Below are 54,046 nucleotides of genomic sequence, written 5' to 3'. Positions count from 1 at the left end.
GGCGGGGAGCCCCGCCGGACCACCGGCCCCTCCGCCCTTCCTACGCCTGTCCGGTCTCGAACCGGGCGATCCGCCCGTCCTCGACGGTGAAGCGCCAGCGGGTCCGCATCTCGCCCCAGGTGTCGTTGCGGTAGCGGGCGACGAGGTCGCGCCCGTCGGCCTTCTGGGACTCGACCTCCATGTGACCGCGCGAGGAGAAGACCTCCTTCTCGGTCCACTCGTCGAGGTTCCGCTCGGAACCGTCGTCGGACATGGTGGCACCGGGCGTGAGGGCCGCCCGGAAGGCCTCCTGGTCGTTGGCGTTGAGGGCCGCGACGAAGGCGCGCACGGCCGGGTCGGAGAGCTGCTCCACGGGAATGGTCATGCCCTACCCGTACACCGCCCGCCCCGCCGACCCCCCGGAACCGGGCCGCACCCCCGGCGTGTCAGCGAGCGGGCTGGGCCACCTGGGCGAGCGGAGAAACGGTCCGGCCCGGCGGCTCGTGCCGCCGGGCCGGGGCCGACCTGTCGGTGGGGCGGCACGTCGCCGTGCCCCTCCCTCACTGGGGCGGCGTGTCCTGATCACGGCCCATCTGCCGCTTGAGCCTGTCCTGGGCCGTGTCGACCTGGCCGCTGTACTTGCCCCGACTCTTCTCGTCGACGACGTCCCCCGCCTTGTCGACGCCCTTTCCGGCCTGGTCCTCGTGGCCCTTGAGCGCCTGCTTGAGCTTGTCCAGCATCGACATCGCGGTACTCCTCGAAGTCTGTCCGGCAACGGGCACCTCCAAGGGTCCCCCTTCACGGCCCCGGCCGCATCCGCGCAGCCAGAGACTTCAAGAAGAAGGGCCCTGACCTGCGGTTTCGCGGTCAAGGGCCCTGAGGGGCAGACGAGTCGGGCTGTACGCCGGGTTCTGTCCCCCGGGACCTCGCGGTCGTCGGGGCGACGGCCATCCATCTAGGACCGGCGTTGCCGCCGGCCTCCTGCGGTCTACCCGCGGACTCGGGCGAGCAGCCCTCGAACATCCGCGCAGGGACACCGGGGTGTCCCCTCTTGACCTTGCTCCGAGTGGGGTTTACCTAGCCGCCTGAGTCGCCTCAGGCGCTGGTGGTCTCTTACACCACCGTTTCACCCTTACCGAGGACCGAGGTCCCCGGCGGTCTGTTTTCTGTGGCACTGTCCCGCGGGTCACCCCGGGTGGCCGTTAGCCACCACCCTGCTCTGTGGAGCCCGGACGTTCCTCGGGAGGATCCGAAGATCCCCACGCGGCCGCCCGCCCGGCTCGTCTGCCGTGCCGACCATGCTACCCGCCGCGCCGGCCCCTGCTTGACCCTGCCGCAGCGTCAGGGTTTCTACTGGGCCCCATGCGTATCGGCGAGATCGCCGCCCTGGTCGGGGTCACCCCCCGGGCCGTGCGGCACTACCACCAGTCCGGGCTGCTGCCCGAGCCCGCGCGGCGGGCCAACGGGTACCGGGAGTACGGCGTCCGGGACGCCGTCCTGCTCGCCCGGATCCGACGCCTCACCGAGCTGGGGCTCGGCCTCGACGAGGTGCGGGACGTGCTCGCGGGCGACGAGGGGCGCGGGCTCGTGGAGGTCCTGGAGGAGCTGGCCGACGACCTCGCCCGGCAGGAGGCCGTGCTGCGGGAGCGGCGGAAACGGCTCGCCGCCCTCCTGGAGGACGCCCGCGCCGGGCGGCTGCCCGCCGACGGGCCCGTCTCGCCGGAGTTCGCCTCGCTCCTGGCCGGTCTGGGCGAGCTGCCCGCGTCCCCCATGGCCGTGAAGGACCGGCAGGTCCTCGCCCTGCTCGACGCGGTCGTGCCGGAGGAGGACCGGGCGCGCCTGATGGAGTCCCTGCGCGGGGCGGCCTCGTCCGCGCACGAGGTGTACGCGCTCTTCGACGCCCTGGAGGACGCCGCGCCGGACGATCCCCGCGTGGACGGGGCCGCCCGGGTGCTCGCGGACTCCCTGGCGGACGTGCCCGGGGTCGAGCTGCCGGAGGGCACGGCGGACGGACGCGACTCCGGCCTCCTCCTCGCCGACGCCGTCTTCGCGGACCTCTCCCCCGCCCAGGAGGCGGCGGTACGCCTCGCGGTACGGCTCGTCCGGGAACGACAGGAGGGGACCTCGTGACGTCCGCGCGTCCGCGCCGGGGACGGCAGGGGGACCCTGTGCCGGCCGTGCGTCCGCTCCGGGACCGGCGGAAGGAAACCCGTGCCGTCCGTACGTCCGCGCCGGGACCGGCGGAAGGAAACCCCGTGACGTCCCTGCGCCCCCTCCGGGACCGGCGGAAGGAAACCCCGTGACGTCCCTGCGCCCCCTCCGGGACCGGCGGAAGGAAACCCCGTGACGTCCGTGCGCCCCCTCCGGGACCAACGGAAGGAAACCCCGTGACGTCCGTGCGCCCCCTCCGGCTCCTCGCCTGCGCCGTCCTCCCCCTCGAACTCGTCCTCGTCGTCTGCCTCGCCGGCGGCGTACGGATACCCGCCCCCGTCCTCGGCCTCGTCGAGGTCCTCGTGGCGGGACTCCTCCTCGTCGAGTGCCTCGCCTATCTGCGGCTGCGGCGGAGCGGGCTCTCGCGGCGGGACGCCGTGGCGGAGCTGGTGCCCGAGCCCGTGCTGCGGCTCCTCGGGCACGAGCTGCGGCTGCTGGCGAGCCTGGGGCGGTGGGTCGCGCGCCGACCGCACGGGACCGCCGGCGCGGACGGCGTCTTCCCGCACGCCCGCGACCAGGCGGCACTGATGTACGGCTTCGCGTTCGTCTGCGTGGTCGAGACCGTCGGCATGTCGTACCTGCTCGCCCGCTGGCCCGTCGTCCACGGGATCGTCCTCTTCCTGGACGTCTACACCGTGCTCTTCGTCCTCGGTCTGCACGCCGCCTCCGCGACCCGCCCGCACGTCCTCGCCGGGGACGTCCTGCGGCTGCGGCAGGCCGCCCACGTCGACCTGCGGATCCCGCTCGACCGCATCGCGTCCGTACGGCGCGAGACGCTGTTCTCCCACGGGAAGGCCGACGGCGAGCTGAACCTCGCCGTCGGCGCGCAGACCTCCGTCACCGTCGAGCTGACCGAACCGGTCGACGCGCCCCGGCTGTTCGGCGCGCCCCGGCCCGTACGGGTCGTCAGGGTCCACGCCGACGACCCGCAAGCCCTGTACAAGGCGGTGAACGAGGCGGTGAACGAGGCGCTCACGCGGGCGCGAACAGCACCTTCGCCCGGCCCGGGTCCGCTTCCGCGAGTCTGACCCGCAGCCACTCCCCCAGCGGCAGTTCGGACCCGCCGCCCGCGATCCGGGCGACCACCGCCGGGTCGTCCAGGTGGACGGTCCCGGTGGACGGTTCGCGCTCCTTGACGTCGATCACGTACGCGTCGAAGACCTCTCCGATCCGGTCCTTCAGGAGCGCCGCCTCGACGGTGTCGACGCTCTCGCGCTCGACGGCGTTGGCGCGGCGCGAGCCCGCGGCCATCTCGTCGGGGAGCGCGGGCAGCGCGGCCCGCACCCACTCGGGCGGCTCGTCCCCGGCCACCGCCGCCACGCACAGCTCGCTCGCGTACCGGTCGACGAGCCGGCGCAGCGGGGCGGTGCAGTGGGTGTACTCGTCGGCGACGGCGGCGTGCACGGCCGGGTCGGGGACGTGGCCGTCGGTGAAGACGGTGTACCCGGCGCCGCGCAGGAGGGTGGTGCACTCCTGGAGGAAGGCGGCGTGGCGCGGGTTCGACGGGTCGGCGGAGCGGACGACGTCGGCGTACGGGACGTGGTGCGGCCAGTCGACGCCGAGGGCCTGCGCGGAGCGGCGCAGCCGGGCCACGGCGCCGTCGGGCGCGGTGGGGAGGGTGCGCAGGACGCCGGTGCCGGCGGCGGTCATCAGGTCGGCGGCGGCCATGCCGGTGAGCAGGGAGATCTGCGCGTTCCAGCTCTCGGAGGGGAACGGGGCCCGGTAGACGAGGTCGTAGCCGTGGTCCCGTTCGACGATCTCCTGCTCGGGGACGTCGAGGGAGATCCCGCCGCGCTCGATCTCGATGGCCTCGCGCAGGCGTCCGATCTCGCGCAGCAGGGCGACGGGCTCCTCGGCGGTGCCGGAGTCGAGCTGCCGCTGCACGCCCGCGTAGTCGAGCTTGGCGCGGCTGCGGACGAGGGCGCGGCGGACGTCGGTGGCGACCCTGCGCCCCTCGGCGTCGAGGTCGATCCGCCACAGCACGGCGGGACGGACCTCGCCGGGGAGGAGGCTGGCGGCGCCCTCGGAGAGGACGGCGGGGTGGAGGGGGACCTTGCCGTCGGGGAAGTAGAGGGTGAGGACCCGGCGGTGGGCCTCGGCGTCGAGCGCGGAGCCGGGCGCGACGAAGGCGGCGACGTCGGCGATGGCGTAGTGGACGCGGTAGCCGCCGTCGGCCCTGCGGGCCAGGTGCACGGCCTGGTCGAGGTCGGTGGAGGAGGGCGGGTCGACGGTGAAGAAGGGCAGGTCGGTGGCGTCGTGCGCGGGGAGCCGGGGCTCCTTCGCGGCGGCCTCGGCCTCGGCGAGGACGGCGGGCGGGAAGTCGTCGGGGATCGCGAGCTCGGTACGGAGTGCGCGCAGGGCGGCCCGCAGCGGAGCCTCGGCTGCGCCGGTCACGTGTATGGGGCGGCGGGGCATGGACCGAGCGTAGGGGGCGGGGGCGGGTCCGTCATTTCGGCGCGGCTCCGCGATCCGGCGGCGCGCTGCGGGCCGGCGGCGCTCCATGGGCCGGCGCGGGTCCGTAGGCCGACGCGGGTCCATGGTCCGGCGCGGGTCCATGGGCTGACGCGGGCCCGTGGTCCGACGCGGCTCCATGGTCCGGCGGCCCCCCGTGGGCCGGCCGCGCCTGCGGGCCCGCCGCGCTTTGTAGGCTGGGCGGCCGGGGCCGCACCCCCACCCCCGTCCGTACGAAGGAGAACCACCGTGCTCGTGCTGCTGCCGCCCTCCGAAGGCAAGGCTCCGTCGGGGAGCGGGGCGCCCCTCAAGCCGGAGTCGCTGTCCCTGCCGGGGCTCGCGGAGGCGCGGGCGGCGGTCCTGGACGAGTTGGTCGAGCTGTGCGCCGCCGACGAGGAGAAGGCCCGCGAGGTGCTCGGCCTGAGCGAGGGGCTGCGCGGCGAGGTCGCGAAGAACGCCGAGCTGCGGACGGCCGGCGCGCGCCCGGCCGGGGAGGTCTACACCGGCGTCCTGTACGACGCGCTCGGCCTGGCGACCCTGGACGCGGCGGCCCGGGAGCGGGCCGGGGACGCGCTCCTGGTGTTCTCCGGCCTGTGGGGCGCGGTGCGGGTGACCGACCGCATCCCGTCGTACCGCTGCTCGATGGGGATCAAGCTGCCGGGCCTCGGCGCGCTCGGCGCGCACTGGCGGGGCCCGATGGCCTCCGTGCTGCCCGAGGCGGCCGGGGACGGCCTCGTCCTGGACCTGCGCTCGTCGGCGTACGCGACGGCGTGGCGGCCGAAGGGCGGGGTGGCGGCGCGGACGGCGACGGTGCGGGTGCTGCACGCGCCGACCCGGAAGGTGGTCAGCCACTTCAACAAGGCGACGAAGGGCCGGATCGTGCGGAGCCTCTTGGAGGCGGGCGCGGAGCCGGGCTCCCCGGCGGAGCTGGTGGAGGCGCTGCGGGACCTGCGGTACGTGGTGGAGGAGGGCGGCAAGGCGGGGGCGCTCGACGTCCTGGTGGACGAGATCCACTGAGAGGCCACTGAGAGGCCGCCGAGAGGCTGTTGAGAGGCTGCCGCGAGGTGGCCGAGAGGCCGTGGTGAGCGGCGCCCACCGGGATACTGTTGCACTCCGCGCAACGCTCGTTGCGGGTGACGCTCACGCTCGTCAGGATGAGCCCATGACGAGCGTGTTCGACCTTGCCCCGCAAGCCCCCGTCGTCCCCGTGGTGGTGATCGAGGACGCCGCCGACGCGGTTCCCCTGGCCCGCGCCCTGGTGGCCGGCGGGCTGCCGCTGATCGAGGTCACCCTGCGCACCCCGGCCGCGCTCGACGCCCTGCGGGCGATCGCGGACGGGGTGCCGGGGGCGGTCGTCGGCGCCGGGACCGTCGTCTCGGCGGCCGGGGTCGCGGACGCGGTCGGCGCCGGGGCCAGGTTCCTGGTCAGCCCCGGCTGGACCGGACGGCTGCTCGGCGCGATGCGGGAGTCGGGCGTGCCCTTCCTGCCGGGGGTCTCGACGGTCTCGGAGGTCGTGGCACTGCTCGAACGGGGCGTGGACGCCATGAAGTTCTTCCCGGCGGAGGCGGCGGGCGGCGTCCCGTACCTGAAGTCCCTCGCGGGCCCGCTCCCGCAGGCCCGCTTCTGCCCGACCGGCGGCGTCTCGCCCGCCTCCGCCCCCGCCTACCTCGCCCTGCCGAACGTCGGCTGCGTCGGCGGTACGTGGATGCTGCCGCCCGACGCCCTCGCGGCCCGCGACTGGGCCCGGATCGAGGCCCTCGCGCGCGAGGCGGCGGCGCTGCGGACGCCGGTCAGCGGCCGGTGACCTCCGCCGTGAGGTGGTCGGTCACCGGCCGGTAGCCGAGCCGCCGGTACAGGGCGTTGCTGGTGGGGTTGGCCAGGTCCGTGAAGAGCAGGACCTGCGCGGCCCCGGCGTCCCCGGCGGCGCGACCGGCGGCGGCGGTGACCCCGGCGGCGTACCCGCGTCCGCGGGCGGCGGGCGGGGTGTAGACGAAGTGGACGCGGGACTGGCCCTCGATCACGGGCGAGAAGCACGCCATGGAGACGGGCCGTCCGTCAGCCCCTTCCCAGAGGAGCATCCGGCCGTCGGAGATCCGCTCCGTGACGGGTCCGGTCCAGTCCTTCCCCGGCTCCTCGCCGATGTCGCGGACGAACTCCCGCGCCCAGGCGGCGGCGAGCGGTACGTCGGCCGTGGTGGCGACGCGGGCGCGCCCGGCGGGGGCCGGGTCCGGCGGGGTGAGCGTCCCGAGCCGGAAGAGCCGCATCCGGACGGTGGGGGTCCAGGGGCGGCCGGTGGCCTCCGCGAACGCCTCGACGGCCGCCGTCTCGCCCCGTACGACCGCCGGTCCTCCGTTCCCGGGGAGGTCCGGCGAGGAGGCGAGCGCGCGGGCCGCCTCCGGCGTCACCGTCCCGAAGGTCGGCTCCCCCGGCGCGGCCACCACGAGCACCCCGGTGACCCGCCCGTCCGGCCCGGTCCACCAGCCGAGCCGTCCGGCCGTGTCCACGAGCGTGAGGAGGCCGGTGTTGCGGGCGGGCTCGGCGGACAGCAGGGAGCCGGCCGCCGCGCGGAAGACGGCGGGGTCCTCGGTGAAGTGCCAGGTCATGGACGGTGATGGTGGTACGGGGGCGGCCCTCCCCGCCACCCGTTTTCCATCGTCCCCGCCGCCCTACCGGAGGTGCGAGGTGTCGTTGAGGAGGCGTACCGAGGCGTTGCCGTCCGCGTAGTAGGCGACGGCCGAGATCGAGGCGGCCGACAGCTCCATGCGGAACAGGGACTCCGGCGGGGCGCCGAGGGCGAGCCGGACCAGGGTCTTGATCGGCGTGACGTGGGTGACGAGGAGGACGGTGCGGCCCGCGTGGGCGGCGGTCAGCCGGTCCCGGGCCGCGGCGACGCGCCGGGAGACGGTCGCGAAGCTCTCCCCGCCGCCGGTCGGCGCGGCCTTCGGGGAGGCGAGCCAGGCGTCGAGGTCCTCGGGGTACCGCTCGCGGACCTCGCCGAAGGTCAGCCCCTCCCAGGCGCCGAAGTCGGTCTCCCGCAGGCCCTGTTCGATCCGCACGTCGAGCCCGAGGCGGGCGGCGACGGCGGCGGCGGTCTGGCGGCAGCGGGTCAGGGGCGAGCTGACGATCTCCTGGATCGTGCCCCGGGCGGCGAGCGCCGCGGCCACGGCCTCGGCCTGCCGCAGCCCGGCCGCCGACAGCTCGGGGTCGGTCCCGCCGCTCCCGGAGAACCGCTTCTCGGGCGTGAGCGCGGTCTCCCCGTGCCGCAGCAGCACGAAGGTCGCGGGCGCTCCCATGTCGGGCGCTCCCCAGCCCTGCTGGGAGGTGCCCTGCGGCTGTACGGAGGCGGGGGCGTCGGCCCGGGTGGCTCCGGTGGCACGGGCCGCGGCAGCCGTGCCGGCCGCGTGGCCCGTCGGCGCCAGGGCGCCGGCCTCGGCCTCGAAGTCGCCCGAGGCGACCGGGGTGGACGAGGTCGCGGTGGCGTCCTCGGCGGCGAACAGGCCGTCGTCCGCGGTCGGCCAGGCACCCGCGCCCGCGCTCGTACCCGTGCTCGCGCCCGTACCGGCGCCGGCCGTCGCCGGACCGGAGGTCCCGGACGTCCCGGCGGCCGGGGAGCCGGACAGCGCCGCCCTCGCCCGGGCCGCTCCCGCCCGCGCGTCGCCGGGCGGGCCCGACGGCGGCGGGGTGGCGGCGGCGTTGCGGGCGGCCGAGGCGTCCAGGGCCGCCGTGGAGCCGGACGGCTCCCACCGGCGCCCGAGCCGCCCCGCGTCCATCGCCTCGTTCGCCAGCCGGTCCGCGTGCTTGTTCCGCTCGCGCGGGATCCACTCGTAGCGGACGCGGCCCGCCGGGAAGACCCGGCCGGCCTCGGCCGCGAGCGGCTTCATGTCCGGGTGCTTGATCTTCCAGCGGCCGGACATCTGCTCGACGACCAGCTTGGAGTCCATGCGGACGTGGACGGTGGCGTCCGGGAAGAGCTCCCGGGCCGCCTTGAGGCCCGCGACCAGGCCCTTGTACTCGGCGACGTTGTTCGTCGCCACACCGATGTACTCGGCGGCCTCGGCGAGCGTCTCGCCCGTCGCCGCGTCCAGGACCACGGCCCCGTACCCGGCGGGCCCCGGGTTGCCCCGGGAACCCCCGTCCGCCTCGACGACGAGCTCGCGCGCGGAGGTCATTACAGGCCGGACTCCGAGGTGCGGACGAGGATCCGGCGGCAGTTCTCGCACCGGACGACCGTGTCCCTGGCGGCGGCGCGGACCTCGTTCAGCTCGGTGATGTTGAGCTCGATGTGGCAGCCCTCGCACTTGCGCTGGTAGAGCCGGGCCGCGCCCACGCCGCCCTGCTGCTCGCGCAGCTTCTCGTACAGCTTGAGCAGGTCGGCCGGGACCGAGCCCGCGACGAGCTCGCGCTCCTTGGTGACGGAGGCGGTCTCGGCGTCCAGCTCGGCCTGGGCGGCGTCGCGGCGGGCGGTGGCGTCGTCGGTCTTGGCCTGGACGGCGGAGACCCGCTCGGTCAGCTCGGCGAGGCGCTCCTGGACCGACTCGCGGCGCTCCATGACCTCCAGGACGATCTCCTCCAGGTCGCCCTGGCGCTTGGCGAGGGAGACGATCTCGCGCTGGAGGTTCTCCAGGTCCTTCGGGGAGGAGACGGCGCCGGAGTCGAGGCGCTGCTGGTCGCGCGCGGCGCGCTGGCGGACCTGGTCGACGTCCTGCTCGGCCTTGGTCTGCTCGCGGCCGCAGTCGCTCTCCTCGGTCTGCGCGGCGACGAGCAGGTCGCGCAGCTGGTTGAGGTCCTTGCTGAGCGCCTCGATCTCGGCGTGCTCGGGCAGCGAGCGGCGCTTGTGGGCGAGCTGCTGGAGGCGGGTGTCCAGGGCCTGGACGTCGAGGAGGCGGATCTGGTCGGCGGGCGCGGCGTTCAGTTGGGGGCTCCAGGAGAAGAGGTGTGGTGGGAGGACCAGGGGTCGGTGACCGTCTTCGAGACGTGGACGCGGAGGTCCCAGCCGTGACGGTCGGAGATCGCGTCGAGCTGCGCGGCGGCCTGCTCGCACCAGGGCCACTCGGTGGCCCAGTGGGCGGCGTCGACCAGGCCCAGCGGAGTGCGCTGGGTGGCCTCGGAGACGGGGTGGTGGCGCAGGTCGGAGGTGAGGAAGGCGTCCACGCCCGCGGCGCGCACGGCGTCGAAGAGGCTGTCGCCGGAGCCGCCGCTGACGGCGACCCGGCGCACGAGCATGCCGGGGTCGCCGGCGACCCGGACGCCCTGCGCGGTGGCGGGCAGCCGCGCGGCGGCGCGGGCGGCGAACTCGGCGAGGGTCTCCGGGCGGTCGAGCTCGCAGATCCGGCCGAGGCCGTTCTCGGGGACGAGCGGGCCGGTGACGCGCAGGTCGAGGGCGCCGGCAAGGGCGTCGGAGACGCCGGGGTCGGCGGTGTCGGCGTTGGTGTGCGCGACGTGGAGGGCGATGTCGTTCTTGATGAGGTCGTGCACGACGCGGCCCTTGAAGTGGCCGGCCGCGACCGTCGTCGTACCGCGCAGGTAGAGCGGGTGGTGGGCGACGATCAGGTCGGCGCCGAGGGAGACGGCCTCGTCGACGATTTCCTGGACGGGGTCGACGGCGAAGAGGACGCGGCCGACCCGGGCGTCGGGATCGCCGCAGACGGTGCCGACGGCGTCCCACTGCTCGGCCCGGTCGGGCGGCCAGAGGGCGTCGAGCTCGGCGATGACTTCAGACAGACGGGGCACGGGGGAAAGGCTACCTGTCCCGCGTGCTCCACCGCCCTGGCCTGTGGACAACCCCGTCCGGGCCCCGGCCCCCTGTGGACGGCCCCGCCCCCCTGTGGACGGCCCCGCCCCTAGTACCGCCCCTGCCGCCACCCCACCACCGGAGCCCCCGAATCCACTTAGGCTCCCCTTACACGGGGTCACCGCCGGTCACTCCAGCACACCCGGCCGCTCCCGCTCGGCAGAACCGCCGGACGGCCACCCTTATGTGTGAAGTGAGCGGGCTCGTGTTGTTCGGCTGGAAGTGCGAAAACTAGCTTCGTCGCCGGAGGTGACGAGTCGATGACAGCGTGTGCCATCGAGACGACGGCCGAGGACGACGACCACGAAGGGAAGCAGGGCGGGAGCGGCGGCCGGCCGACGGGGTTCACGACCACGGCGAACGGCGCGTACGCGGCCAGGCTCGCGGGCGTCGGGGACGCCCTGTACGTGGAGAGGTGGACCCTCGACGGCCCGGAGCCGTACGCCGTGCCGCTCCCCCTCGACCAGCCGGAGGAGCCGCACACCCAGCTCCTGCCCCTCGCGGACGGCCGGGTCCTCGTCTGCCGCCGCGTGGACGGGCGGCGGAACTCCTTCTCCCTGCTCTACCCGACCGGCCCGGCCACCGGGGAGCTCCGGCTCGGCTCGGTGGAGGCGCCCGGCTCCGAGGCCCTCGTCCTGCTCCCGCCCTCGCCGGACGGCATCTGCGCGTACGCGATGTGCGTCGGCCCCGAGAGCACGACGCTGTGGCTGGTGGCGGGCGGGGCCTTCGGCCCCGAGCAGGTGGCGGAGGTCGGGGGCCGCTGCTCGGGCGGGGTGTGGCTGGACCGCACGGGCCGGATGCTCGCCCTGGACCGGCGGCTCGGCGACGGGCCCGTGAAGGCGGTCGCCGTGGACCTGGAGCGGGGCGGGGAGGTGACGCCGCTGCTCCAGATCACCGAGGAGAGCGACGACCGGCTGCTGCTCGCGGACCCGGACAGCGGGCTGCTCCTGATCCGCTCCGACGCGCCGTCGCCGGGCCACGACCGGCTCGGCTGGGGCGTCCTCGGCAGTCTGCTCCCGGTGCGCTTCCCGGACTGCCTGCGGCTCGACGACGCGGCGGTGACGCCGTTCGCCGTGCAGCCGGGTCAGGTGCTCATGCCGGAGGGCTGCGCGGTGGCGCTGCGGATCGACGCGGCGGCCGGGAGCTGGGTGGGGACCTGGCGGCCCTCGTCCCGCCGGATGGACCAACTGGCGGTCCCGCAGGGCTGGCTGGCGGGCGCGGGCCTGTGGACGCCCGGGGGCGTCCTGCGGCTGCCGTACGCGGCGCCGGGGACGCCGTGCGGGCTCGCGGCCCTGGAGCCACCGCCCGAGCCGGACCCCGCGCCGGAGCCGGTGACGGTCCCCGAGGAACCCCGGGTGTGCCGCCCCGTACCGCTCCAGCAGGCTCCCCTCGCGGACGGCCGACCCGCCGACCAGGGCCCGCCCCGACCCTGATCCGCCGGACACGCCCTGCGTCCTGCCCCGCCCCGATCCGCCGGACAGGCCCTAGACTTTCGGGCCGCACGGCAAGATCGATTCCTACGGGGTGAGTTGCAGCATGTCGGAGACAAGCACGGAGGGTACAGAGTCGCACGGCTCCGGGCGGCATCGTGGTGAGGCCTCGCCGGCGGAGGACTCCTCGTCCTCGCCGCACGGCCGCCACCGCCGCGAACCCGAAGCGCAGTGACCGGGCGCACGGGGTGAACCGGAGGGCCCCGGGGGAGACCCCGGGGCCCTCCCGCGTTCCCGGCCGCGCCCTCCGCCCCTTCCTCCGCCGCCCTACGCGTGCTCCACGAACGTGTCGGCGAGTACGGGGGCGTCGTCGCGTTCCGCCGCCGTGACCGTCGCCTGGGTGCCGCCCTCCACCGTCCACATCCGGATGCGCAGGGTCTCGCCGGGGAAGACGATCCCGGCGAAGCGGGTGCGGTACGCCCGGACGCGGGCGACGTCCCCGTCGAGCAGGGTGTCCACGACGGCCTTGAGGGTCATCCCGTAGGTGCAGAGGCCGTGCAGGATGGGCCGGTCGAAGCCGGCGAGGGCCGCGAACTCCGGGTCGGCGTGCAGCGGGTTCCAGTCGCCGGAGAGACGGTAGAGCAGGGCCTGCTCCTCGCGCACGTGCCGCTCCACGGTCCGGTCGGGCGCGCGGTCGGGCAGGACGAGCCGGTCGGAGGGGCCCCGGTCGCCGCCCCAGCCGCCCTCGCCGCGCACGAAGATCTGCGCGTCGCTCGTCCACAGCGGGCCGTCGGCGTCGGCGGTCTCGGAGCGCAGGACGAGGACGGCGGCCTTGCCCTTGTCGTGGACGGCGGCGACACGGGAGGTGGAGACGGCGCGCCCGCCGGTGGGCAGCGGGCGGTGGAGGGTGATCGACTGGGCTCCGTGCAGGACGGCCATGAGGTCGACGTCGACGCCGGGGGCGGAGAGTCCGTCGACGATCCCCATGCCGCCGCCCGCGACGGTGGCGAAGCTGGGCAGGACGTGGAGCCGGGACTCCAGGGTGTAGCGGAGTTCGGCGGGATCGGTGGCGGGCACGCCCGCGCCGAGGCCGAGGTGGTAGAGCTGGACGTCCCTGTGGTCCCAGGCGATCTCGGTGCTGCGGGGTTCGGCGGCGACGGCCTTGGCTGCGTCGATGGGCATCGGGCTGCTGCTCCTCACGCGGTCCCTCCGGAGCGAGGTCGCCCCGGAGCGGGGTCGTTCTGGAACGTGTTCCAGTTCGGTGGCCCCATGTATAGCCGAGGCGACGGGGCTTGGGAACCCTCGGTGACGGCACGTCAGCACCCCTACGGGGTCGCCCCCCAGGACATTTGTCACCGTCGGACGGGTACACAACGCCCTACCGGAGCGCCCCTCACTCTCCGTAACGTCGTGGTCATGAAGCAGCAGACGCGAGCGCAGCAGGACCCGGCCGGTGAGGCCGCGATCGTCTTCCGGGGCGCGACCAGGGCGTACGGCGCCGTCCGCGCCGCCGACGGACTCGACCTCACCGTCCGGCGGGGCGAGACCGTGGCCCTGCTGGGGCGCAACGGCGCGGGCAAGTCCACCGCCATAGGCCTGCTCCTCGGCCTCGACGAGCCCGACGGCGGGCGGGTCGAGCTCTTCGGCGGGCCCCCGGCCCGGGCCGTCGCGGCCGGGCGGGTCGGGGCGATGCTCCAGGAGGGCCGGCCGGTCCCCCGGGTCACGGTCCGCGAGCTCGTCGGCTTCGTCGCCCGCACCTACCCGGCCCCGATGCCGGTCGCGGAGGCCCTGGCGCTCGCCGGTCTGACCGGCCTCGCCGACCGCCGCGCGGACCGGCTCTCCGGCGGCCAGGCGCAGCGGGTCCGGTTCGCCGTGGCCCTCGTCGGGAACCCGGAGCTGATCGTCCTGGACGAGCCGACGGCCGCGCTCGACGTCGAGGCCCGGCAGGAGTTCTGGGAGGCGATGCGCGGCTACGCCCGCCGGGGCAACACCGTCCTGTTCTCCACCCACTACCTGGAGGAGGCCGACGCGCACGCGGACCGGATCGTCGTGCTCGACTCCGGCCGGGTCGCCGCCGACGGCACGAGCGAGCAGCTCAAGCGGGCGGTCGGCGGCAGCCTGGTCTCCTTCGACCTGGCCGTCGGCCCGACCGCCTGGCTCGACTCGCTGCCCGGCGTGACCTCGTACGAGGTCCGGGGCGACCGCGCCCGGCTGCGTACCGCCGACTCCGACGCGACGGTCCGGGCGCTCGCGGAGCGGGACGCGATCCGGGGCCTGGAGGTCGCCCCGGCCTCCCTGAACGACACCTTCCTCGCCCTCACCCGGAAGCCGCTCGCGGCCGGCGGGCCCGCGCCCGCGACGTCCGCAACGCCCACGACTCCCACGACGCCCACGACGCCCACGACCCCCGCAAGCCTGGAGACGACCCGATGATCACCGCGTACGTACGCCTGGAGGTGCGCCGCACCCTGCGCGACACCGGATTCGCGATCTCGACGATCGGCATCCCGGTGATGATGTACCTCCTCTTCACCAACCTCGGCACGGACGACGGCGCGTACCGGACGGCCGCGATGGTCGGCATGGCGGCGTACGGGGCGCTGGGCGCCGCGCTCTCCCTCGGGACCGGGGTCGCCGAGGACAAGTCCACCGGCTGGCTTCGGCAGTTGAGGATCACCCCGATGACGCCCCGCCAGGTGGTGGCGGGGCGGGCCCTGACCGGTTCGGTGGTCGTCCTGCCCGCCATCGCGGGGGTGCTGCTCGCGGGCGGGCTCGCCAACGGGGTGCGGATGGCGGCCTGGCAGTGGGTCACGGTCGCCGTCACGCTGTGGCTCGGTTCGCTCCCCTTCACGCTGCTCGGCATCGGCAACGGCTACCGGCTCACCGCCCAGACCACCGGCGCCGTGAACGTCGCCTGCAACCTGGGGCTCGCGGTCGTCGGCGGCCTGTGGTTCCCGGTCGTGCTCTTCCCCGACTGGCTCCGGACGCTCTCGGAGTACACGCCGACGAACCGCTTCGCGGAGCTGGGCGTGGCGGTGACGGACGGACGGGCCCCGGGGGCGGCGGCCCTCGCGGTGCTCGCCGGGTGGGCGGCGCTGTTCGGCGCGTACGCGGCGGTCTCGTACCGTCGTTCGGCACGGACGGCGTGACGGACGCGGAAGCACGAGAGGACACGGGGGCGGTCATGGAGATCTGGCGGCGGCGAAGGAAGCGGCTGCGCGAGCGGGGTCCGAGCGGGCTCAGCCTGCTCCCGTGGCTCCTCATGGGCCTGGGCGCGCTCTCGCACCTCATCGGCGGCGAGGCGCCGAACCCGTGGATCGGCTGCCTGGGCCTGCTCGCCGTCACCATCCTGTACATCGCGATCGTCCTGCGCGCCTTCGACCCGCGCGTCCGGGAGGCGCCGCTGACCTGGTGGCTGCTCGGCGCGCTCGTGGCGCTCACCTTCGGGCTCGCGATCGGCTACGGCCGGGAGTGGCTGCTGCTCTTCCCGCTCCTGGGCCTGGCGGTCGGGGCGGTGGTGCGGCGCGGGAGGCTGCTGCCCCGGATCGCCTTCCCGCTGGTCGCCGGGGTGGTGGTGGTGACGTTCTGGCGGGACGGCTGGGATTCGTTCGGGGTCGTGTACGGGACGTTCGTCTCGGTGATGGTGACGGCGGCGATCCTCGCCCTGAACGAGACGGTCCGGCAGCTGCGTACGACCCGGGAGGAGCTGGCGCGGACGGCGGTGGAGAAGGAGCGGCTGCGGTTCTCGCGCGACCTCCACGACCTCCTGGGCCACACGCTCTCGGTGGTCGTGGTGAAGTCGGAGGCCGCCCGGCGGCTCGCCCCGCACGACCTGGACGCGGCGCTCGCGCAGGTCGCGGACATCGAGTCGGTGGGCCGCCAGGCGCTGACGGAGATCCGGGAGGCGGTGACCGGCTACCGGGAGGGCAGTCTGGCGGCCGAGCTGGACCGGGCGCGCGACGCGCTCTCCTCGGCGGGCATCGAGCCGGTCGTGCGCCGCTCGGGCCCGCTCCTGGAACCGGCGGCGGAGGCGCTGTTCGGCTGGGTGGTGCGGGAGTCCGTGACGAACGCGGTGCGGCACAGCGGGGCGTCCCGCTGCGTCGTCGAGATCTCCGGCTCGGCCGACCGGGCCCGCCTGACGGTCACCGACGACGGGCGGAACGGCGGGCCCGGGCCGGGGACCGCCGGGCCGGGACCGGACGGCCCCGCCACCGGCCCCGGCAGCGGTCTGCGCGGCCTGCGCGAGCGGCTCGCGGCGGCGGGCGGCACCCTGGAGTCGGGACCGGTGCCGGGCGGCGGGTTCAGGGTCGTCGCGGAACTCCCCGTGGAAACCGCCGAGTCGGAGTCGGAGTCGGGGGCGGAGCCGAAACCGGGGCCGATGTCGGGGTCGAAGCCGGGGCCGAGGTCGGGGTCGGGGTCGGGGTCGGGGTCGGAGTCGTGGTCCGGCCCCGGGGAGGCGCGGGCCGACCGCTGCTGACGGGCCGACGGGCGCCGACGGCGACCGGGGCGGCCCCGGGGCGCGCCCGCCACGACCCGGCCTCCGCGCGTCCTACCCTGGTCCCCGTGACCGAGATGCCGCAGGACCACCGCCCGGGAAAGTCCGTGAGAGTCCTGCTCGCCGAGGACCAGGGGATGATGCGCGGGGCGCTGGCCCTGCTGCTCGGCATGGAGCCGGACATCGAGGTGGTCGCGCAGGTCGGGCGGGGCGACGGGATCGTGGACGCGGCGCTGGTGGCGCGGCCGGACGTGGCGCTGCTCGACATCGAGCTGCCGGGGCGTTCGGGCCTCGACGCGGCGGCGGACCTGCGGGACGAGGTGCCGGACTGCCGGGTCCTCATCCTGACGACGTTCGGCCGGCCGGGCTATCTGCGGCGGGCGATGGAGGCGGGGGCGGCCGGGTTCCTGGTGAAGGACGGGCCGGTGGAGGAGCTGGCCGAGGCGGTCCGCAAGGTCCTGCGGGGCGAGACGGTGGTCGATCCGGCCCTCGCGGCGGCGGCCCTCGGCGCGGGCCCGAACCCCCTGACGGCCCGCGAACGGGACGCGCTGGCGGCCTCGGTGGACGGCGCGACGATCGCGGACATCGCGGCCGCCCTCCACCTCTCGGAGTCCACGGTCCGCAACTACCTCTCCTCCGCGATCGGCAAGACGGGCACCCGCAACCGCATGGAGGCGGTGAGGGCCGCCCGGCAGCAGGGCTGGCTCTGAGCAGCGCGGCGCGACGCCCGCCACGCCGGAGGCCGTACGGCGGACGGCGGCTCCGCGAGGACGTACATACGAGACCGCCGGGCAGCGGCGCCACGAGGACGTACGTACGAGACCGGCGGACGGCGGCTCCCCAGGGGCCTGCGTACAGGACCGGCGGACGGCGGCTCCGCGCGGACATACGTACAAGACCGGCGGGCGGCGGTCCGCGCATCCTCCCTCCATGAGCGAACTCACGGGTGAACACGACACCGGGCGCGCCCACGGACTGCACGTGGTCCACGACGGCCCGAGGCAGGCGCCCCCACTGCTGCTGATCCACGGATCGGGGGCCTCGGGCGCCATGTGGGGCCCCCTGGTCCCCGCGCTCGCCCGCCGCCACCACGTCGTCCGGGTCGACCTCCCGGGCTGCGGCCAGTCCCCGCCCGCACCGTCGTACGACGTGCCCGCGCAGGCGGACCGGGTGGCGGCGGTCCTTGACGGCCTCGGCCTGCGCGCCGTCGCCGTGGCAGGGCACTCCAGCGGCGGTTACGTCGCCACCGCGCTCGCCGAACGGCGCCCCGATCTGGTGGGGTCGCTCGCACTGGTCGGCTCGGGCCCGGCCCCCGACGCGCTGCTCCCGCAGCCGCTCCTCCTCCGGGTCCTGCTGGCCCCTCCCCTCGGCCCGCTCCTGTGGGCGAAACGTTCGGACGCGATGATCCGCAGGGGGATCGGCGCGACGGCCGCCCGCCCGGTGGAGATCCCGGACGCCATGGTCGCCGACCTGCGGCACAGCACGTACCGCACGACCAGGGCGGTGCTGCGGTGCAGCACCGCCTACATCGCCGAACGGAGCGTGCCCGAGCGCCTCGCCGCCCTCGGAGTGCCCCTGCTGGTGGTCTTCGGCGGTGCCGACCCCCGCTGGGAGCCGTCGTCGGCGCACCGGTACGAGGCGGTGCCGGGCGCGCGGGTCGAGACGCTGCCCGGCGTCGGGCACCTGGCCATGCTCGAAGAGCCGGGCGGAACCGCCGAACTGCTGCTGGGCTTCACGGCGCCGGGCGCGGACACCCCGCCCGTACGCCCCTAGGGTGGTCCCATGCGGCCGACGGAAGCACCGCTCGACTGGACACGCGTGGACGTCGTGGTCCCGCGCGCCCCGCTCCGGACGCCGGGGGTCGGCATGGCCGGCTTCCGCCAGGGCGTCTCCGCGCCCGTGGACATCGCGATGGTCGCGCACCCCGCCGTCACCCTGCTCGTCGACCTGAGCGGGGAGGGGGAACTCGTCCGCCGCGCGCGGGACCGGCACGGGCGCGGCAGTGTCGTCGTCGGGCTCCTCCCCGGTGACCTCCGGATGGGCGGCCGGGCCGGCGAGTGCCTCCAGATCCGGCTGGAGCCGGTGGTGGCGGCTTCGGTGTTGGGGGTGCCGGCCGGATCGTGCGGGGCGGTGGTGTCCCTCGCCGACGTCTGGGGCCGTGACGCCGAGCGGTTCGAGGAGGGGCTGCGCGCCGCCGGGTCGTGGGACGAACGGTTCGCGCTCGCGGCGGACGTCCTCGGCCGGAGGCTCGGCACCGGCCCCCGGGTCGATCCGGAGGTCGCCCATGCCTGGCGGCGGACGTTCGGCCGCCGGGGACGGGTGAGGGTCGACGGCCTCGCGGACGAGGTCGGCTGGAGCCGCAAGCGCCTGTCGGCCCGCTTCCGCTCCCAGCTCGGGGTCACGCCCAAGCGGGCCGCCCGGCTGGTGCGGTTCGACCGCGCCGCCCGTCTCCTCGCGGCGGGGCACGCCTCCGCCGACGTCGCCGCCGGAAGCGGTTACGCCGATCAGTCCCACCTCCACCGCGAGGTCCGGGAGTTCACCGGCCTCACGCCCTCGGCGGTGGCCGCCGCGCCGTGGCTCGCGATCGACGACGTCGCCTGGCCCACGTCGTCGCCCGGTCGCCGCCCGGTGCGATCGGCGAGGCCCCCGGGCCCTGATCCGCCGGACGGGCCCCGGGCCTGATCCGCCGGACGGCCCCTAGCGCTTGGACCCCTCCTTCGGCAGCCACAGCAGCATCAGGAGGGTCGCGCCGAGGAGGACCGACGCCGAGACGCGGAAGGCCGTCGCGTAGCCCGAGGTCAGGGCGGCCGGGTCCGGGGTGCCGTGGACCGGGCCGGTGACGGCGGCGGCGACGGTGGAGAGGGTCGCGAGGCCGAGGGCGCCGCCCATGGTGCGGGAGGTGTTGACGAGGCCGGAGACGAGGCCCGCGTCGCCGGGGGCGGCGCTGGAGGTGGCGAGGGTGGCCAGCGGGGTGGTGGCCAGGCCGATGCCGCCCATCATGAGGATGCCGGGGCCCAGGATCGTCGTCAGGAAGGTGCCGTCGACCTGCATCGTGGACTGCCAGGCGAAGCCGGAGGCGGCGACCAGCGCGCCGATGACGGCGACGGTGCGGGCGCCGAGGGCCGGCATCAGGCGGGGCGCGAGCTTGGAGCCAAGGACGACGCTCAGGGAGCTGGGCACGAGCGCGAGACCGGCCTGGAGCGGGGTGTAGCCGAGGACGTTCTGCGCGTACACCGTCATGAAGAACCACATGCCGAAGGAGCTCGAACCGAACAGCAGGATCGCGGTGTTGGCCGCCGACACCGTTCGGGTGCGGAAGATCTTCAGCGGCATCAGGGGGGCCGTCGTGCGGGCCTCGACCGCGACGAAGGCGGCGAGCAGGACGAGCGCGCCGAGGAGCGTCAGGAGGGTCTTCGGGTCGCCCCAGCCCGCCTCCTCGGTCTGGACGATGCCGTACGCGAGGGTGGCGAGCCCGCCGGTGACCAGGATCGCGCCCGGCAGGTCGAGGCGGCGGCCGGTGCCGGGGCGGCTCTCGCGGAGCCAGAGGAGCGCGCCGGTGAGGACGAGCGCGCCGACGGGGACGTTGACGAGGAGCACCCAGCGCCAGGACAGCAGGTCGACGAGGAGGCCGCCGACGAAGCCGCCCGCCGCGCCGCCGGCCGCGCCGACCGCCGTCCAGGTGCCGATGGCCCTGCTCCTGGCGGGCCCGGGGGCGACCGCGCCGGTGACCAGGGTCAGGGTGGCGGGCGACAGGACGGCGGCGCCGAGCCCCTGCACGGCGCGCCCGGCCACGAGCTGCCAGCCCTCCTGCGCGAGGCCGCCCGCGACGGACCCGGCGGTGAACACCACGAGCCCGAGCAGGAACATCGCCTTGCGCCCGTAGAGGTCGGCGGCCCGCCCGCCGAGCAGCATGAACCCGGCGAAGGCGATCGAGTACGCGTTGAGGACCCACTGCAGGCCGAGCGCCGAGAGCCCGAGGTCGGCCCGCAGCGACGGCAGCGCCACGTTCACGACGGAGACGTCGAGCACCACGAGGAACTGCCCCGCGCACGCGACCAGGACGACCGCCCAGGCGCGGGGCGCGGGTGCGGGAGGGACGACGGGGGACGCACTGGTGACGGAGTCGGTCTGCGGCATGACGGTCATGGTCGCAGACGCCTTCAGCCCCGTACATACGTCTATGGTCATACGCCTCGGGCCCCACCCCCCGGCCCACGAGGCCTACGCCCGGGCCGCGCCCCCGCACCCTCCGCCCGCGCTCTCCGCGAGCGACGGTGTCCGGGGCCGGTAAGGTGGGAATCTTCGGCCGGCGGAAGTCGTCCGGAGTACCGGCAAGGCGGTTCCGGCACCGATGGACGTCGACGGCACTCCCGCACGAATCCGCCTCGACCGCGCCCTGGACGGCCTGGCCGTCACCTTCCGCGGCATGACCGCCCGGAGCGACGAGGTCCAGTGCGACTGCCACTGGGGCGGTGCGGAGGAACTCGCGCTCCTGAAGGTCCCGGACGTCGTGCTCGACCCCGACCTCCTGCGCCGCACGTGGACGGCTCCCGACTGGCGGGACCACGGCGCGGTGCTGCGCCGCGTACTGCCCCAGTTCGCCGGGGCGCTCGTCACCGGCCGGGAGCGGTCCGGGTTCCGCATGTACGAGGCGGGACGGGCGTTCGCCCGGGGCGAGTGGTCGCGGTGGCCCGAGCGACAGGCCGGGGCGGTACGGGAGTTCCTGCACGCCTGGTGGGCCGGCACCCTCACCGACCCGGCCCCCGCCGTCCCCGCCCACGAGCTCCTCGAACTGTGCGCGGAGGCGTCCGGCACGCTCGGTCCGTGGCTCGCGGCCTGGGAGGCGCTCGACGAGGACGTGGCCGACCGGCACCTGGCCGAGGCCGCCGAGCACTGGGAGTACGACCTGCTGGGCGACGAACTCCCCTGGCGCACCCGGGAGGAGGAGAACGAGGAGCTCTTCCGGACCGGGCTCGCCGCCTGGCTCGTCCGCCACGCCCCCGTCAGGCTCGGCCCCTCGGGCGTCCACGAGGACCTGCTCCACCGCGTCAGGCTCATGGGCCTGACCGGCCCCGCCCGCTGGGAGGACCCTCACTGGCCCGGCCACCGCGCCTGAGCCGGTCCCCCTTGTGACAGCATCGTCGCGGGGACCGGGCCGTACACGGGAGGGAACATGGGCGCGAACTGGTCGGCACTGTTGATCGCGGTGGTCGGCGTGGCGGGAACGCTGGGAGCCGCGCTCCTGACGCAGGTCCGCGCGGACCGCACCAAACGCATGGAGCTCCAGGCCGCCGCCGACCAGCGGCGCGAGGAACGCGACCACGCCGAGGAGCTGCTCCGGGCGGAGCGGGCCCTGCAAGGGCAGCGCGAGAGCCTGGAGCGCCGACGTGCCTGCTACATCACGCTGAACACCGCCGCGCGCCAGTACCTGACGGAGATGACCAACCATCTCCACGCACTGGCACGCGGTGAGGACGTCACCGCGTCCCTGGAGAACCTGGAGGCGGCCAGGGTGGCCTACCGGGAGAGCTACGCGGAGTCCCAGATGATCGTCCCCGACGTGGTGTCGCGCTCCTCCAGCGCGGCCAAGACGCGTCTGAACGCGGCCTACGGAAGGCTCAGGAAGTACGCGGCGGACCCCACCACCCACGCGGCCGAACTGCGGACGATGGAGGACGAACTCCACCAGGACGTCTGGCCCTACGTGGGGGCGATGAAGAAGGCGATGCGCGCCGACCTGGGCGTCGAGGACTGAGCGGACCGCCCGTTGCCAGTGCCGCCCGTCACGATCAGAAGAGGGCGGAGGTGCTGCGCGGTGCCTTCCGCGAGGTGGCCGGCACCGGCGGGACGGGCCCGTAGCGGTGGCGGTACTCCGTCGGCGTGAGGCCCGTCTCGCGGCGCATCAGGGTCCGCAGGTGCGCCGCCGTGCCCAGGCCGCTCCCCCGCGCGACCGCGTCGGTCCGCACCTCGCCCCGTTCGATCAACCGGCAGGCCAGGGCGACCCGTTCGCCCGTCAGCCACGCCAGCGGAGTCGTGCCCAGTTCCGCCCGGAAGCGGCGGTGCAGGGTCGCCGGGCTGACGGCGGCCCGGTCCGCCAGGTCCGCGACGGTCAGCGGCCGATCGAGCCGCTCCTGCGCCCACGCGAGGACCGGCGCGAGCGACGCGTCGGGGACGTCCGGTACGGGGCGCTCGACGAACTGCTTCTGTCCGCCGTCCCGGTGGGCCGCGAAGACCAGGCGCCGGCTGACCGCGTTCGCGGTCTCCGCCCCGTGGTCGCGCCGGACGACGTGCAACCCGAGGTCGAGCGCCGCCGAGCTCCCCGCCGCCGTCAGGATGTCGCCGTCGTCCACGAACAGCACGTCCTCCTCGAACCGTACCGCCGGGAACCGCCGCCGGAAGGAGTCCGCCCACTGCCAGTGCGCGGTGGCCCGCCGCCCGTCGAGCACCCCCGCCTCCGCGAGCGTGAAGGCCCCGCTGCAGAAGCCGACCAGCCGGGCCCCGCGCGCGTGCGCCCGCCGGACCGCGTCGAGCACGTCCGGGCGGCGCGGCACCTCCACGTCGGGCCGGTTCGGCACGATCACCGTGTCCGCCCCGTCCGCCGCCTCTAGCCCGGCGACGCCGGTGAGGGTGAAGAAGCCGTCCCGCATGAGGGTGTCCGGATCCGGCGAGCAGAGCCGGAAGTCGTACAGCAGCTCCCGCCCCTCCCCCAGCTCCGGCCTGCGCAGGCCGAAGACCTCCGTGGCACAGCCGAGCTCGAAGGGGTTGGAGTGCGCGTCGACGATCACGACGACCCGGTGGAGCGGCGTGGCCGGACGCGGCTGCGAGGATCCTTGCGGCATGTGCGATTCCTAGCACTCGCGCCGGGGCCGCGCCACGGCCGAGGATCGGTCCATGACCGACGAACCCCTCTCCCTCGCCACCGCCCTCGCCTCCTTCGACGCCCTCTGGAGCCCCCGCGTCGCCACCCGCGTCAACGACTACGACGTCCGCGTGGCGAAGGTCCGGGGCGAGCACGTCTGGCACGCGCACGACGACACCGACGAGTTCTTCCTCGTCCTCGACGGCGAGCTGCGCATCGCCCTGCGCGAGCCCGCCGGCGAACGCACGGTCCACCTCCCCCGCGGCTCCGTCTTCACCGTCCCGCGCGGCACCGAGCACCGCCCGTCCTCCCCCGACGGAGCCTCGATCCTCATGTTCGAGCCCACGGGCACGTCCACCGTCGGCGACCGCCACGACGAGGTCCCGTCCCACGTCGACGCGACGACCGGCCACGCGCTGGACCTCTGAGGCCGGGCTCCCCGTCCTCAGCGGGACGTACGCCGACGGCGCCTGACCGCGAGCGCGCCGATCCAGGCGGCCTTCCCGGCGGCGGTACGAGGGGGGCGGGGCGACCAGGGCCAGGGCGGTTCGTCGCCCCTGCGGGCCCGGACGAGGCCGACGTACGTGATCCCCGCCCAGGCCGGCAGCGCCAGGGCGAGGATCACCATTCCCATGAGGGTCGCCGCGGTCAGCGGCCGAGACGCCCCTCGGCGGCGGCGCTCACGAAGGCCGTGAAGGCGGCCGGGGCGGCGAGGAAGGCGGGGCCTTCGGGGTTCTTGGAGTCGCGCACGGCGACGTGGGCGGCGAGGTCGGCGACCTCGACGCACTGACCGCCGGTGTCGCCGCTGTACGACGACTTGCGCCAGGCGGCGGTGCCGAGCGGGGCGCACTCGATGCACTGGCCGCCGGTGTCCGAGCTGTACGAAGACTTACGCCAACGCGCGCCCGTCAGGTTCTGGTTGGTCCCCATACTGCTCCTCCATGATGCGGGCGATCAGTTGAGCCGATTCCTCTACGGAGAGGGCAGCCGCTCGCAAGTGATCGTAACGGAGGAACCCCTCCCTGACGGCGGACGGATTGGCGGTCATGTGCCCCTGGATGAAGTCCTCGGTGTAGACGATGTCCGGGTCGTCGTCGAAGCGCAGCAGGTTGAACGATCCCATCAGCCCCGCATGCGCACCGGCCTCGAACGGAAGGATCTGGATCTTCACCCACTCCTGTTCCTGCATACGCAAGAGGTGGGCGAGTTGGGTTCGCATGACCTCGCGTCCGCCGACCTCCTGACGGAGGACCGCCTCGGTCATCACCACCCAACACAACGGTGGTGTGTCGCGTTCCAGCACTCGCTGTCGCTCGATACGAGCGGCGACCTTGGCGTCAAGGTCCTCCCCCTCCGAACGAGTTCGCAGAACTTCCCGCGCGTACTCCGGCGTCTGGAGCAGACCGTCCACCACTCCCGCCTGGAAGGAGTAGATGTACGTCGCCCGCGCCTCCATGTCCGCATACGGCTGGAACCACGTGGGCAACTGGCTCTTCAGCACAAGCCCCACCAGCCGCGAGAACGTCCCGCCCGTCATCAACGCCGCGTCGAGTTGTTCCGAGAAGCGCCGCGTGGGGACCTTCTTCGCCGTCTCTATCTGGCCGATCAGCGAGCCCGTGCAGTAGACGACGTCACCGAGTTGCGACTGGTTCAGACCGGCCGCCTCCCTCAGACGGCGTAATTCCGCTCCGTAGTAGTCCAGCGGCGAGGCGCTGGGATCGAGGTTGCGGATGTTGACCACGGCGAGGTCACCCCCCAGATCGACGCGACGAGGCGTTGTGTTCGGGCCGTAGCCGAGCGTAACGAAAAGCGTTCACCCTGGGGGCATGAATCAGGCAACAGACCTCTACCCTGCGGAACTTGCGACGAGTTACCGGATGGGGTTCACCGTCGGTGAGCACTCCGCCGGTCACATGCGCCGCATCCTGCACATGTTCCTCACGCGGTGGGAACTCGTCCGATTGTCCGACTCCGCGACCCTCGCGCTCACCGAGCTGGTCGCGAACGTCGTCCGGCACGTGCCGGGCCGCCGGTGTTCCGTGCTGATCCTGCGGGAGCCGTACGGGCTGCGGGTGGAGGTGGCGGACGGGGTGCCCGGGACCGTGGTCGCGAAGGCGGGCGGGGAGCTGGACGAGGGCGGGCGGGGGCTCGTCCTGGTGGAGGCCGTGACGGACCGGTGGGGGGTCGAGGAGCGGGCCGACGGGAAGACGGTGTGGTTCGAGTGCGACGCGTAGGGCACGATGGGCGGCCGTACCGCCGTACTCGCCAGTAGGAGCCACCATGTCCGAGCCCAGCCCCGAGATCCTTGCCGCCTTCGAGGCCGCGAAGGGCTTCATGCCCGTCGGGGAGGGGCTCGCGCTGTACGGGGCGGCCGCCGAGGCCGCGAAGCTGGGGCTGCCGCTCCTGGAGGTCGGGACGTACTGCGGGCGGTCCACGGTCCTGCTCGCGGACGCGGCCCGGCAGGCGGGGACGGTCGCGGTCACCGTGGACCACCACCGGGGCAGCGAGGAGCAGCAGCCCGGCTGGGAGTACCACGACCCGACCGTGGTCGACCCCGAGGTGGGGCTCATGGACACGCTGCCGACCTTCCGGCGGACCCTGCGCAAGGCGGGCCTGGAGGAGCACGTGATCGCGGTCGTCGGGCGCTCGCCGCAGGTGGCGAGGGTGTGGGCCGGGCAGCTCGGGTTCGTGTTCATCGACGGCGGGCACACCGACGAGCACGCCGTGAACGACTACGAGGGCTGGGCCCCCAAGGTCGCTCCCGGCGGTCTGCTCGTCATCCACGACGTCTTCCCGGATCCGGAGGACGGCGGCCAGGCCCCGTACCGGATCTACCTCCGCGCCCTGGAGTCGGGCGACTTCGAGGAGGTCTCGGTGACCGACTCGCTGCGGGTGCTGCGCCGCCGCTGAGACGGGAACGGGCGACGGCCGCCCCTCACGGAAGAAGGCGGCCGCCGGACGGGACTCCGTGCCTCAGAAACCCGACGTCACGTACAGGCAGTTCGTGTAGCTGTAGTTCGGTTCGATCTTCGTCTTGCTGGTCTTCGTGTCCCCGGTCGTCGTCGTGCTCGTGCCGGCCCGCTTCTGGAGGAAGTGGTAGGTGCCGGCGGGCAGCAGCAGCGTCGCCTTCGGGTACTTCGAGGACGGGCCGGTGCACGCCTTGACCTTCTTCGGGTCGAGGAAGATCGAGCTGGGGTACTTGGTGCAGGTCGCGCACGCGTTCAGCGTGATCTTGCCGGTCGTCGGGCCCGTGTAGAGCAGCTCGACCGAGCCGGGGCCGTCGTTGCTCACCACCATGACCATCCGGGCGCCGCCGGGGGCCGTCGCCGGGGGCAGGCTCTTGCCCGCCTCGGGCTCCTCGTCCGCTATCTCGGCCGCGATGGCGATCGAGCGCGCGTGCGCGGCCTTCGGGCTGTTCGGGTGGTCCTTGGCGAACTGGGTCATCGTCGTGGCCGCGTCGTCGAACTCCTTGCTCCGGAACTGCGAGGTCCCGCAGGCGAAGTCGCCCTTCTCGACGGCCTCCCCGACCTCCCGCGCGGCGCCTTCGAAGGCGGCGTCCGGCAGGGCGTCCACGGAGCCGCGGAGCGTGCGCAGTTCGACGACGGTCCCGCAGGGCGCGCCGCCGCCGTCGACGGCCGCCGACCGCGTCTTGATCGCCTCGCGGACGGCGGGCTCGACGCGGCTCGCCTGGGCCGACTTCGGGAAGGTGTCGAGGAGTTCGTTCAGGCTCACCTCGGCGGCCGGCTCGGCGGACTGCACGCCGAGCGCGGCCGTCCCGCACCCGTAGAGCGACTCGGCCAGCGGCTCTTCCGCCTTGGCCGGCCGGGTGCCGAGGAGGTCCTTGTCGACCGTCCCGGCCAGGCCCCGCAGGTGCTTGAGCGGCGCGACCGCCCGGCAGTGGTCCTTCTTCGCGTACGGCGCGGAGAGCTGCGCGTAGTACGCGTCGAGGCGCGCGGGGACCAGCTTCCCGGCCCGCGAGCCCGCGTGCTTCGTGCCGAGGTCCTGGTAGGTGGCGAGCGCCAGGCGGTAGAGGGGCTCGGCCCGCTCGAAGAGGAGCCCCTCGCCGGACTTCACCCGCTCGTCGGCGACGGTGAGGCGGGCGAGCAGGGCCTCCTCCCTCGCCTCCTCGCGGGCCGCGCCGTACGCGAGGGAGCCCCCGGCGGGCACCGCGAGCAGCACCAGGGCGAGCGGCAGCGCCAGGCGCCGGAGGGCCGCGCCGGTCCGGAGGGTGGCGCGCAGCCCGCGCCGGAAGCCGTCGGCCGCGGCGGCGAGCAGCAGGACGCCGTACCCGACGAGGACGCCGACGGGCACGCCGTCGACGTCGGCGGGCAGCGCGACCACGAGCAGGGCGGCGGTGGCGAGCCAGCAGAGCGCGGCGCCGGCCCAGTGGCGCAGGAGCACGTACCCCAGGCCGAGGCCGGAGAGGTTGAGCAGGGCGATCGCGGCGGCCTGCGCCGGGTTCGCCGGGCCGGGCGGCTGCGCGGGCGGCCCGTCCCCGGGCGGCGGGCCGTACCCGGGAGGCCCGTAACCCGGCGGTCCGTATCCCGGCGGCGGCCCGTAGCCGGGCGCGGTCGCGGGGTCGGACTGCGGGTGGCCGTAGCCGGACGCGGCGGCGCCCGCCCCGACGGGCACCGCGCCGGAGGGCTCACCGGAAGCCCGGTCGGAGCCCTGCCCGGACGCCGTCGGCGGCGGGCCGAAGGCGAGCGTGGGCGTGGCGGGCGGCCGCGCCGGCGGAGGCGGAGGCGGAGCGGCCGGGGTCTCCGGCGTCCGGCCCGCCGGGGGCACCGGGGCCCAGGGCGGCGCCTCCGGCACCGGAGCCGTACGCGGGTCCGGAGCCGACGGGGTCCGCCCGCTCCGGCCCCGGTCCTGGTCCTGGTTCCGACTCCGGTTCGAGTGGTCTAAGGCGTCCCCGCCCGGGATCCTGTCGGCCGGCTCGGGACGTGCGTCGTTCGGTTCTTCCCCCACCACGGTCCCCCTCGTGGGTCCATGCGCGGTGGCACCCCACCGTCGCCTCTCATGACTACCCTTCACCGTCCCCGCACACGCGTCCACCGTTCTCCCCCGGCGGTGACCAACCCGGTACGTACCCGGTACGGGCCCCTGCGGGATTTCGCCCCGCGCAAGGCCTAAAGTCGCGGGGTGCCGAACGACCACCGGAAGACCGCCCGCCGTCCCCTCGCCCTCGTCCTCGCCGCCACGGGCTGCTGCGCCGCGCTCGCCGGGTGCGGGGCCTCCCCGGACCCGGCCGGCCCGCCGTCCGGGAAGGGCCCCGCGCAGTCGGCGACCCGGAGCACCCCGCAGCCGAGCCGGACTCCCTCCGCCCCCGCGCCCCCGGCGCCGGAGAACCGTTCCCTCGCCGGGCGGACCGTCGTCGTCGACCCCGGTCACAACCCCGGCAACTTCCGGCACTCCAAGGAGATCGACCAGAAGGTGGACATCGGGACGAACCGCAAGGAGTGCGACACCACGGGCACGTCGACGAACGACGGGTACACCGAGGCCTCCTTCACCCTCGACGTCTCCCACCGGCTGCGGGACCTGCTCACCGCGCGCGGGGCGAAGGTGGTGTTCACCCACGACGCGGACCGTCCCTGGGGTCCGTGCATCGACGAGCGGGCGCGGATCGGCAACGAGGCGCGCGCCGACGCCGTCGTCTCCGTCCACGCGGACGGTTCGGCCGCCGGGCACCGCGGGTTCCATGTGATCCTCCCCGCACGCGTGCGGGAGGGCGCCGCCGACACCGCGAAGATCGTCGGCCCCTCTCGTGAGCTGGGCGAACGGATCGCGGACCGGTTCGCCCGCGCCACCGGCACCGCGCCCGCCAACTACCTCGGCGGAGGTACGGGGTTGGACGTACGGGACGATCTCGGCGGACTCAATCTCTCAACCGTCCCCAAGGTGTTCGTCGAATGCGGCAATATGCGTGATCCGAAGGACGCGCAGCTCCTCGCGTCGGCGGTGTGGCGGCAGAAAGCGGCGCAGGGGATCGCGGACGGCATCGCCACCTACCTCCGGGGGTAGAACCGGCGGGCGATAGATTCTCCGTACGAGGGGGCCGCCCCCCTGCCATGACTTGAGCGCCACCCGTCGCGACGACGACCGACGCGACGACGACCCGACGAAGGACTTCTCACGTGAATATCCGCTCCCTCACCCGAGGCGATGGCGTGCTGATCGGCGCAGCGGTGGTGCTGTTCATCGCCTCGTTCCTCGGCATCTCGAGCTGCGACGGCCCGGCGTCGATCTGCGACCAGATCGACAGCCCGAACTCGTGGGAGGCGTCGCCGCTCGGCTGGGGCTCCTTCTTCCTGGGCATCGTCGGCGCCGCCCTCGTCGTGGCCTCCCGCGCCCTGCCGCAGCAGCGCAAGGTGGCGGGCCTGGAGCTCGGTCAGGTCGGTGCCGCGTTCACCATCGCCTCCGCGTGGACCCTGCTCATGTGGATCTTCGAGGCGACCAACGCCGGTGCCGGTCTGATCCTCGGCCTGATCGCCTCCCTGGTCCTCGCCGCCGCCGCGGTCGCCGGTCCGCTGGTCCCGGCCCTCAAGGCCCCGCTGGTGGGCGCGCCGCGTCCGCAGACCCCGCAGCCGTACGGCATGCAGCCGGGTCAGCCCGGCCCGCACGGCGTCCCCGGCGGCTACGGCTACCCGGGCGCGCAGCAGCAGCCGTACGGGGGCGCGCACGACGCCTCGCACGGCGCCGGCCACCCGTTCGGCGCGCAGGCGCCCGCCCCGCAGCCCCAGCCGCAGCCGCAGGCCCCGAAGCAGCCCGAGCCGCAGCAGGCCCCGGCGCAGCCGGCCTCGGACTTCGCCCCGTTCTGGTTCGCGGTCCCGGTCGCCCGTCCGCTGTACGCGGAGGACGGCGGACAGGCCCCGATCGCCGAGCTGGCGCCCGGCACCTGGTACCTGGCGGTCGAGCAGCGCGGCCAGGCCCTGGTGGCCCAGACGCAGGACGGGCGCCGCGGCGTCCTCCAGGACACCACCGGCATCCAGCGCGGCTGACCGGTTCGTACCCAGCACACGGCCCCCGTCCGGATCCTCGGTCCGGACGGGGGCCGTCGCCGTTCCCCGACCGTCATCCCCCGAGCTGGGACGTGCTGGGCACCTGGTCCCTCACCTCCGCGCCCGCGCTCCTGCCCGCCTCCTTGACGCTGTTGATCACGCTCTCGAAGGCGCCGACGTCCCCCTCGCCCACCTCGCCCTTGCGGAACTTCGTGCCGAGGTCCTTGAGCGAGTCGATCCCGGCGGTGAGCGGCGCGACCGCCTTGGAGAGCAGCGGGTCGCCCTTGGCGTTCTCCGCCGCCGCCTTGAGCCGGTTGTAGGCGAACGCGCCCGCGAGACCGGCCTTCACCACGGCGAAGGTGCGCCCGTCCGCGCCCTTCTTGAACGTGCCCGCGCGGTACGGCTTCACGATCCACTGGTACGTGGCGCCCGCGGCCAGACCGGCGTTGGCGACGAACCGGGTCTTGGCCAGCTTCTGCCGCTCGGCGCTGCCCGACGGGGCCGGGGACGCCGAGGGGTTCGCGGAGGCGCTCGCGCCCTGCCCGCCGTCGTCACCGCCGCAGGCGGCGGTGGTCAGGAGCAGGGCGCAGCACAGCGGCAGCGCCACGGCTCCGCGCGTAAGGGTTCCGGGCACGACGGGACCTCCCTGGGGGCTGTGGCGCCAGCCTCGCCCCGGGCCCGTACGGGCGCCACCGGGGCGACTCCGTACGGGTACCGGCCCTTCAGGTCTTTCGGGTCCTTCGGGTCCTTCGGGTCCTTCGGGTCCTTCAGGTGGTGAGGTCCCCGCAGCAGTCCGGTTCGAGGCCGGACGGGAGGCGCTCGCCGCCGAAGACGGCGACCGTGGCCTCCTCGCCGCCGAGCGCGGCCACCGCGAGCAGCAGGGACCCGGCGGTCCAGCTCGTCTGCTCCTCCGGCCACATCGCCTTGTCGGCGTCCGTGTCGCCCTCGAAGACGTATCCCGTCCAGTACATGCCGTTCGCGGCCCGCAGGTGCTGGACGTCCTGGAGGATCGTGAGGGCCCGGTCGGACTCCCCCACCGCCCAGAGGGCGAGGGCGAGTTCGCAGCTCTCGCCGCCGGTGACCCACGGGTTGGGGACCACGCAGCGGACGCCGAGGCCGGGCACGACGAACGCGTCCCAGGACGCGTCGATCCGGGTCCTCGCCTCCTCGCCGGTGACCGCGCCGCCGAGGACCGGGTAGTACCAGTCCATCGAGTAGCGGGACTTGTCGAGGAAGCGCTCGGGGTGGCGGCGGATCGCGTGGCCGAGGGCCCCGGCCGCCAGCTCCCAGTCCGGCTGCGGCTCCTCGCGGGCCTCGGCGATGGCGAGGGCGCAGCGCAGGGCCTGGTGGATCGAGGAGCTGCCGGTGAGGAGGGCGTCGGTGACGGGCTCGCCTGACGGCTCGCGCTTCCAGCCGATCTGGCCGCCGGGCCGCTGGAGTTCGAGGACGAACTCGACGGCGGCGTAGACGACGGGCCACATCCGGTCGAGGAAGGCGTCGTCGCCGGTGGACAGGTAGTGGTGCCAGACGCCGACCGCTATGTACGCGACGAAGTTGGACTCCCGGCTCCGGTCGGTGACCCGCTCCGGGTCGCCATCGTGGTAGGCCGCGTACCAGGAGCCGTCGCCGTTCTGGTGCCGGGCGAGCCACTCGTAGGCGCGGGCGGCGGCGGCGTGCTCGCCGGCCGCGTCCAGGGCCATCGCGGCCTCGGTGTGGTCCCAGGGGTCGAGGTGGTGGCCGCGGAACCAGGGGATCGCGCCGTCCTCGCGCTGGACGGCGAGTATCCCGGCGACGGTCTCGGCGGCCTGCTCGGCGGTGAGCACCCCGGGCAGGACGAGGTGCTCGGCGATCCGCTCGGGGCTCGTCACTCGGCATCGGCCTTCGGGAGGTGCGGCTTGGTCGCGTAGGCCACGAAGCTCTTGCCGACGACCGGGTTGAGGAGCTGCTCGGCGACCCGGGTCAGGGCGGGCTTCTTCATGATGTCCCAGACCAGGAGCTTGTGGTACGCCCGGACCGGCAGCGCCTTGTCGTTGTCGACGCCGAAGGCGCACTTGAGCCACCAGTACGGCGAGTGCAGCGCGTGCGCGTGGTGGGTGCCGTACGGCCTGAGGCCGGCCTGCCGGATCTTGCCGAGGAGCTCGTCGGCCTTGTAGATGCGGATGTGGCCGCCCTCGACCTCGTGGTACTCGTCGGAGAGCGTCCAGCAGACCTTCTCGGGGCCGTAGCGGGGGACGGTGACCGCGATCCGGCCGCCCGGCCTGAGGACGCGGACCATCTCGGCGAGGACGCCCTTGTCGTCCGGGATGTGCTCCATGACCTCGGAGATGATGACGACGTCGAAGGACTCGTCGGGGAAGGGCAGGTTGAGGGCGTCGCCCTCCATCGCGGTCGCGGTGGCGCCGGCCGGGGCCTCCCCGGCCTCCTTCATGGCCGCGAACCACTTGGCGACCTCGCGGATCTCCTCGGCGTTCTGGTCGAGGGCCACGACCCGGGCGCCGCGCCGGTAGCACTCGAAGGCGTGCCGGCCCGCACCGCAGCCCAGGTCGAGCACGCGGTCGCCGGGGGCGAGCGGGAAGCGGGTGAAGTCGACGGTCAGCACGAGGGCCTGCCTTCGCGGTCGGGACGGGGGCGGTGCGGGTGGGGGTGGTGCGGTGCGCGCGGGCGCGCGGTGGTCACCGGCGGGTGCCTGGGGAGGCGGCGCCCCGGCGGGCGATCGCCTCGCGGTACAGCTCGGCCGTGCCCTGGGCGGCGCGGGCCCAGGTGAAGCGGTCGAGGACCCGTTCCCGTCCGGCGGCGCCGAGCCGGACGCGCAGGTCCGGGTCGCCGAGGACCCGGCCGAGGGCGGCGGCGAGCGCGCCGGCGTCGCCGGGCGGCACCGCGAGGCAGGTCTCGCCGTCGGGGCCCGCGACCTCGGGGATCGCGCCGCCGGTGGTGGCGACGAGCGGGGTGCCGGTGGCCATGGCCTCGGCGGCGGGCAGCGAGAACCCCTCGTACAGCGAGGGCACGCAGGAGACCTGGGCGGAGCGGACGAGGTCGACGAGCTCGGCGTCGCTGATGCCCTTGACGAACTCGACGGCGCCTTCGAGGCCGTACCGCTCGATGGCCCGGGCGACGGGGCCGTCCTCGGCGCGCTTGCCGACGACGACGAGGTGCGCGTCGGGGTTCTCGGTGCGGAGCTTGGCGAGCGCCTCGATCAGGTGGATCAGGCCCTTGAGGGGGACGTCGGCGCTGGAGGTGGTGACGATCCGGCCGGGGACCTCGGCGACCGAGGGGTCCGGGGACCAGAGGTCGGTGTCGGCGCCGATGTGGACGACCCGGATGCGGTCCTCGCGCACGCCGAGGTGCTCGACGATCTCCTGGCGGGAGGTGCCGGAGACGGTGAGCACGGAGGGCAGGCGGCGGGCGACCCGCTTCTGCATGCTGGTGAAGGCGTACCAGCGGCGGACCGAGAGGCGGCGCTTCCAGCCGTCGGCGGCGTCGAGTTCGAGGCCGCGGTCGACGGTGATGGGGTGGTGGATCGTGGTGACGAGGGGCGCGCCGAGCGCGCGCGGGCCGCCGAGGAGTCCGTACCCGAGGGTCTGGTTGTCGTGGACGACGTCGAAGTCGCCGCGGCGGGCGGCGAGCATGCGGCGGGCCCGCAGGGAGAAGGTGAGCGGCTCGGGGAAGCCGCCGGTCCACATGGTGGCGACTTCGAGGGCGTCGATCCAGTCGCGGTACTCGTCGCGCTTCGGGGTCCGGAAGGGGTCCGGGGAGCGGTAGAGGTCGAGGCTGGCGATCTCGGTGAGGGGCACGCCCTCGTCGAGCGTCGGGTACGGCTGGGAGCCGATGACCTCGACGGTGTGGCCGAGGCGGGCGAGCTCGCGGGAGAGGTGCCGGACGTAGACGCCCTGGCCCCCGCAGAAGGGGTTCCCCTTGTACGTGAGGAGAGCGATCCGCAACGTGGGGGTCCCCCCTGTTCGAGCACGGTCGAGAACTCGGGGGCCGTCACCGGGGTCGGTGACGGCCTGTCGGGGGCCTGCCTCTACGGCCTCGGCGGTCATGCGCGGCCCCCTTCGAGCGTGCGTTTCGCCGGAGCGTAACCGCTGGCGTTAATCTAGAACAAGTTACAGACTCGGCCGTCGTCAGGTCGTCCGGGAAGGACAGAATCTACCGGCAGGTAGCACCGCGGTGAGATCCGGAGCGGGTGATTCGCGCCACGGCGGCGCCGCCGCCATACTGTCGCTCCCCACCGCACGGAACGGGACCCCATGACCGCAGACAACAGGGCGGACCACGGCGCCGCCGCGCCCCTCACGGAGCGCCAGGAGGCGCGGCGGCGGCGCATCCTGGACGCCAGCACGCGGCTCGCGTCGCGGGGCGGGTTCGACGCCGTGCAGATGCGGGAGGTCGCCGAGGAGGCGGGCGTGGCCCTGGGCACGCTGTACCGCTACTTCCCGTCGAAGATCCACCTGCTCGTCGCGGTGATGCAGGACCAGCTCCGGCACCTGCACACGACGCTGCGCAAGCGGCCCCCGGCGGGCGCGGACCCGGCGGAGCGGGTCGCGGAGACCCTGATGCGGGCCTTCCGGGCGCTCCAGCGGGAGCCGCAGCTCGCCGACGCGATGGTGCGGGCGCTGATCTTCGCGGACCGCGGGGCGAGCGCCGAGGTGGACGAGGTCTCCCGGCTGACGACCGCGATCGTCCTGGACGCGATGGGGACGGCACACCCGACGCCGGCCCAGCGCTCGGCGGTCCGGGTGATCGAGCACACCTGGCACTCGGCGCTGATCACGTGGCTGTCGGGACGGTCCTCGATCGCCCAGGTGAAGATCGACATCGAGACGGTGTGCGGGTTGATCGGGGCGGGGGCGGCGACGGGCTGAGGCCCTTCCGGCCGGGGCGGCTTCCGGTGGAAGGCGCCGGGCCGGCGACCGTTGCGACTACTGCCCCTCTGTCCCGCCGGCGGACAGGGCGGACTGCACGGGGAGCGGGATGCGGTCACGGATCTCGTCGGTACAGGCCTTGTCGGCGGCCGACACATTGATCAGTCCCGTCTCGAAGCCCTGGAACTCCGCCGTCAGGGTCCAGCCACGCTTCGTGAAGACCTTCTGGGCGATCTGGACCGTCCCGTTCTCGTCCTTGCGCTCGGGCGCCTCCCCGGACGACTGCCAACCACGCTCGCGCAGCTCGCCGACCACCGCCTCGTACCGGCTGAGGTCGACCTTCTCGCCCTCCGTCCCGTAGCCGCGGTAACCGGCCCCGCAACGGGGCGCGGTCATCTTCGCCCAGTCCGGATCGCCGGCCGGAGCGCCCGCGTCCGCGACCGCCGCGTCGATGTCCGCCTGGGCCGAGGCCTTCGTGACCGGACCGAGGTCCTCGGCCCGGACCGTCACCGAGGGGGCGGCGGACGTCCCGCCGTCACCCGTGTCGCAGCCCGCGGCGCCGAGCACCACGGCCATGACCACGGCCGCCCGGACCGCCGTCCCCCTGCGCATGTTCTTCCCCACCCTTGTTCCCCGTCCCCGTCGATCGCCGCCGGACGGTGATCGTCCGGCGGTGCCGCAGGAGTCTGGCACAGGGCCGGACGTGACGGCCCGTCCTTTTCCGCGGCCGGTGCGAGGCCGCTCACACCCTCCGTGAGCAGCGCGTACGGGCCGGTACAGTAAGCGGGTCGTCATCATGCCCGTACGGGGGGAAACCGGTGGAAATCCGGTACTGACCCGCAGCCGTGTACCCGCCTTCTCCACGAGGGCGGCAAGTCGGAATGCCCCGGACGGGACGTGACCGCCGGCACCGTCGAGGAACACGGAGCCGGAGCCGGTGCCCCGAGGCGTGCCGTGCCCGGCCGCAGGAGAGGGCCCCATGAACACCGTCCGCCGCGCCGCCGCCGCGCTCACCGCCGCCGTCGCCGTACTCGGCACCGGAGCAGCCGGGCAGGCCGCCGCCGCCCCCTCCCCGACCCCCTCCGCCGGAAAGCTCCCGGCCGGTCTGTACGGCACGAAGGACCCGACCTACGACGGCGTCTGGCGCCAGTCGCTCTCCTTCCTCGCCCAGCGCGCCACCGGCTACCAGCCCGCCGACCAGGCGGTGGAGTGGCTCCTCGGCCAGCAGTGCGACGACGGCGCCTTCCCCGCCTACCGCGCGGACGCCGCGAAGCCCTGCGACGCGAAGACGATGCGGGACACCAACGCCACCGCCGCCGCCGTCCAGGCGCTCGCCGCCGTACGCCGCCAGAGCGCCGCCCCCGAGAAGGCCGACCAGGCCGTCAAGGCCGGCACCGACTGGCTGAAGTCCGTGCAGAACAAGGACGGCGGCTGGGGCTACAGCGCCGGCGGAGCCAGCGACGCCAACTCCACCTCCGTCGTCGTCGGCGCCCTCGCCGCGACCGGTGTGCGCCCCGTCGACTTCACCTCCGCCGAGGGCCGCTCCCCCTACGACGCGCTCCTCTCCTTCGCGCTGCCCTGCACGGACAAGGAGGGCCCCGGCGCCTTCGCGTACCAGCCCGACAAGACCGGGAAGCTGTTCGCCAACGCCGACGCCACCGCCGCCGGCACCCTCGCCGGGCTCGGCAAGAGCATGGTCGCCACCAAGGCCTCCCCCGAGCAGGCCCCCACCTGCACCGACCTGTCGAAGCCGACCTCCGAGCGGGCCGCCCTGAACGGCGCCTCCTACCTGGCGAAGGCCCTCGCCAAGACCCACCACCTGGTCCAGCCGCCGATGCCGGGCGCCACCGACACCACCGAGCAGCCCGACTTCGGCAACACCGCCGACGCCGTCGTCGCGCTCTCCGCCGCCGGCGCCTCCAAGGAGGCCATGCCCGCCCTGGAATGGCTGGAGAAGAACTCCGCGGCCTGGGCGAAGGAGAGCGGCCCGGCCGCCTACGCCCAGCTGGTCCTGGCCGCCCGCGCGACGGAGACCGACCCGCGCAAGTTCGGCTCGGTCGACCTGGTCGAGCAGCTCAACGCCGCCGGTCCGGCCCCCAAGAGCCCCGACACCTCCACCTCCGCCTCCTCCTCCACCGCCGACGAGGAGGACTCCGGCTTCGACCTCTGGTGGATCATCGGCATCGGCACGGTCGTCGGCGTCGGCATCGGCTTCCTCCTGAGCGGCCGCAAGAAGTGACCGCCACCGCCGTCAGGACCACCACCCGGGTCGCGGGCGCCGCGGCCGGGGCACTGCTCACCCTCGCCGGGGTCGCGGCCGCCCCGGCGCACGCCGCCGGCTACCGCTACTGGGCGTACTGGGAGAGCGACGGCGGCAAGCCCTGGGCGTACGCCACGCAGGGCCCGGCGACCGCCCGGCCCGCCGACGGCGACGCGGTCGGCTTCCGCTTCGCGGTCAGCAAGGAGGCCGACGACACCGCCAAACCCACCGCCGCCCCGGACTTCGCCCGGATCTGCGGGGACGTGGCGGCGAAGGACGGCACGAAGCGGGTCGCGGTCGTCGTCGACTTCGGCGGTCCGGCCGACGCCCCGCCCGGCGAGGCCCCGCCCGCGCGGCGGATCACGACCGGCTGCGCGCAGGTCCGCCCCGACGCGACCGGCGCGGAGGCGCTCGCCGCCGTGGCGAAGCCGCTGCGGTACGGCAGCGGGGCCATGCTGTGCGGGATCGCGGGCTATCCGGCGCGGGGCTGCGGCGAGGAGGTCGCCGAGGAGCCCACGGCCGGAGGCTCCCCCACCCCCGCCCCCACCGCCGCGCGGGAGCAGAAGGGCGACGGCGGCGGTCCGTCCGTCGGCGTGCTCGTCGGCGGGGCGGCCGTCCTCGCGCTCGGCGGGGCGGCGATCTGGAAGGCCCGCCGCCGCGGATGAGCACCGCCCCCGCCCACGGCAGGCTGCGCCGCGCGCTCGACGCCCTCTCGGCCCCCGTCGCGACCCGGGCCAACGCCCTGCACGCGGGGGCGTGGTGGCTGTGGGCGCTCGGCCTGGCCGTCGCCGCCTCCCGCACCACCAACCCGCTGCTGCTCGGCCTGATCGTCGGCGTCGCGGGCTACGTCGTCGCGGCCCGCCGCACGGACGCGCCCTGGGCCCGCTCGTACGGCGCGTTCGTGAAGCTGGGCCTGTTCGTCGTGGCCCTCCGGGTCCTCTTCTCCCTCCTCCTGGGCTCCCCGATCCCGGGCACGCACCTCCTCTTCACCCTGCCCGAGGTGCCGCTGCCCGACTGGGCTCAGGGGGTGCGGATCGGCGGCCGGGTGACGGCCGAGCAACTGCTGTTCGCGGTGTACGACGGCGCCAAGCTGGCGACCCTGCTGATCTGCGTGGGCGCCGCGAACGCGCTCGCCAACCCGGCGCGGCTGCTCAAGTCGCTGCCGGGAGCCCTATACGAGGCGGGGGTCGCCGTCGTCGTGGCGATGACCTTCGCGCCGAACATGGTCGCCGACGTGGTCCGGCTGCGGACCGCCCGCCGGCTGCGGGGCCGCACCACGGGCGGGGTCCGGGCGGTCCTCCAGATCGGCCTGCCGGTCCTGGAGGGAGCCCTCGAACGCTCGGTCGCGGTGGCGGCGTCGATGGACGCGCGGGGCTACGGGCGCACGGCCCACGTCCCGGCGTCCGTGCGCCGCACCACCAACGTCCTGACCCTCGGCGGGCTCCTCGGCATCTGCGCCGGCTCGTACGGGCTGCTCGCGGCGGAGGGCGCGGGGTACGGCCTCCCGCTGCTCGGCGCCGGGCTCCTCGCCGCCGTGGCCGGGCTCCGGCTCGGCGGACGCCGGACCGTGCGGACCCGGTACCGGCCCGACCGCTGGGGCGCCCGGTCCTGGCTGGTGGCGGGGTCCGGGGTGGCGGTCGCGGTCCTGATGATCCGCGCGAACGCGTACGCCCCGGAGGCCCTGCACCCGGGGGTCGTCCCCCTGAAGGCCCCGGAGCTGCCGCTGCTGCCCGCGCTGTCGGTCCTGGTGGGCCTGGTGCCGGCGTTCGTGGCCCCCGTACCCGAGGAGAACCCGTGATCCGCTTCGAGAACGTCTCGGTGAGGTACGAGGAGGACGCCGAGCCCACGCTCCGGAACCTCGACCTCACCGTCCCGGAGGGCGAACTGGTCCTCCTGGTGGGCCCCTCGGGCGTCGGCAAGTCGACCCTCCTGAACGCGGTCTCGGGCCTGGTCCCCCACTTCACGGGCGGCACGCTGACCGGCCGGGTGACCGTCGACGGCCGGGACACCCGCACGCATCCGCCGCGCGAGCTGGCGGACGTGGTGGGCACGGTGGGCCAGGACCCGTCGGCCCACTTCGTCACCGACACGGTCGAGGACGAGCTCGCGTACGGGATGGAGTCCCTGGGGCTCGCGCCCGGCGTCATGCGGCGCCGGGTCGAGGAGACCCTCGACCTCCTCGGCCTCGCCGAACTCCGCGACCGCCCGATCGCGACGCTCTCCGGCGGGCAGCGCCAGCGGGTCGCGATCGGCTCCGTCCTCACCCCGCACCCCAAGGTCCTCGTCCTCGACGAGCCGACCTCCGCGCTCGACCCGTCGGCGGCGGAGGACGTCCTCGCGGTCCTCCAGCGCCTGGTCCACGACCTCGGCACGACGGTCCTCCTCGCGGAGCACCGCCTCGAACGCGTCGTCCAGTACGCGGACCAGGTCCTCCTCCTCCCGGAGGCGGTCATGGGCCCGCCGTCCGCCGTCATGTCCGTCTCCCCCATCCACCCCCCGGTGGTCACCCTGGGCCGCCTGGCGGGCTGGACCCCCCTCCCCCTGACGGTCCGGGACGCGAGGCGGAGGGCGGGGGGCCTGAAGGAGCGCCTGGAGCCCCTGATCGGGGCGGGGATCCCTGCGGGGCGCCTCCCCCACCCCTCTCCCCACGCCCTCGGGCGTGGGGAGAGGGGTGGGGGCTTCTCCCTCTTCTCACGACGACGGCAGCCGCAGGACAAGGAGCAATCCCCCACCACCCCCCTCCTCCTCACCGACTCCCTCCACATCCGCCGCGCCCGCGTAGAGGCCCTCCGCAAGATCGACCTCCGCGTGGACCCCGGCGAGACCGTCGCCCTCATGGGGCGGAACGGCGCCGGAAAGTCGACCCTGCTCTCCGCGCTCGTCGGCATGATCGCCCCCACCTCCGGCACCGTCCGGATCGCGGGCCGGGCCCCGCACGCCACGGACCCGCGCGAGCTGATCCGGCGGGTCGGCCTGGTGCCGCAGGAGCCGAGGGACCTGCTGTACGCGGACACCGTCGCCGCCGAGTGCGCGGCGGCCGACGCGGACGCGGGCGCGGAGGACGGGACCTGCCGGGCCCTGGTGTCCGAGCTGCTGCCGGGCGTCGCGGACGACACGCACCCCCGGGACCTGTCCGAGGGCCAGCGGCTCGCCCTCGCCCTGGCCGTCGTCCTGACCGGCCGCCCGCCGCTGCTCCTCCTGGACGAGCCGACCCGGGGCCTGGACTACGCGGCCAAGGCCCGCCTGGTCGAGCACCTGCGGGGCCTCGCGGAGGACGGGCACGCGATCGTGCTCGCCACGCACGACGTGGAGCTGGCGGCCGAGCTGGCCCACCGGGTGGTGATCCTCGCGGACGGCGAGGTGGTCGCGGACGGCCCGACGGCCGAGGTCGTGGTCTCCTCGCCCGCGTTCTCGCCGCAGGTGGCCAAGGTCCTGGCCCCGCAGCCGTGGCTCACGGTCGAGCAGGTGGAGCGGGCGCTGGAGGGGGCACGGTGAGCGCCCGCCCCCTCCGCCTGGGCCCGCGCTCGATCGCCGCCCTCCTCCTCGTCTCCCTGATCGGGATCGCCGCCTTCTGCTGGCCCCTGTTCGCGGACGCCGGCTCGGCCGTCACGTCGCACGCCGGTGACGCTCCGTGGCTGTTCGCGGCGCTGCTGCCGCTGCTCGTCGCGGTGGTGGTGGCGACGATCGCGGACTCGGGCATGGACGCGAAGGCGGTCGCGATGCTGGGGGTGCTCGCCGCCGTGGGCGCGGCGCTGCGCCCGCTGGGGGCGGGGACGGCCGGCCTGGAGCCGATGTTCTTCCTGATGGTGCTGAGCGGCCGGGTCCTGGGCCCGGGCTTCGGCTTCGTCCTCGGCGCGGTGACGATGTTCGCGTCCGCGCTGCTCACGGGCGGTGTGGGCCCCTGGATGCCGTTCCAGATGCTGTCGATGGGCTGGTTCACGATGGGCGCCGGGCTGTTGCCGGGGCAGCGGACGCTCCGGGGCCGGGCCGAGCTCCTGATGCTCTCCGCGTACGGCTTCGCTGCGGCGTTCGCGTACGGCACGGTCATGAACCTCCAGGGCTGGGTCCTGCTCCAGGGCCTGAGCAGCGGGATCTCCTTCCAGCCGGGCGCGCCGCTCCACGAGAACCTGGTCCGCTTCCTCGCGTACGTCACCGCCACCTCCCTCGGCTGGGACCTCGGCCGGGCCGTGCTCACCGTCGTCCTCACGCTCACGGTCGGCGGCACCCTCCTGAGGGCGCTGCGGCGGGCGACGAGGCGGGCGAACTTCGAGGCCCAGGTCACATTCGAGGGCCCGGAAGGGGCCCCCGCGAGTGAGGCGGCCCACAGGACCCAGGTCACGTACGAGCCGGAATAGTAGACGTACGGAACCGCCCAAAGACCCACTCTCACCCCCATACCCTGCGTAAACGCACTCCACCCGGCCCCGGGACGTTCCTCCCGGGTCCGAACCTTCCTCGTACAAGGGGTCGTTGCGTCGGCGTTCCGGCCCTGCTTCTCTGGTGGACGTCGCCAGGCAGCAGGTGCTCACCGCAGCGCCTCGGGCCGGCCGGTCCCCCAAGTTCCCGGGTCTCCCGGGCTCTGGTTCCGGCTTGCCGAAAACGCCCGGCGCGGCCTCTGTCCCCGAAGTTAGGTAGAAACCTTGATCCGCTCGCTCACCACTCGTGTCGCCGCCCGCAAGAAGACCTTCGCCGCCTCCGCAGCCGTGCTGCTGGGTGCGTCGGGTGCGGTGCTCGGCACGACGGGCTCGGCCTCGGCCGCCAGCCCGCAGGATGTCGCGCGACAGATCGTTCCCGCCTCGCAGTACGCGTCCTTCAGCAAGATCGTGGCCCACGAGTCCGGCTGGAACCACAAGGCCACCAACTCCTCCAGTGGCGCCTACGGCCTGGTCCAGGCCCTGCCGGCCTCGAAGATGTCCTCGGCCGGTTCCGACTGGAAGACGAACCCCGCCACCCAGATCAAGTGGGGTCTCGACTACATGAACGAGCGCTACGGCTCCCCGAACGCCGCCTGGGCGTTCTGGCAGGCCAACGGCTGGTACTAAGAGTCCCGCCACCGCACAGCGCGCACACGCAAGGCCCCGCCCTCCTCACGGAGGGGCGGGGCCTGCGGCGTTCCCGGGCCCCGCCACCGAGGAACCGGATCTTCCCCTCGTACGTCCAAGCCGCCGTGCGGGGGACACACGGCATCCTGATCAGAAGAATCCTGACGGCCTTCGTCGCGCTGCTCGCGCTCCAGGCCGGTTCGCTCGTCGCGCCGGCGTACGCCTGCGGCTGCGGCGCCATGGTCCCGGACGCGTCGCGCCGGATCGGCGTCGACCGCGAGGAGTCGGCCGTCCGCTGGGACGGGCGCACCGAGACGATCGTGATGCGCTTCCGCGTGCACGGGGACGCCGAGCGGGCGGCCTGGATCATGCCGGTGCCGGGCCGGGCCGACGTCTCCCTCGGCGATCCGGAGCTGTTCGACGAGATCGCCCGGCTGACCTCGCCCGAGCGGCGCGACCGCTTCCACTTCTGGCCGCGCGAGGACGACTGGCCGTTCGACTCCGATCGCGGCGACGGGGCCGGGGCCGCGCCCGGCGCGGGCAGCGGCGTCGGCGTCGTCGGCCGCGAGCGGCTCGGCCCCTTCGACGTGGCCCGGCTGACCGCCACCGATCCGGACGCGCTCGGCGACTGGCTGCGCACGAACGGCTTCGACCTGCCCGACCGGCTCACCGGCGCGCTCCGCCCGTACGTCGAGCGGAAGTGGGAGTACGTCGCGGTCCGCCTCGCGCCCGAGGAGAAGGGCTCCGTCCTCCGGGGCGAGCTGACCCCGCTGCGCATCGCCTTCGCCTCGCCCGAGCTCGTCTACCCGATGCGGCTCTCGCGGCTCGCGAAGACGCCCCAGACCCTCGGCCTGTCCGTCCTCTCCGACCACCGGATGGAGCCCCGCTCCGCCATCGGCGGCGACCGGCCCGAGGTGACCTTCGCCGGGCGGATCGAGCGGCCCGGGGGCGCCGTGGCCGCGCTCGCGGGCGACCGGCCGGTCCATCTGACCGTCCTGGAGCAGGAGTTCCCGAACCCGGAGCGGATCGACGACGACCACCACCTGCGGCGGGTCGCCGACACCCCGTACCGCGAAGTGGTCCACACCGACCGGCTGCTGACCGTCGCCGGCGGCGTCCCCGTCTGGCTCCTGACGGTGGGCGGCGGCCCGCTGCTCGTGGCGGTCGCGGTGATCGCGGCCGTCCGGGCGTCGCAGCGCCACCGGAGCCCGGGGGCGGGTGTACGTTCGACCGCATGACCAATCCTCAATGGACGGACGTCGACCACTACTTCACCGAACTGCTCGCCCCGGACGACGAGGCGCTGTCCGCCGCGCTCACCGCCTCGACGGCGGCCGGCCTGCCGGAGATCGCCGTCGCCCCCAACCAGGGCAAGCTGCTCCACCTCCTGGCCCGGGTGCAGGGCGCCCGGAGCATCCTGGAGATCGGCACCCTCGGCGGCTACAGCACGATCTGGCTGGCCCGCGCGCTGCCCGCCGACGGACGCCTGATCACCCTGGAGTACGACCCGGCCCACGCCGACGTCGCCCGCTCCAACGTCGCCCGCGCCGGGCTCGACGAGGTCGTCGAGGTCCGCACGGGCGCGGCCCTGGACAGCCTGCCGAAGCTGGAGGCGGAGGGCGCGGGCCCGTTCGACCTGGTCTTCATCGACGCGGACAAGGTCAACAACCCGCGCTACGTGGAGTGGGCCCTGAAGCTCTCCCGGCCGGGCACGGTGATCGTCGTCGACAACGTGGTGCGGGGCGGCAAGGTGGCCGCCGAGCACCCGGACGACCCGTCCGTCACCGGCACCCGCGAGATGTTCGACCTGGTCGCCCGGGAACCGCGCCTGGACGCGACCGCGTTCCAGACGGTCGGCACGAAGGGCTACGACGGGCTGCTGGTCGCCCGTGTGACGGACTAGGGCGTATCCGGCGGATCAGGGTCGGGCAGGCCCTAGGGCGTCTCCTCGGCCGCCACGACGCGCTCGACCGCGGCCGTCACCAGGCGTTCGCGCTCCGCCTCCGTGAAGACGTCCGGCAGGGTGAGCTGTTCGACGATCAGCCAGTTCAGCGCCAGCATGAGCAGCTTGACGGCCATGGCGTCGCCGGGGAGGCCGGACTCCTCGTGATAGGCGATGTTGGCGTCCACGTCGGCCCGGACCCGCTCGGTGAGGACCATGCGCAGTCCGGGCCGGCGGGTGGCTTCGAGGCGGAGTTCGAGGAGCGCCAGGTAGCCGGTGCGGAAGGAGGAGACGCGGCCGACGAGCTCGCGCATCAGCTCGACGTAGGTCTCCCGGTCGCGGGCGGCCGTCCGGTGGCGCGCGACGGTGGCCTCGTCGGGCCGGAGCCGCTCGTAGACCCGGGCCCCGGCCTGGGTGAACAGGTCGTCGCGGCTGGTGAAGTAGTTGGACGCGGTGCCGACGGGGACGCCGGCCTCGGTGTCCACTGCCCGGAAGGTCATGCCCCGCGCGCCCTCCCGGGCCAGCACCTCGATCGCCGCGTCGACGAGGGCCGCGCGCCGCTGGTCGTTCCGTCTCACCATTGAACCGCTCCAGGCGTAGCACCACGTTCAAACCACTCCAGGCAGAGTACTACGGGCGGGGAAACGCCCACGGAAGCCCAAGCCGAAAACCGAAGCCCCGCCGACCACCGGCCCACCGGCCCACCGAAAAAGCCCTAACCGCCCACGGACGGCGCACTCCGCCGCCACCCCGCGAAGAGCGGCACCTCGCCCTCCGCGTCGAGGACGACGACGCCGAAGGGCCGGTCGAAGGCGATCCGCCGCACCGCCTCGCGGCGGGGCGGGGCAGCGCTCCGGGCCATCCTGACCTGGGTGACGGCCGCCGCCTCGACGCCCTCCTCGGCGACCTCGACCATCGCCTCCTGCACCACCTTGTCGACGAAGAGGTCCTCCGCCGAGAGGCCGGAGAAGTCGGCTCCGGGGCGCAGGGCCCGGTCGACGCCGAGCGCCGCCAGGTGCCCGTTCGCCTCGGTCCTCGTACGGAGGGTGAAGCGCGGCAGGAGGAGGTCGGCCGCGTCGGCGGCGAGCGGCTCCCCCGCCCCGGGCCCGGCCCAGGCTGCGGGCAGCACCTCGCCCGGTCCGGCCCCCTCGGGCCCGAGCGCGAACCGCACCAGGGCGGCGCCCTCCCCGGCGCAGGGCAGCTCGACGACGGTGACCCCGTCCACGGACCGGACCGAGGCGGACGGGATCCGCCGCCGCATGGTCGGTACGGGCCGGGTGCGGCCGTCCCCGTCGGTGAAGGGCTCGTCGCGGGTGAGGTGCCGGGGGAAGGCGGACGCCCAGGAGGCCTTCAGGGCGAGGGCGTTGAGCAGCACGAGCTCCTCGGATCCGTCGAGCGCGAGCGGCAGCCCGTCGATCCGCCCGCCGGTGGCCTCCCGGACCCACGCGTCGAGCGCGCCCTGCGCGTCCCCGCCCAGCTCCCCGAACCGCACGTCGGGCAGGCCCCGCCGGAACTCCTCGCGGACCGCCGCCCGCGCCCACACCCCCGTGCCCACCGCGAGCCCGTCCGTCCCGGCGAGCCGCCGCCCGGCCCCGGTCACGGCCACGGCCGCCTCCTCCCCGCCGACCCCGAGCAGCCCGCGCAGCTCCCCGGCGGTCCGCCCCCGCGCCCCGGCCGCGACGGCCCCGAGCGCCAGCCACAGCCCGGCCGGCGAGACGACGAAGTCCCGGTCCCCGAACCGGGACAGCCAGCGCGCGGCCAGGCTCCGTACCGTGTCCGCCCGGAGGACGGGGGGAGTGCGGGTCATGTCCTGCCTCCTACGAGCATCGTGAAGATCGTGAACGGGTCGAGCCACTCACCCGGAGACGCGCACCGCGAGTACCGCCACGGTCGGCCGATCCGGAAGCCACCGATGGCTCATACCCCCACCGCGCACACCGCACATGGCCGGGCGTGACGAGTGTCGCTCCCGCCCGCCGCACTCGGGCCGCGGAAACGCCGTGGGACGCTTCCGACGCTGCCCGGTGCCGAGCGGGGGCGGGGTCTGCGGCGTGCGGCGAACATGCGGGGGCACACCCTCAGGATGGAGGGAAACGGCTTGGCCTCCCGCCACTCCGTCGTCGAGGTGGCCACAGACGACATGCCGTTCCTCGTGGACTCCAGCGCTACTGACTGCACACCGAGCATGGCGGGATGCGCGGCAGCGGCGACCTCTCTTCCACCACACGTCAGACGCTCCATTACCGCGCCGAATCGAAACCGCCAAGAGTCCACTCCGTCGTGGCGCTGTCCATAACGTCGAACTTCCACCCCCTGTTTTGTACACATACAGCCCGTGACGGGTCGGGGGTGGGGAGGGATAGCCTGGATCCGCGACGAGCGCGATACGCCGTGGGGGCAGCGAAGCCCCTTACCTGCGCTCGGAGCACTTCCGGGCCCGCGTCGTCACTGATCCGCACGTCGAACTCGCCTTCCGGTAAGGCGAAATGACCGATAGCGGCCGGGACACCTCCTTTCCAGGCATAACGTCGGCCTCGACCGGTGCCCCCGCGTCGTGACGTCGTTCCGTCCCTTCCTTCACCTACGTCACGCAATGGCGCGCGACAGGAGCCACAGGACATGCAGCCCAAGCCGAGCACATCCCGACGTGAGGACTCCGACATGAACCACAGCGCGGGCACCGCACCACCACCGGCTCTGGAACTGCGCTGCGGCGGGCTGCACTTGACCGTTCAACGCGTCCCCGGATGGCTCGTCGCCCTGATCACCACGGCCGCCGGGGCAGCGGGGACGTGGTGGGCACAGAGCTGAGCCACGCCCGCGGGTCGTCCTCACGCCGCCTTGACCGGCGCATGTACGAGACTGCACGTACGCGATCAAGGCTCGGCGCAGCGCCCGGCCCGTGCTTTCCGAGAGGTGTCATGTGCCCAGCGTGGTAAAGATCAACGTCCTGACCGTGCCGGCCGAGCAGCGCGAGGTGCTGGAACAGCGCTTCGCCTCGCGGGCCGGGGCCGTGGAGGGGTCCGACGGCTTCGAGTGGTTCGAGCTGCTGCGGCCCCTGGAGGGCACCGACCAGTACCTGGTGTACACCCGCTGGCGCAGCGAGGAGGACTTCCAGAACTGGATGAACGGTTCCATGCGGGCCGCCCACCAGGGTGGCGGCGAGGGCGGGGGCGAGCGGCCGAAGCCCGCCGCGTCCGGGTCGACCCTGTGGTCGTTCGAGGTCGTCCAGCAGGCGGCCCCGAAGGGCTGAGCCCCGGAGAAAACCGGCTGCGTCCCGGGCCGTGCGCGTCCCAGAATGACGCGCATGACCTGGACCTTCTCCCCCGAGCGCGTCGACACCCCGGACGCCACCGCCCTGCGCCGCGACTACTACGACGAGGTCGCGAGCCGCTACTGGAAGCGGCCCGCGACGGCGGCCGAGATCGACGAGGGGCTGACGGACGACGGGGCCGGGCTGCTCGCCCCGCCGACCGGGGACTTCCGGGTCGCCCGGTTCGGGGGCGAGCCGGCCGGGTGCGGCGGGGTGCTCCTGCTCGACGACGGCGGCGACGGCGACGGGGTGCGCGCCGAACTGACCCGGGTCTACCTGCGCCCCGCGTTCCGCGGCCGGGGCGGCGCCGGGCTCCTGATGGACGCCCTGGAGGACGCGGCCCGCACCCTCGGCGCCCGCCGGATGGTCCTCAACACGCGCCTGGACCTGATCGAGGCGCGGAGCCTGTACGTGCGGCACGGGTACGCGGAGATACCGGCGTACTGCACCGGCCCGTACATGGACGTCTGGTACGGCAAGAAGCTCTGAACCGCCCCGGGTGTTCACGCGTGGTGGTCGCGGGGCGGCGTGAAGGACGAAGGTCCCGCCGCCGTGACGGGAGAGGGGGGAGAGGGGGAGGCATGGACGGAAATCCACTCGTCGCGGCGGTGCTGAACGGGGACGAGTACGACGTCAGGAAGCTGCTGGAGGACGGCGCGGATCCCGAATCCGTCGACGAGCGGGGGGTGTCCGTGCTCTGTCTGGCCGTCGCGGCGTTCGAGTCGCCGGTCGCCCGGGAGCTGAAGTCCGGCGGCGCGGACGCGCTCCGTCGGCTGGACGACGGGAGCACCCCGCTGCTGCGGGCCGTCGCCAGCGGCTCCGTCGGTCTCGTCTTCGACCTGCTCGGCGACGTGGCCCTGCTCGACGGGGCCGCCCGCGCGGAGCTGCTGACCCGCGCCCGGGAGTGGCACGAGCGGGGCCCGGTCGCCGTGCTGCGCGAGCGGACCGGCTCCCCGGACCCGGTGGAGACCGTCCGGGTCCGGGACGCGGAGTGGTTCACCGAGTGCCACGAGATCCGGCTCGGCGGGACGGCCGTCCGCGACGGCCACACAGGAGTCCTCACCTTCCTGGAGAAGCGCTTCGGGCTGCGCCCGGGCTTCGACGAACTGGCCGCACGTGCGTGCGCGCTCGAACACCCCGACGGCGAGTACGCCTCCTGGTGGGAGATCACCTCCGCCCTCGCCGAGCGGCAGGACGACGAGACGTGGGAGGCCGCGGCGGCGCTGCGCGCCCACCCCGACCCCCTGTACCGCCGCTTCGGCGCGGACGTCATGGGCTTCCTCGACACCTGGGACCAGGAGTCCGAGGACCCGAGTCCGTTCGCGCGGCGCAATCTGGAGTTCTTCCTCGGCCGGGCGGCGGAGGAGGAGCACCCGGAGGTCTTGGCGGAGGTCCTGGCCGGTCTGGGCGCCCACGAGGACCCGAGGATCGAGCCCCTGGGGCTCTCCTACCTCGCGCACCCCGATCCGCGAGTGCGCATCGTGGTGCCCCGGACCCTGGAGCGCCGGGCACTGGACGACCGGGGGCGGTGGGCCCACGCCACTCCCGAAGGGCTGGACGCCGTGCTCGCCCTGGCCCGGGACCCCGACGCCACCGTCCGCGAACTCGTCGCGCACGACCTCGCGACGAGCGACGACTCCGCGCCCGCCGTCGGGGACGCGCTGGCCGGGCTCCTCGACGACGAGCGGCAGACGACCCGTATATGGGCGGTCTTCGGGCTGGCCGTACGGGACGATCCGCGCTGTGTCGACGGCGCCGCCCGGGTGGGTCCCGTCGCCGAGCACGCCGCCTGGTCGTGGATCCTCGACGCACCCGACCGGTACGAGGAGCGCCGGAGGGAACGGGAGGCGGCGGACGGGGCGGAGTGACGGGCGGCCGCCGCGTCGCGCGCTCACGCGTGGTGGTCGCGGGGCGGTTCCGAGGTGCGGGGGCGTTCCGCGTCCGAGCCGCTCAGTTCGGCCGTCAGCTCCTCCACGAGTTTCACCAGGTCGGTGGGCCGTTCGGGTCCCCACCAGTCGCCGAGGAGTTCGGCGAGCGAGTCCTCCCGCGCCCTGGCGAGCAGCGTGGTCACCCGTACGCCCTCCTCGGTGAGGATCATCTGGACGCCCTCCCGGGTGACCAGGTGCCGTTCCTCCAGCTGCCGGGAGGCCTCGGTGATCGCCCGCAGCGGTACGGGGGTGGTCTCGGCGAGCCGGGCGGGCTCGACGGTGCCGTGCCGGCGGATGCGCAGCAGCAGCCAGCTCGCGGCGGGCAGCAGGTCGAGCCCGGCGCGCTCGGTGATCTTCACGTAGACCGCCTTGCGTCCCTCGCGGGAGCCGAGGACGGACAGCGCGCGGGCGCACTCGTCGTACGAGGAGCGCTCGACCGGGTTGGAGGCGAGGGTCTGCGTGGTGTCGGGCGCGGTGACCGAGGTGCGGAGCCGGTCCTCCTTGAGGAACCAGGCGACGACGAAGGCGACGAGGACGACCGGCGACGCGTACAGGAAGACGTCCGTGATGGACGTGGAGTACGCGTGGAGCACGGAGGGGCGCAGTTCGGGCGGGAGCTGGGCGACGGCGCGCGGGTCGGCGGCGACCTCCCCGGGCCCGATGCCGGGCGGGAGGCCGGGACCGGCGGCGGCGAAGACGTCCTCCAGCTTGGAGGTGAGCCGGTTGGTGAAGATCGTGCCGAAGACGGCGACGCCGAAGGACGCGCCGATGGAGCGGAAGAAGGTGGCCCCGGAGGTGGCGACGCCGAGGTCCTCGTAGGCGACGGCGTTCTGCACGACGAGGACGAGGACCTGCATGACGAGGCCGAGCCCGGCGCCGAAGACGAAGAAGTAGGCGCTCATCTCCCAGGTGGAGCTGGTCTCCGTGAGCCGGTGCAGGAGGAGCAGGCCGATGGCGGTGAGGGCGGTGCCGACGACGGGGAAGACCTTCCAGCGGCCGGTGCGGCTGACGACCTGGCCGGAGGCGGTGGAGGTGAGCAGCAGGCCGAGGACCATGGGCAGCATGTGGACGCCGGACATGGTCGGGGTGACGCCCTGCACCACCTGGAGGAAGGTCGGCAGGTAGGTCATCGCGCCGAACATCGCGAAGCCGACGACGAAGCTGATGACCGAGACGAGGGTGAAGGTCCGGATCCGGAACAGCTTGAGCGGCAGCACGGGCTCGGCCGCCCGCCGCTCCACCCGCACGAACCAGACGAGGAGTACGGCTCCGAGCACGGCGAGGCCGATGATCTGCGGCGACCCCCAGTCCCAGGTGGTGCCGCCGAGGGAGGCGACGAGGACCAGGCAGGTGGCGACCGAGGCGATGAGGAAGGTGCCGAGGTAGTCGATGGTGTGCTTCGTGGAGCGGACCGGGATGTGCAGCACGGCGGCGATCACGAAGAGGGCGACGATCCCGATCGGCAGGTTGATGTAGAAGACCCAGCGCCAGGAGAGGTGCTCGGTGAAGAGGCCGCCGAGGAGGGGGCCGAGGACGCTGGTGGCACCGAAGACGGCGCCGAAGAGGCCCTGGTACTTGCCGCGCTCCCGGGGCGGGACGAGGTCGCCGACGATCGCCATGGACAGCACCATGAGCCCGCCGCCGCCGAGGCCCTGGAGGGCGCGGAAGCCGATGAGCTGCGGCATGTTCTGGGCGATGCCGCAGAGGGCGGAGCCGATGAGGAAGATGACGATGGCCGCCTGGAAGAGCTTCTTGCGCCCGTACTGGTCGCCGAGCTTGCCCCAGAGGGGGGTGGCGGCGGTGGACGCCAGCATGTAGGCGGTGACCACCCAGGAGAGGTGCTCCATGCCGCCGAGCTCGCTGACGATGGTCGGCAGGGCGGTGGAGACGATGGTCTGGTCGAGCGCGGCGAGCAGCATGCCGAGCAGCAGCGCGCCGATCGCGACGAGGACGGTGCTGTGGCGCTGCCCGCCCCCGGGCGCGGGGGCGCCGGGCGGGGACGGGCGTAGGTCCTGGGCCATGGGCGCCTCCTCGGCGTCTTCGTCTTCTCGGCGTCTCCATCCTGATCCGAATGTCCGGTTATGGCCTGCGGAAGGGCACGTCTGTTCCCCCACCGGAAGGGGGTGGGCTGCATAATCGCTCGCAGTTGTATCGGGGAGGGGACCCATCATGACCGGACACGTCTGTCCTGAATGCGGTGTACACAGACCTGGCTGCGCCTGCGCCCGGGCGGAACTGGCGGCGGCCGAGGACTTCGACCCGCTCCGGATCCGGCCGTACGTGACGCTGGACGCGCCGGAGGGCTCGGGTGCGGGGACGGACGCGTACGGCGCGGGAAGGGGCGTCCACGGCGTGGACGCGGGCGCGCGCGGAACGGAAGCGGGCCCGTACGGGGCGGAAGCGGGCCCGTACGGGGCGGAGGCAGGGGCCTACGGCGGGGCGGCGGGGGCGTACGGCGCGGGGCCGGGCGCGTACGGAAGTGAAGCGGGCCCGCACGGGGCGGGGACGGGGGCGTACGGCGCGGGGGGCGCCGACGCGGACCCGCCGACCGCCCGGCTGGCGGCGATCCGCCCGGACGCTCCGGAGGGCCACCCGTACGGGACGGGCCCGTACGGGACGGACGCCGGGGCCGACCCCTCCGAGACGATGCCGCTGCTGCTGCGCGGGCCCGGCGAGGTGCCGCCCCCGCCCGGCGAGAGCCGGCCGCGGGGCCGCAGGCGCGGCGCGGCGATCGCGGTGGTGGCCGCCGTCGCCGTGGCGGGCACCGCGGCCCTGGCGGTGGCCCTCGCCGGTGCGGGCGAGACGGAGGACCGGGCGGCCGTGCCCGAGGTGACGACGAGCGCGGACCTGAACCTGGCCGTGCCGGAGGAGCCGTCCCCCTCCTCGGGGAGCCCGGAGCCGACGTCGTCGTCCCCGACGCCGCGCCGGACGTCCGCGTCGCCCTCCCCCTCCGCGACGACCACGCCCTCCGCTTCGGCCTCCGACGCCTCCGCGAGCCCCGGCGCGTCGACCGGTCCGGCCGTCCCTCCCTCGGTGACGGCCTCGGCGACGCCGACGACCGCGCCGACGACGGCGACCGCGCGGCCCTCCCGGACCCCGGAGAGGACGGAGGAGCCCGAGCCGGAGGTCACCACCCTCCGCTACGGCGACCAGGGGCCCGAGGTGGAGGACCTCCAGTGGCGGCTGCGGGCCGCCTGGGTCTACTTCGGCCCCGTCGACGGCCGCTACGGCAACAAGGTCCGGGAGGCCGTGCGGGAGTTCCAGCGCTGGCGGTCGATCCAGGGGGACCCGCTGGGCGTGTACGGGCCGAGCACGCGCGCGGTCCTGGAGCAGGAGCAGCCGGGGAACTGAGCGGGAGGGGCGGGGCCGGGCGGTACGGGGCGCCGGGCGGTACGGGGCCGGGGCCGTGCGGTACGTGTCCGGGGCCGTGCGGGTCCGGACCCGCACGGGCGGCGGCAACAGCGGCGGCGGCGGCGGTCCCAGGATGCGGACGGGGGGCGGGCCGGTTGGCCAAGACCGCCCCCTGTTTTGTATCGTTGAAGAACAAAGTGGCCCCGCCCGCACTCCCTGACCGGTGGGCGGGTCCGCCTTGTTCTCCGCACCACCCCTTCTGGAGATCCGATGCCTGCCACCACCCCGGCAACGCTCACCGCCCGCGCCCTCCTCCTCGACATGGACGGCACCCTCGTCAACTCGGACGCCGTCGTCGAGCGCTGCTGGCGCCGCTGGGCCGAGCGGCAGGGCCTGGACGGGGACGCCGTGCTCCAGGTGGTCCACGGCCGCCAGGGGTACGCGACGATGGCCGTGCTCCTCCCGGACCGCCCGATGGAGCAGAACCACGCCGACAACCGGGTCATGCTCGCCGAGGAGACCGCCGACCTCGACGGGGTCGTGCCCGTCCCCGGCGCCCCCGCCTTCATGGCCGCGATCACGGACCTGCCGCACGCCCTGGTGACCTCGGCGGACGAGGCCCTCGCCCAGGCGCGCATGGGGGCGGCCGCGCTGCGCGTGCCGGAGACCCGGGTCACGGCCGAGGACGTCGGGGCCAGCAAGCCGGACCCGGAGGGCTTCCTGAAGGGCGCGGCAGCGCTGGGCTTCGCGCCGGAGGACTGCGTGGTCTTCGAGGACTCCGAGGCCGGCATCCAGGCGGGCCGCGCGGCCGGCATGCGCGTCGTGGGCGTGGGCCCGCGCGCGGCGGCCTTCGCGCCGGACACGTACGTGCCCGACCTCACCCACCTGCGGGTCGAGGCGGCGGCGGACGGCACGATCACGCTGACGACCGTGGCGTAACCCCGCCTCCCCACCTCCACCCCCGCTCGCGCGCGGCCGGACGCTCCGGCCCCGGCCGCCCGCGCGTGCGGGAGAACGGGGGAAGACCCCCCCCCCCCGCACCCCCCCCCGCGGCGCCGGCAACCCCCCCACCCACCCTCCGGGTGGCGCCGCCAGGGGGCCTACCCCGCGGGGCGCCACACGTTATGGACCCCC

At 74.6% G+C, this 54,046-nt stretch carries 55 protein-coding genes, 1 other RNA gene, 1 pseudogene and 1 riboswitch; of the genes and pseudogenes, 34 read left to right on the top strand and 23 right to left on the bottom strand.

The features are described from left to right. Window positions 1–40: 40 nt before the first annotated feature. The 3 genes from ACWGSR_RS13390 to rnpB all read right to left on the bottom strand — a co-directional run bounded on the left by ACWGSR_RS13390 (window position 41) and on the right by rnpB (window position 1,262). The gene (locus tag ACWGSR_RS13390; protein WP_376241606.1) at window positions 41–364 is read right to left on the bottom strand and encodes a nuclear transport factor 2 family protein; all 324 of its coding nucleotides are present in this window, start codon (window positions 362–364) and stop codon (window positions 41–43) included. A gap of 175 nt (window positions 365–539) precedes the next feature. Continuing rightward, window positions 540–725 (bottom strand): antitoxin, encoded by a 186-nt coding sequence (locus ACWGSR_RS13385; protein WP_376241608.1) that lies wholly within the window; start codon window positions 723–725, stop codon window positions 540–542. A gap of 138 nt (window positions 726–863) precedes the next feature. Continuing rightward, an RNA gene (rnpB, locus tag ACWGSR_RS13380) (RNase P RNA component class A) lies at window positions 864–1,262 on the bottom strand. A gap of 79 nt (window positions 1,263–1,341) precedes the next feature. On the opposite strand from rnpB, the gene ACWGSR_RS13375 reads away from it, so the two are divergent. After that, window positions 1,342–2,109 (top strand): MerR family transcriptional regulator, encoded by a 768-nt coding sequence (locus ACWGSR_RS13375; protein ID WP_453566177.1) that lies wholly within the window; start codon window positions 1,342–1,344, stop codon window positions 2,107–2,109. A gap of 257 nt (window positions 2,110–2,366) precedes the next feature. Further along, window positions 2,367–3,218 carry a hypothetical protein gene (locus ACWGSR_RS13370; RefSeq protein ID WP_453566175.1) on the top strand — a complete coding sequence of 284 codons (852 nt, stop codon included), beginning with the start codon at window positions 2,367–2,369 and terminating at the stop codon, window positions 3,216–3,218. On the opposite strand, the gene ACWGSR_RS13365 is transcribed toward ACWGSR_RS13370, so the two are convergent. Further along, a complete protein-coding gene (locus tag ACWGSR_RS13365) occupies window positions 3,163–4,605 on the bottom strand; it encodes an RNB domain-containing ribonuclease (protein ID WP_376241614.1) in 1,443 nt (480 codons plus the stop codon). The two genes, ACWGSR_RS13370 and ACWGSR_RS13365, sit on opposite strands and share 56 nt — an antisense overlap. A 285-nt stretch (window positions 4,606–4,890) precedes the next feature. Between ACWGSR_RS13365 and yaaA the strand changes: the two genes are divergently transcribed. Both yaaA and eda read left to right on the top strand, forming a co-directional pair. Further along, the gene (gene yaaA, locus ACWGSR_RS13360; RefSeq protein ID WP_376241616.1) at window positions 4,891–5,658 is read left to right on the top strand and encodes a peroxide stress protein YaaA; all 768 of its coding nucleotides are present in this window, start codon (window positions 4,891–4,893) and stop codon (window positions 5,656–5,658) included. Between the two features lie 145 nt (window positions 5,659–5,803). Beyond that, window positions 5,804–6,445: a bifunctional 4-hydroxy-2-oxoglutarate aldolase/2-dehydro-3-deoxy-phosphogluconate aldolase gene (gene eda, locus ACWGSR_RS13355; RefSeq protein ID WP_376241618.1), complete on the top strand. Its 642-nt coding sequence runs from the start codon at window positions 5,804–5,806 to the stop codon at window positions 6,443–6,445. Here eda and ACWGSR_RS13350 read toward each other — a convergent pair. From ACWGSR_RS13350 to ACWGSR_RS13335, 4 genes are all read right to left on the bottom strand, one after another. After that, on the bottom strand, window positions 6,432–7,244 hold the full coding sequence (locus ACWGSR_RS13350; RefSeq protein WP_453566171.1) for a GNAT family N-acetyltransferase: 813 nt from the start codon (window positions 7,242–7,244) through the stop codon (window positions 6,432–6,434). The two genes, eda and ACWGSR_RS13350, sit on opposite strands and share 14 nt — an antisense overlap. Before the next feature lie 63 nt (window positions 7,245–7,307). Then, a complete protein-coding gene (locus ACWGSR_RS13345; RefSeq protein ID WP_453566169.1) occupies window positions 7,308–8,810 on the bottom strand; it encodes a bifunctional RNase H/acid phosphatase in 1,503 nt (500 codons plus the stop codon). Beyond that, window positions 8,810–9,553 (bottom strand): zinc ribbon domain-containing protein, encoded by a 744-nt coding sequence (locus ACWGSR_RS13340; protein ID WP_376241683.1) that lies wholly within the window; start codon window positions 9,551–9,553, stop codon window positions 8,810–8,812. The genes ACWGSR_RS13345 and ACWGSR_RS13340 overlap by 1 nt, the downstream gene beginning before the upstream one ends. After that, window positions 9,550–10,371 carry a Nif3-like dinuclear metal center hexameric protein gene (locus ACWGSR_RS13335; RefSeq protein WP_453566166.1) on the bottom strand — a complete coding sequence of 274 codons (822 nt, stop codon included), beginning with the start codon at window positions 10,369–10,371 and terminating at the stop codon, window positions 9,550–9,552. Before ACWGSR_RS13335 ends, ACWGSR_RS13340 begins: the two co-directional genes overlap by 4 nt. A gap of 321 nt (window positions 10,372–10,692) precedes the next feature. On the opposite strand from ACWGSR_RS13335, the gene ACWGSR_RS13330 reads away from it, so the two are divergent. Then, the gene (locus tag ACWGSR_RS13330; RefSeq protein WP_453566164.1) at window positions 10,693–11,865 is read left to right on the top strand and encodes a hypothetical protein; all 1,173 of its coding nucleotides are present in this window, start codon (window positions 10,693–10,695) and stop codon (window positions 11,863–11,865) included. Window positions 11,866–12,189: 324 nt separating this feature from the next. Here the strand turns inward: ACWGSR_RS13330 and ACWGSR_RS13325 are convergent, their stop codons facing one another. Then, complete coding sequence (locus tag ACWGSR_RS13325) at window positions 12,190–13,044, bottom strand: MaoC/PaaZ C-terminal domain-containing protein (RefSeq protein ID WP_453566161.1); 855 nt, start codon at window positions 13,042–13,044, stop codon at window positions 12,190–12,192. 234 nt (window positions 13,045–13,278) lie between these two features. Between ACWGSR_RS13325 and ACWGSR_RS13320 the strand changes: the two genes are divergently transcribed. From ACWGSR_RS13320 to ACWGSR_RS13295, 6 genes are all read left to right on the top strand, one after another. Then, the gene (locus ACWGSR_RS13320) at window positions 13,279–14,295 is read left to right on the top strand and encodes an ABC transporter ATP-binding protein (protein ID WP_453566158.1); all 1,017 of its coding nucleotides are present in this window, start codon (window positions 13,279–13,281) and stop codon (window positions 14,293–14,295) included. Beyond that, a complete protein-coding gene (locus ACWGSR_RS13315) occupies window positions 14,292–15,011 on the top strand; it encodes an ABC transporter permease (RefSeq protein ID WP_453566155.1) in 720 nt (239 codons plus the stop codon). The genes ACWGSR_RS13320 and ACWGSR_RS13315 overlap by 4 nt, the downstream gene beginning before the upstream one ends. Before the next feature lie 35 nt (window positions 15,012–15,046). After that, window positions 15,047–16,339, top strand: a complete 1,293-nt coding sequence (locus ACWGSR_RS13310) for a sensor histidine kinase (protein ID WP_453566152.1) — start codon at window positions 15,047–15,049, stop codon at window positions 16,337–16,339. Window positions 16,340–16,434: 95 nt separating this feature from the next. Beyond that, a complete protein-coding gene (locus ACWGSR_RS13305) occupies window positions 16,435–17,067 on the top strand; it encodes a response regulator (RefSeq protein WP_435189879.1) in 633 nt (210 codons plus the stop codon). A 220-nt stretch (window positions 17,068–17,287) separates the two neighbouring features. After that, entirely contained in the window at window positions 17,288–18,130 is an 843-nt protein-coding gene (locus tag ACWGSR_RS13300; protein ID WP_453566149.1) for an alpha/beta fold hydrolase, read from the top strand. 9 nt (window positions 18,131–18,139) lie between these two features. Further along, on the top strand, window positions 18,140–19,039 hold the full coding sequence (locus tag ACWGSR_RS13295) for a helix-turn-helix domain-containing protein (protein ID WP_453566147.1): 900 nt from the start codon (window positions 18,140–18,142) through the stop codon (window positions 19,037–19,039). Between the two features lie 15 nt (window positions 19,040–19,054). Here ACWGSR_RS13295 and ACWGSR_RS13290 read toward each other — a convergent pair whose 3' ends face one another. Then, entirely contained in the window at window positions 19,055–20,494 is a 1,440-nt protein-coding gene (locus tag ACWGSR_RS13290; RefSeq protein WP_453566144.1) for an MFS transporter, read from the bottom strand. 214 nt (window positions 20,495–20,708) lie between these two features. Here ACWGSR_RS13290 and ACWGSR_RS13285 point away from each other — a divergent pair, with 214 nt between their 5' ends. After that, a complete protein-coding gene (locus ACWGSR_RS13285; protein WP_453566141.1) occupies window positions 20,709–21,473 on the top strand; it encodes a hypothetical protein in 765 nt (254 codons plus the stop codon). A gap of 57 nt (window positions 21,474–21,530) precedes the next feature. Then, a complete protein-coding gene (locus tag ACWGSR_RS13280) occupies window positions 21,531–22,112 on the top strand; it encodes a hypothetical protein (protein WP_376241642.1) in 582 nt (193 codons plus the stop codon). Window positions 22,113–22,146: 34 nt separating this feature from the next. Here the strand turns inward: ACWGSR_RS13280 and ACWGSR_RS13275 are convergent, their stop codons facing one another. After that, the gene (locus tag ACWGSR_RS13275) at window positions 22,147–23,196 is read right to left on the bottom strand and encodes a GlxA family transcriptional regulator (RefSeq protein ID WP_453566138.1); all 1,050 of its coding nucleotides are present in this window, start codon (window positions 23,194–23,196) and stop codon (window positions 22,147–22,149) included. 52 nt (window positions 23,197–23,248) lie between these two features. On the opposite strand from ACWGSR_RS13275, the gene ACWGSR_RS13270 reads away from it, so the two are divergent. Continuing rightward, on the top strand, window positions 23,249–23,644 hold the full coding sequence (locus ACWGSR_RS13270) for a cupin domain-containing protein (protein WP_376241646.1): 396 nt from the start codon (window positions 23,249–23,251) through the stop codon (window positions 23,642–23,644). 17 nt (window positions 23,645–23,661) lie between these two features. Here the strand turns inward: ACWGSR_RS13270 and ACWGSR_RS13265 are convergent, their stop codons facing one another. Genes ACWGSR_RS13265 through ACWGSR_RS13255 form a run of 3 tightly spaced genes read right to left on the bottom strand, consistent with a single transcriptional unit; the run spans window position 23,662 to window position 24,957 of the window. After that, entirely contained in the window at window positions 23,662–23,844 is a 183-nt protein-coding gene (locus ACWGSR_RS13265) for a hypothetical protein (RefSeq protein ID WP_453566135.1), read from the bottom strand. Between the two features lie 20 nt (window positions 23,845–23,864). Continuing rightward, on the bottom strand, window positions 23,865–24,146 hold the full coding sequence (locus ACWGSR_RS13260; RefSeq protein ID WP_453566132.1) for a DUF397 domain-containing protein: 282 nt from the start codon (window positions 24,144–24,146) through the stop codon (window positions 23,865–23,867). Further along, on the bottom strand, window positions 24,106–24,957 hold the full coding sequence (locus tag ACWGSR_RS13255) for a helix-turn-helix domain-containing protein (RefSeq protein ID WP_453566129.1): 852 nt from the start codon (window positions 24,955–24,957) through the stop codon (window positions 24,106–24,108). The genes ACWGSR_RS13260 and ACWGSR_RS13255 overlap by 41 nt, the downstream gene beginning before the upstream one ends. An 85-nt stretch (window positions 24,958–25,042) precedes the next feature. Here ACWGSR_RS13255 and ACWGSR_RS13250 point away from each other — a divergent pair, with 85 nt between their 5' ends. Both ACWGSR_RS13250 and ACWGSR_RS13245 read left to right on the top strand, forming a co-directional pair. Further along, on the top strand, window positions 25,043–25,450 hold the full coding sequence (locus ACWGSR_RS13250) for an ATP-binding protein (RefSeq protein ID WP_453566127.1): 408 nt from the start codon (window positions 25,043–25,045) through the stop codon (window positions 25,448–25,450). Between the two features lie 46 nt (window positions 25,451–25,496). Beyond that, on the top strand, window positions 25,497–26,126 hold the full coding sequence (locus ACWGSR_RS13245; RefSeq protein ID WP_453566124.1) for a class I SAM-dependent methyltransferase: 630 nt from the start codon (window positions 25,497–25,499) through the stop codon (window positions 26,124–26,126). Window positions 26,127–26,189: 63 nt separating this feature from the next. Here ACWGSR_RS13245 and ACWGSR_RS13240 read toward each other — a convergent pair whose 3' ends face one another. Then, window positions 26,190–28,028, bottom strand: coding sequence for a hypothetical protein (locus ACWGSR_RS13240; RefSeq protein WP_453566122.1), 1,839 nt, complete (start codon window positions 28,026–28,028; stop codon window positions 26,190–26,192). A 327-nt stretch (window positions 28,029–28,355) separates the two neighbouring features. On the opposite strand from ACWGSR_RS13240, the gene ACWGSR_RS13235 reads away from it, so the two are divergent. Both ACWGSR_RS13235 and ACWGSR_RS13230 read left to right on the top strand, forming a co-directional pair. Further along, entirely contained in the window at window positions 28,356–29,237 is an 882-nt protein-coding gene (locus tag ACWGSR_RS13235; RefSeq protein WP_453566120.1) for an N-acetylmuramoyl-L-alanine amidase, read from the top strand. A gap of 113 nt (window positions 29,238–29,350) precedes the next feature. Further along, complete coding sequence (locus tag ACWGSR_RS13230) at window positions 29,351–30,214, top strand: DUF5336 domain-containing protein (protein WP_376241660.1); 864 nt, start codon at window positions 29,351–29,353, stop codon at window positions 30,212–30,214. 73 nt (window positions 30,215–30,287) lie between these two features. On the opposite strand, the gene ACWGSR_RS13225 is transcribed toward ACWGSR_RS13230, so the two are convergent. The 4 genes from ACWGSR_RS13225 to ACWGSR_RS13210 all read right to left on the bottom strand — a co-directional run bounded on the left by ACWGSR_RS13225 (window position 30,288) and on the right by ACWGSR_RS13210 (window position 34,254). Then, window positions 30,288–30,848, bottom strand: coding sequence for a hypothetical protein (locus ACWGSR_RS13225; RefSeq protein ID WP_376241662.1), 561 nt, complete (start codon window positions 30,846–30,848; stop codon window positions 30,288–30,290). Window positions 30,849–30,981: 133 nt separating this feature from the next. Beyond that, the gene (locus ACWGSR_RS13220; protein WP_453566117.1) at window positions 30,982–32,082 is read right to left on the bottom strand and encodes a prenyltransferase; all 1,101 of its coding nucleotides are present in this window, start codon (window positions 32,080–32,082) and stop codon (window positions 30,982–30,984) included. Further along, window positions 32,079–32,813 (bottom strand): class I SAM-dependent methyltransferase, encoded by a 735-nt coding sequence (locus ACWGSR_RS13215; protein ID WP_453566114.1) that lies wholly within the window; start codon window positions 32,811–32,813, stop codon window positions 32,079–32,081. Before ACWGSR_RS13215 ends, ACWGSR_RS13220 begins: the two co-directional genes overlap by 4 nt. Window positions 32,814–32,886: 73 nt before the next feature. Then, the gene (locus ACWGSR_RS13210; RefSeq protein ID WP_453566111.1) at window positions 32,887–34,254 is read right to left on the bottom strand and encodes a glycosyltransferase family 4 protein; all 1,368 of its coding nucleotides are present in this window, start codon (window positions 34,252–34,254) and stop codon (window positions 32,887–32,889) included. Between the two features lie 207 nt (window positions 34,255–34,461). Here ACWGSR_RS13210 and ACWGSR_RS13205 point away from each other — a divergent pair, with 207 nt between their 5' ends. Beyond that, complete coding sequence (locus tag ACWGSR_RS13205) at window positions 34,462–35,076, top strand: TetR family transcriptional regulator (protein ID WP_376241670.1); 615 nt, start codon at window positions 34,462–34,464, stop codon at window positions 35,074–35,076. Between the two features lie 57 nt (window positions 35,077–35,133). Here the strand turns inward: ACWGSR_RS13205 and ACWGSR_RS13200 are convergent, their stop codons facing one another. Then, window positions 35,134–35,688 carry a hypothetical protein gene (locus ACWGSR_RS13200; protein ID WP_453566109.1) on the bottom strand — a complete coding sequence of 185 codons (555 nt, stop codon included), beginning with the start codon at window positions 35,686–35,688 and terminating at the stop codon, window positions 35,134–35,136. Between the two features lie 196 nt (window positions 35,689–35,884). After that, window positions 35,885–35,963: riboswitch (cobalamin riboswitch) on the top strand. 92 nt (window positions 35,964–36,055) lie between these two features. Here ACWGSR_RS13200 and ACWGSR_RS13195 point away from each other — a divergent pair. The 8 genes from ACWGSR_RS13195 to ACWGSR_RS13160 all read left to right on the top strand — a co-directional run bounded on the left by ACWGSR_RS13195 (window position 36,056) and on the right by ACWGSR_RS13160 (window position 44,281). After that, complete coding sequence (locus ACWGSR_RS13195; protein ID WP_453566107.1) at window positions 36,056–37,315, top strand: prenyltransferase/squalene oxidase repeat-containing protein; 1,260 nt, start codon at window positions 36,056–36,058, stop codon at window positions 37,313–37,315. Further along, window positions 37,312–38,001 carry an SCO2322 family protein gene (locus ACWGSR_RS13190; RefSeq protein WP_453566105.1) on the top strand — a complete coding sequence of 230 codons (690 nt, stop codon included), beginning with the start codon at window positions 37,312–37,314 and terminating at the stop codon, window positions 37,999–38,001. Before ACWGSR_RS13195 ends, ACWGSR_RS13190 begins: the two co-directional genes overlap by 4 nt. Beyond that, window positions 37,998–39,134 carry an energy-coupling factor transporter transmembrane component T gene (locus tag ACWGSR_RS13185; protein ID WP_453566103.1) on the top strand — a complete coding sequence of 379 codons (1,137 nt, stop codon included), beginning with the start codon at window positions 37,998–38,000 and terminating at the stop codon, window positions 39,132–39,134. The genes ACWGSR_RS13190 and ACWGSR_RS13185 overlap by 4 nt, the downstream gene beginning before the upstream one ends. Continuing rightward, a complete protein-coding gene (locus ACWGSR_RS13180; protein ID WP_453566101.1) occupies window positions 39,131–40,831 on the top strand; it encodes an ABC transporter ATP-binding protein in 1,701 nt (566 codons plus the stop codon). Before ACWGSR_RS13185 ends, ACWGSR_RS13180 begins: the two co-directional genes overlap by 4 nt. Beyond that, window positions 40,828–41,691: an ECF transporter S component gene (locus ACWGSR_RS13175; protein WP_376242172.1), complete on the top strand. Its 864-nt coding sequence runs from the start codon at window positions 40,828–40,830 to the stop codon at window positions 41,689–41,691. Before ACWGSR_RS13180 ends, ACWGSR_RS13175 begins: the two co-directional genes overlap by 4 nt. Before the next feature lie 285 nt (window positions 41,692–41,976). Beyond that, complete coding sequence (locus ACWGSR_RS13170) at window positions 41,977–42,378, top strand: aggregation-promoting factor C-terminal-like domain-containing protein (protein WP_366375643.1); 402 nt, start codon at window positions 41,977–41,979, stop codon at window positions 42,376–42,378. 125 nt (window positions 42,379–42,503) lie between these two features. Continuing rightward, the gene (locus tag ACWGSR_RS13165; protein WP_453566098.1) at window positions 42,504–43,616 is read left to right on the top strand and encodes a DUF2330 domain-containing protein; all 1,113 of its coding nucleotides are present in this window, start codon (window positions 42,504–42,506) and stop codon (window positions 43,614–43,616) included. Further along, complete coding sequence (locus ACWGSR_RS13160) at window positions 43,613–44,281, top strand: O-methyltransferase (protein WP_376242176.1); 669 nt, start codon at window positions 43,613–43,615, stop codon at window positions 44,279–44,281. The genes ACWGSR_RS13165 and ACWGSR_RS13160 overlap by 4 nt, the downstream gene beginning before the upstream one ends. Window positions 44,282–44,313: 32 nt before the next feature. Here ACWGSR_RS13160 and ACWGSR_RS13155 read toward each other — a convergent pair whose 3' ends face one another. Together ACWGSR_RS13155 and ACWGSR_RS13150 are read right to left on the bottom strand one after the other, a co-directional pair. Continuing rightward, window positions 44,314–44,901: a TetR/AcrR family transcriptional regulator gene (locus ACWGSR_RS13155; protein ID WP_453566094.1), complete on the bottom strand. Its 588-nt coding sequence runs from the start codon at window positions 44,899–44,901 to the stop codon at window positions 44,314–44,316. A gap of 134 nt (window positions 44,902–45,035) precedes the next feature. Beyond that, complete coding sequence (locus tag ACWGSR_RS13150; protein WP_453566091.1) at window positions 45,036–46,127, bottom strand: serpin family protein; 1,092 nt, start codon at window positions 46,125–46,127, stop codon at window positions 45,036–45,038. 249 nt (window positions 46,128–46,376) lie between these two features. Between ACWGSR_RS13150 and ACWGSR_RS13145 the strand changes: the two are divergent. The 5 genes and pseudogenes from ACWGSR_RS13145 to ACWGSR_RS13125 form a co-directional block, all read left to right on the top strand. Further along, window positions 46,377–46,499, top strand: a pseudogene (locus ACWGSR_RS13145) (hypothetical protein); the annotation flags it as partial. Window positions 46,500–46,981: 482 nt separating this feature from the next. Continuing rightward, the gene (locus ACWGSR_RS13140) at window positions 46,982–47,131 is read left to right on the top strand and encodes a hypothetical protein (protein ID WP_366375652.1); all 150 of its coding nucleotides are present in this window, start codon (window positions 46,982–46,984) and stop codon (window positions 47,129–47,131) included. A gap of 112 nt (window positions 47,132–47,243) precedes the next feature. Further along, window positions 47,244–47,573 (top strand): antibiotic biosynthesis monooxygenase family protein, encoded by a 330-nt coding sequence (locus ACWGSR_RS13135; RefSeq protein WP_381389200.1) that lies wholly within the window; start codon window positions 47,244–47,246, stop codon window positions 47,571–47,573. 45 nt (window positions 47,574–47,618) lie between these two features. Next, entirely contained in the window at window positions 47,619–48,122 is a 504-nt protein-coding gene (locus ACWGSR_RS13130) for a GNAT family N-acetyltransferase (protein ID WP_383314319.1), read from the top strand. A gap of 92 nt (window positions 48,123–48,214) precedes the next feature. Beyond that, on the top strand, window positions 48,215–49,501 hold the full coding sequence (locus ACWGSR_RS13125) for a hypothetical protein (protein ID WP_453566087.1): 1,287 nt from the start codon (window positions 48,215–48,217) through the stop codon (window positions 49,499–49,501). 23 nt (window positions 49,502–49,524) lie between these two features. On the opposite strand, the gene ACWGSR_RS13120 is transcribed toward ACWGSR_RS13125, so the two are convergent. After that, window positions 49,525–51,582, bottom strand: a complete 2,058-nt coding sequence (locus ACWGSR_RS13120) for an MDR family MFS transporter (protein WP_376242187.1) — start codon at window positions 51,580–51,582, stop codon at window positions 49,525–49,527. Between the two features lie 148 nt (window positions 51,583–51,730). Here ACWGSR_RS13120 and ACWGSR_RS13115 point away from each other — a divergent pair, with 148 nt between their 5' ends. After that, window positions 51,731–52,912, top strand: a complete 1,182-nt coding sequence (locus ACWGSR_RS13115; RefSeq protein ID WP_453566084.1) for a peptidoglycan-binding domain-containing protein — start codon at window positions 51,731–51,733, stop codon at window positions 52,910–52,912. Between the two features lie 270 nt (window positions 52,913–53,182). Further along, on the top strand, window positions 53,183–53,851 hold the full coding sequence (locus tag ACWGSR_RS13110; RefSeq protein WP_453566082.1) for an HAD-IA family hydrolase: 669 nt from the start codon (window positions 53,183–53,185) through the stop codon (window positions 53,849–53,851). The last annotated feature ends 195 nt before the right edge of the window (window positions 53,852–54,046 follow it).

This window comes from Streptomyces sp. NPDC055632 (genome assembly GCF_053618675.1).
The sequence above is the reverse complement of the archived record's forward strand: the minus strand, read 5'-3'. Positions and strand labels throughout refer to the sequence as shown.

Bases quoted from the DNA above. Each gene is read 5' to 3' on its own strand.
- ACWGSR_RS13390 (WP_376241606.1), bottom strand. From the start codon at position 364: ATGACCATTCCCGTGGAGCAGCTCTCCGACCCGGCCGTGCGCGCCTTC.
- ACWGSR_RS13385 (WP_376241608.1), bottom strand. From the start codon at position 725: ATGTCGATGCTGGACAAGCTCAAGCAGGCGCTCAAGGGCCACGAGGAC.
- ACWGSR_RS13375 (WP_453566177.1), top strand. From the start codon at position 1,342: ATGCGTATCGGCGAGATCGCCGCCCTGGTCGGGGTCACCCCCCGGGCC.
- ACWGSR_RS13365 (WP_376241614.1), bottom strand. From the start codon at position 4,605: ATGCCCCGCCGCCCCATACACGTGACCGGCGCAGCCGAGGCTCCGCTG.
- eda (WP_376241618.1), top strand. From the start codon at position 5,804: ATGACGAGCGTGTTCGACCTTGCCCCGCAAGCCCCCGTCGTCCCCGTG.
- ACWGSR_RS13350 (WP_453566171.1), bottom strand. From the start codon at position 7,244: ATGACCTGGCACTTCACCGAGGACCCCGCCGTCTTCCGCGCGGCGGCC.
- ACWGSR_RS13345 (WP_453566169.1), bottom strand. From the start codon at position 8,810: ATGACCTCCGCGCGCGAGCTCGTCGTCGAGGCGGACGGGGGTTCCCGG.
- ACWGSR_RS13330 (WP_453566164.1), top strand. From the start codon at position 10,693: ATGACAGCGTGTGCCATCGAGACGACGGCCGAGGACGACGACCACGAA.
- ACWGSR_RS13325 (WP_453566161.1), bottom strand. From the start codon at position 13,044: ATGCCCATCGACGCAGCCAAGGCCGTCGCCGCCGAACCCCGCAGCACC.
- ACWGSR_RS13320 (WP_453566158.1), top strand. From the start codon at position 13,279: ATGAAGCAGCAGACGCGAGCGCAGCAGGACCCGGCCGGTGAGGCCGCG.
- ACWGSR_RS13315 (WP_453566155.1), top strand. From the start codon at position 14,292: ATGATCACCGCGTACGTACGCCTGGAGGTGCGCCGCACCCTGCGCGAC.
- ACWGSR_RS13310 (WP_453566152.1), top strand. From the start codon at position 15,047: ATGGAGATCTGGCGGCGGCGAAGGAAGCGGCTGCGCGAGCGGGGTCCG.
- ACWGSR_RS13305 (WP_435189879.1), top strand. From the start codon at position 16,435: ATGCCGCAGGACCACCGCCCGGGAAAGTCCGTGAGAGTCCTGCTCGCC.
- ACWGSR_RS13300 (WP_453566149.1), top strand. From the start codon at position 17,288: ATGAGCGAACTCACGGGTGAACACGACACCGGGCGCGCCCACGGACTG.
- ACWGSR_RS13295 (WP_453566147.1), top strand. From the start codon at position 18,140: ATGCGGCCGACGGAAGCACCGCTCGACTGGACACGCGTGGACGTCGTG.
- ACWGSR_RS13290 (WP_453566144.1), bottom strand. From the start codon at position 20,494: ATGCCGCAGACCGACTCCGTCACCAGTGCGTCCCCCGTCGTCCCTCCC.
- ACWGSR_RS13285 (WP_453566141.1), top strand. From the start codon at position 20,709: ATGGACGTCGACGGCACTCCCGCACGAATCCGCCTCGACCGCGCCCTG.
- ACWGSR_RS13280 (WP_376241642.1), top strand. From the start codon at position 21,531: ATGGGCGCGAACTGGTCGGCACTGTTGATCGCGGTGGTCGGCGTGGCG.
- ACWGSR_RS13275 (WP_453566138.1), bottom strand. From the start codon at position 23,196: ATGCCGCAAGGATCCTCGCAGCCGCGTCCGGCCACGCCGCTCCACCGG.
- ACWGSR_RS13270 (WP_376241646.1), top strand. From the start codon at position 23,249: ATGACCGACGAACCCCTCTCCCTCGCCACCGCCCTCGCCTCCTTCGAC.
- ACWGSR_RS13265 (WP_453566135.1), bottom strand. From the start codon at position 23,844: ATGGTGATCCTCGCCCTGGCGCTGCCGGCCTGGGCGGGGATCACGTAC.
- ACWGSR_RS13260 (WP_453566132.1), bottom strand. From the start codon at position 24,146: ATGGGGACCAACCAGAACCTGACGGGCGCGCGTTGGCGTAAGTCTTCG.
- ACWGSR_RS13250 (WP_453566127.1), top strand. From the start codon at position 25,043: ATGAATCAGGCAACAGACCTCTACCCTGCGGAACTTGCGACGAGTTAC.
- ACWGSR_RS13245 (WP_453566124.1), top strand. From the start codon at position 25,497: ATGTCCGAGCCCAGCCCCGAGATCCTTGCCGCCTTCGAGGCCGCGAAG.
- ACWGSR_RS13210 (WP_453566111.1), bottom strand. From the start codon at position 34,254: ATGACCGCCGAGGCCGTAGAGGCAGGCCCCCGACAGGCCGTCACCGAC.
- ACWGSR_RS13205 (WP_376241670.1), top strand. From the start codon at position 34,462: ATGACCGCAGACAACAGGGCGGACCACGGCGCCGCCGCGCCCCTCACG.
- ACWGSR_RS13200 (WP_453566109.1), bottom strand. From the start codon at position 35,688: ATGCGCAGGGGGACGGCGGTCCGGGCGGCCGTGGTCATGGCCGTGGTG.
- ACWGSR_RS13195 (WP_453566107.1), top strand. From the start codon at position 36,056: ATGAACACCGTCCGCCGCGCCGCCGCCGCGCTCACCGCCGCCGTCGCC.
- ACWGSR_RS13185 (WP_453566103.1), top strand. From the start codon at position 37,998: ATGAGCACCGCCCCCGCCCACGGCAGGCTGCGCCGCGCGCTCGACGCC.
- ACWGSR_RS13160 (WP_376242176.1), top strand. From the start codon at position 43,613: ATGACCAATCCTCAATGGACGGACGTCGACCACTACTTCACCGAACTG.
- ACWGSR_RS13155 (WP_453566094.1), bottom strand. From the start codon at position 44,901: ATGGTGAGACGGAACGACCAGCGGCGCGCGGCCCTCGTCGACGCGGCG.
- ACWGSR_RS13150 (WP_453566091.1), bottom strand. From the start codon at position 46,127: ATGACCCGCACTCCCCCCGTCCTCCGGGCGGACACGGTACGGAGCCTG.
- ACWGSR_RS13140 (WP_366375652.1), top strand. From the start codon at position 46,982: ATGAACCACAGCGCGGGCACCGCACCACCACCGGCTCTGGAACTGCGC.
- ACWGSR_RS13130 (WP_383314319.1), top strand. From the start codon at position 47,619: ATGACGCGCATGACCTGGACCTTCTCCCCCGAGCGCGTCGACACCCCG.
- ACWGSR_RS13125 (WP_453566087.1), top strand. From the start codon at position 48,215: ATGGACGGAAATCCACTCGTCGCGGCGGTGCTGAACGGGGACGAGTAC.
- ACWGSR_RS13120 (WP_376242187.1), bottom strand. From the start codon at position 51,582: ATGGCCCAGGACCTACGCCCGTCCCCGCCCGGCGCCCCCGCGCCCGGG.
- ACWGSR_RS13115 (WP_453566084.1), top strand. From the start codon at position 51,731: ATGACCGGACACGTCTGTCCTGAATGCGGTGTACACAGACCTGGCTGC.
- ACWGSR_RS13110 (WP_453566082.1), top strand. From the start codon at position 53,183: ATGCCTGCCACCACCCCGGCAACGCTCACCGCCCGCGCCCTCCTCCTC.